Here is a 55602-nt window from a genome sequence, read left to right as displayed (position 1 = left end):
CTCCGTCCGCATGCACCAAGGTTACCGGGCATCGCAGTCGCCATCGCCGCCGGACACCCGCAGCCGGGGCCGCAGGAGGTAGCCTCCGCAGGGCGTCACAAAACTGTCGGCGCCAGCAGGTAGCGTTGAAGTATGAGCACCTGGCACACCCTCCCCCGCGCAGCCTTCGACCTTGAAACCACCGGCCGGAACTCCCGCGCGGCACGGATCGTGACGGCTTCCGTGACCGTGGTGGACGCCGACGGCTCGGTCATCAAGGAGCACGAGTGGCTGGCAGATCCCGGGGTGGAGATTCCCACTGAGGCCAGCGATGTTCACGGCGTCACCACCGAGCAGGCCCGGCGCGAGGGCCGGCCCGCCGCAGAGGTGACCAGGGAGCTGGCGGCCGTGCTGCAGGAACTGTTCGACACCGGGGTGCCGGTCATTGCCTTCAACGCCAGCTACGACTTCACCGTGCTCGCCGCCGAATCGGCCCGCTACGGGGTGCCTCAGCTGAGCCGCTTCCCGGTGCTGGACCCGTACATCATGAACAAGCAGGTGGACCGGTACCGCAAGGGCAAGCGCACCCTCACGGCGCTGTGCGAGGAATACGGCGTCGGATTGGACAACGCGCACACCTCCGCGGCGGACGCCCTGGCGACGCTGCGGGTGCTCGATGCCATGGCAGGAAAGTTCCCCAAACTTCGGATGCCGGCCAGCCACCTGCACCAGCTGCAGGTCGAGTGGGCTTCCGCCCAGGCCGCGGATTTCCAGAGCTATTTGCGCAAGACCAAGCCCGCGGCTGTGATCGAAGGCGACTGGCCGGTGCTGCCTCCCGAGGACGCCAGCCGGGGCGACTTCTAGTCCCGAAAGGGGCCAGCCGGCAGGGAACCGGCAAGCGACTGGGACAGAGATCACAGCGGCAGTTGCCCCCGCCCGCAACGCATGGCACCCTCCGGGATTTGGCGGCCGGAAGAACACCCCTTTATTGCCCGTGCCACTTGACCGATGGCCAAAATTATCTTCATCCGTTGGCCCTTTGTGACGAACTAAATACGGAAGTGGATGCCCCTTGGCCCCGCTGACATAATTTAGTTCAGAACTGGGCGTGTGATATTTCGCGCCCGAAACCCAACCGCCAAGGGATAAATGATCACAGTTACCGACCTTCGTAAGGTCTACCGGCAGGGCAAGAAGGAAGTGGTGGCCCTCGACGGCGTCACCCTCTCCGTGCCGAAGGGCTCGATCCACGGCATCATCGGACACTCCGGTGCCGGCAAGTCGACGCTGGTGCGCTGCCTGACCCTGCTGGACCGCCCCACCTCCGGGTCCGTCAACATCGACGGCACCGAACTGAGTTCCGTGCGGGACTCGGAAATCCGTGCTGCGCGGCGGCGCATCGGCATGGTTTTCCAGCACGCGAACCTGATGGACTCCCGGACCGCGGCCGGCAACGTGGCCCACCCCCTGGAGCTCGTCAAGACCCCGAAGGAGAAGATCCGCACCCGGGTGGCCGAACTCCTGAAGCTTGTGGGGCTCGAAGGCTTCGAGAATGCCTACCCGTCCCAGCTCTCCGGCGGCCAGCGCCAGCGCGTCGGGATCGCACGTGCCCTCGCCTCGGACCCCGAGGTCTTGCTCTGCGATGAACCCACCTCGGCCCTGGACCCTGCCACGACGGAGGAAATCCTGGACCTGATCCAGGACCTGACCCGGCGGCTCCAGCTGACCGTGCTGATCATCACCCACGAGATGAACGTCGTGAAGCGGGTCTGCGACTCCGTTTCGTTGCTCTCCCGTGGCCGCATCATCGAACACGGCGCCCTGCAGGACGTGGCGGGCGAGCTCGACAGCAAGCTGGCCCGCGCCCTCCTTCCGCTGCCGCCGTCGGAACCCCTGCACGGCGCACTGCAGCGCGGCCCGGTCCTGGAGATCCTGTTCTCCGGCGAAAGCGCCAAGGAACCCGTCCTGACCGGCGTCGCCCGGCACTTCGACATGGACCTCAACGTCCTCGCCGGCAGCGTCGAAACGCTCGGCGGCCAGCAGTTCGGGCATCTCCGGGTGCAGCTCGCCGAAGACGCCGATTTCGACGCCGTCCTCCGCTACCTGCATGACCGGGGCATCAGCGCCAAGCGCGTCGCCGCCGATGCAGCTCCGACGGAAGAAGGAGCCAACTAATGAACGATATTTTCAGCAACCCGGTCCTGGCCCGGGCCCTCCCCGAGGCGATCGTGGAGACCCTGCAGATGGTCGGTATCTCCGCCTTCTTCACCGTGCTCATCGGCCTGCCGCTGGGCGTCTTCCTGCACGTCACGGCACCCGGCGGACTCCGCCCGATGCCGGTCACGAACCGGATCCTCAGCGACGTGATCGTCAACATCACCCGGTCCATCCCGTTCGCCATCCTCATGGTGGCGCTCATTCCGCTGGCCCGCGCCCTGACCGGCACGAGCCTCGGCCCGATCGCCGCGTCGGTGTCCCTATCCATCGGCACCATCCCGTTCTTCGCCCGGCTGGTCGAAGCCTGCCTGCGCGATGTGCACCACGGCAAGATCGACGCGGCCCAGGTGATGGGCTCCACCAACATGCAGATCATCAGCAAGGTGATGCTGCGCGAATCCCTGCCAGCCCTCGTTGCGGCCGCCACCACCACCGTGGTGACCCTCGTGGGCTACTCCGCGATGGCCGGCCTGGTCGGCGGCGGCGGCCTCGGCAAGCTGGCCTACAACTACGGCTTCCAGCGCTTCGACGTCACGGTCATGATCGTCACCATCGTCCTGATCGTCGTCCTCGTCCAGGTCATCCAACTCGTGGGCGAGCGGATCTCCCGCGGCCTCGACCACCGCTGACCGACAGATAACCCACCCCAGCCTTGCAGCGGGTAGCCGCCCTCTGCACCTGCGCGGACCACGGCATCGCCGTCGAATTTTCCGCCTCTTTTGAAAGGAACGCATCCGATGCGTAAGTCACTCACCCTCCTGGCCACCGGCATTGTCACTGCCCTGGCGCTGACGGCTTGCGGTGGTTCGTCCACCCCCAGCGCCCAGGTCACGACGCTGGATCCGGCCAAGCCCGCCACCCTCACGGTCGGCGCCAGCCCGGTCCCGCACGCCAAGATCCTCGAATTCATCAACCAGGAGCTCGCCCCCAAGGCCGGCCTCAAGCTGGATATCAAGGAGATCGAGGATTACCAGACGCCGAACACCGCCCTGAGCGACGGCTCCCTGGACGCCAACTTCTACCAGCACCTGCCCTGGTTCGAGGACCAGGTCAAGACCAAGGGCTACAAGTTCGGCCACGGCGCGGGCGTGCACATCGAGCCGTACGCCGCGTTCTCGGAAAAGGTCAAGAACATCAAGGACATCAAGGACGGGGCCAAGGTCGCCATCACGAACGACCCGTCCAACCAGGTCCGCGCGCTCAAGGTCCTCCAGGTCGCCGGCCTGGTCAAGGACATCAAGGATGACACCTCGGTGCTGACGCTCAGCGATGAGCAGAACCCGAAGAAGCTGAAGTTCTCCGAGAACCAGCCGGAACTGCTGATCAACGACCTCAAGGACCCCTCGGTGGACCTGGCCCTGATCAACGGCAACTTCATCCTCAAGGCCGGGCTGAGCACCAAGAACGCCCTGGCGGTCGAGTCCGTGGACAACAACCCTTACGCCAACTTCCTGGCCTGGCGCGAGGACTCCAAGGACGACGTGCGGATCAAGAAGCTCGACGAGCTGCTGCACTCCCCCGAGGTCAAGGCCTTCATCGAGAAGGAATGGCCCAACGGAGACGTGACCCCGGCTTTCTAGGCCCGGACTCCGCGTTAAACACTTTCGGCACCCGCCACGGCGGGTGCCGATTGTGTTTAAGAACGACGGCGGCGGTCCCGGGCTGGGAGCCGCGCCGGCGGCGAACTAGCCCTTGGCCGCTGCGGCAGCCTTCGCCGCGGCCGGCAGGGCGTCGAAGATCCGGTTCATCGCGGCATCGTCGTGCGCAGCGGAGAGGAACCAGGCCTCGAACACCGACGGCGGCAGGTAAACCCCGGAGTCCAGCATCGAGTGGAAGAACGGCGCGTAGCGGAAGACCTCCTGGCCCTGCGCGTCGTCGTAGTTGTGGACGCCGCGGGCCGAGGTGCCGAAGGCCACGGAGAACAGGTTCCCGGCTCGCTGGATGGAGTGGTCCACGCCGGCAGCGTCCAGGGCCGCGGACAGGGCGCCGGAGAGTTCCAGCGACCGGGCGTCGACGAACGAGTACACCTCGGGCGTTGCGTTGGTGAGCGTCGCTACGCCGGCCGCCATCGCTACCGGGTTCCCGGAGAGGGTGCCGGCCTGGTAGACCGGGCCCACCGGCGCGAGGTAGTCCATGACCTCGGCGCGGCCGCCGAGGGCCGCCGTCGGCATGCCGCCGCCTATCACCTTGCCGAAGGTCAGCAGGTCCGGGGCCCACGGCTCGGCCGCGTCGGCCGCCCCGCCGGTGAGGCCCCAGTAGCCGGAATAGCCGGTGCGGAAGCCGGTGAGGACCTCATCGAGGATCAGCAGGGCGCCGTGTTCGCGGGTGATCCGGGCCAGCCCGGCGTTGAAGCCCTCGCCCGGGGTCACCACGCCCATGTTGGCCGGCGCGGCCTCGGTGATGACGGCGGCGATGCTGTCGCCGTGCTTGGCGAAGGCGGCCTCAACGGCGTCGAGGTCGTTGTAGGGCAGCACGAGGGTTTCGGCGGCGGTCGCGGCGGTGACACCAGCCGAGCCGGGCAGCGCGAGCGTAGCCAGGCCCGAACCGGCGGCGGCGAGCAGGCCGTCAAGGTGGCCGTGGTAGCAGCCGGCGAACTTGATCACCAGGTTCCGGCCCGTGTAGCCGCGGGCCAGCCGGATGGCGGTCATGGTCGCCTCGGTGCCGGTGGAGACCATCCGGACCCGCTCGGCAGCCGGAACGCGCTCCTGGACGATCGCGGCGAGGTTGGCCTCGTCCGGGGTCGAGGCGCCGAACGACAGTCCGCGGTCCACGGCGGCGTGGACCGCCGCGAGGACCTCCGGGTGGGCGTGGCCCAGCAGCGCCGGGCCCCAGGAGCAGACCAGGTCGACGTACTCGGCGCCGTCGGCGTCGGTCAGGTACGGGCCCTTGGCGGAGACCATGAAGCGGGGCGTGCCGCCCACCGAGCCGAAGGCCCGGACCGGCGAGTTGACGCCGCCCGGCATCAGGCGGCGGGCGCGGTCGAAGAGTTCCTCATTGCGAGGGTGGGTGGAAGTCATGGTTCCTATTCTTTCAGTTCTGCCGGGTATCCGGCGTCGCACCGGCCAGCAAGGCAGCCACCCGCGGCGCCACCTCGGTGCCAAACAGTTCGATGGAGCGCATCATGGCCGCATGCGGGAGGGTGCCGTTGCTGTACTTGAGGTCAAAGCGGTCCACCCCGAGGCTGCGCTTGAGCAGGGCGATCTTTGCCGCCACCGTGTCCGGTGAACCGACGTAGAGCGCGCCCTCGGGGGCGCACAGGTAGTCGAATTCGGCACGGTTGCCCGGTCCCCAGCCGCGTTCGGCGCCGATCTGGTTGCGCTGGGCCAGCCAGTGCGGGAAGAACTCCTCGCGGGCTTCCTCATCCGTGGCGGCGACGTGGCCGGGCGAATGCGTGGCGAGCTGCTGCATCGGGTGACCGTATTTGGCCATGGCCTCGCGGTAGAGCCCGGCCAGCGGGGCGAATGAGCCGGGTGTGCCGCCGATGATGGCGAAGATGATCGGGTAGCCGTATTCGGCGCAGCGCAGCACCGACTCGGGAGTGCCGCCGACGCCGATCCAGGCCGGCAGCAGGTGGTGTTCGAGCGGCGGGTAGACGCTGAGCCCGTTGATGGGCCGGCGGGTGCGGCCCTCCCACTTGACCGGTTTCTGCGCGCGGACCTTGTCGAATAGCTCGAGCTTTTCCTCGAACAGGACCTCGTAGTCGGCCAGGTCCAGGCCGAACAGCGGGAAGGACTCCACGAAGGAGCCGCGGCCCAGCATCACCTCGGCCCGGCCGTTGGAGATCGCGTCGACGGTGGCGAAGCGCTGGAAAACCCGGATCGGGTCATCCGAGCTGAGCACGGTGACCGCGGAGCCGAGGCGGATCTTCTTTGTCCGGGCCGCAGCGGCCGCGAGGAAGACCTCCGGAGCAGACACGGCGAAGTCGCGGCGGTGGTGCTCCCCCACTCCGAAGGCGTGCAGCCCCACCTCGTCCGCGAGTTCGGCCTGTTCCAGCAGCTGCCGCAGGACCTGGGCGTGCGGGACGGGGTGCCCGTCGGGGAACACCCCCACGTCGCCGAAGGTGTTCAGGCCGAGCAGGATCCTGCCCGGGCCCACCGGGGCGGTCGGGTTGGCTCCCGACGCCGGGTCCGGCACCTCGGCGGCGCTCACCGGGTTTCCTTCAACCAGCCGGCGAGCTCGCTCGCCCAGTAGGTCAGGACCATGTTGGCGCCGGCCCGCTTGATGCCCAGCACGGATTCGGTGATGGCTGCCCGGCGGTCGATCCAGCCGTTTGCGGCGGCGGCCTCGATCATCGAGTACTCGCCGGAAATTTGATACGCGGCCACCGGCACCGGGCTCATTGCGGCGACGTCGGCCAGGATGTCGAGGTAGCTCATGGCGGGCTTCACCATGACCATGTCGGCGCCCTCCTCAAGGTCAAGTTCAACCTCGAGGATCGCTTCGCGGCGGTTGGCGGCGTCCATCTGGTAGGTGCGCCGGTCCCCGGTGAGCTGGGAGTCGACAGCCTCGCGGAAGGGGCCGTAGAAGGCGGAGGCGTACTTCGCGGCGTAGGCCACGACGGCCGTGTTGGCGTGCCCGGCGGCTTCCAGCGCCTGCCGGATCACGGCGACCTGGCCGTCCATCATGCCCGAGGGGCCCAGCACGTGCGCGCCGGCTTCGGCCTGGGCGACGGCCATCTGCCCGTAGATCTCCAGGGTCGCGTCGTTGTCGACGTAGCCGTGCGCGTCCAGCACGCCGCAGTGGCCGTGATCGGTGAACTCATCGAGGCAAACGTCGCTCATGATGACGAGGTCGTCGCCGACCTCGGCCTTCACGTCGCGGATGGCCTGGTTCAGCACGCCCTCGGGGTCCAGCGAGGCGGTGCCCCGCGCGTCCCGTACGGCCGGGATGCCGAAGAGCATGATGCCGCCCACGCCCAGCTGCACGGCCTCGGCGGCGGCGCGCTTGAGCGACTCGGTGGTGTGCTGCTGCACGCCGGGCATCGAGGCGATCGGGTTCGGTTCGGTCAGTCCCTCCCGGATGAACGCCGGAAGGATGAGTTCGGCCGCGGAGAGGCGGTGCTCTGCCGTCAGCCGGCGCATCGCGGGGGTGGTGCGGAGCCGGCGGGGGCGGTGCGTGGGGAAGCTCATGATTGGTCCTTCACAGTCTGCTCGGGGTCGGGATGGGGTGTGGGGTGCGCCGGATCCAGGGCACGGATGACAGCGGCGACGAGTCCGGAAGCGGTGGGTTCCTCGGCGACGGCGGCCACCGGCAGCCCGAGGGCCAGGGCCTCTGCCGCCGTCGAACGTCCGATCGCGACGAGCCGGCACTCACCCAGCGGCGGCAGCCCGGTGTGGACGCGGCGGGCTGCGCTCGGTGACGCCGCGACGACGGCGTGCAGGGTGCCCGCGTCGATCGCGGCTTTGGCGTCCTCCAAGGTCAGGACCGGGGCGGGGTGGCCCTGGAGATCAGTGGCGGGGGCCAGGCTGCGCCGCGGGTCGGCGGGATAATCGACCGTCCGGTAGGCGGTGACGGCCTGGACCGAGGCGCCGCGCGCCTCCAGCCCCCGGCGGAGCCGCGGGTCGGCGATGTCGGCCTGCGGCAGCAGCACGGTGCCTTGGCCGCGCGGCCAGACCTCCAGCAGTCCCGCGCCGGACTGCTGCCCGCCGGGCGCCAGGTCCACGGCGATGTTTAGGTCCTCAAGCACGCGGCGGGTGGCCGGGCCGACGGCGGCAACCTGCAGGCTGCCTGGCAGCCAGGCGCTGAGGGCGGCGCCGCGTTCGGCGGCCTTGGCTTCGAGGACCTGGACCGTGGTCACGCTGCTGACCACCAGCCAGGCGTAGGCTCCGGCGCCAAGGGCGTCGAAGGCCACGTCCAGCGAGTGCTGGTCCGAGGCCAGCTCGAAGTCGATGAGCGGCAGCAGCAGCGGCTCGGCGCCGGTCTCCCGGAGCGCGGACACCAAGGCACCAGCCCGGTCCGGATTGCGGGTGACCAGGACCCGGGCGCCCTCGAGCACCCTGGGCCCGGCGTCCCCGTCCGGCCGGGGGCTGGCACTGCGGCGTCCCATCAGGAGAGGATCCGTCCGGCTCAGGAAGCGGCCAGATCGGCGATGTCGGCAGCACCTGCTGCCAGCAACGCTTCGGCCAGTTCGATTCCCAGCAGGGTGGCGCCAACCTCGGTCAGCCCGTCGGTGGCCTTCTTGTCCCGGACCGTGGCGGTGCCGTCCACGGCGCAGACCACGGCTTCGAGGTGCAGCATGCTGCCCTTCCGGTAGGCGTAGGCGCCCACCGGAGCGGCGCAGCCGGCTTCGAGCCGGGCCAGGAGGGCCCGTTCGGCGGTGACGGTGAGGCGGGTGTCCGGGTCATCCAGGGCCGCGAGGGCCTGTGCGAGCACGCCCTGCGAGCCCTCGGTGGACCCTGCCTTGCGCGGTGCGTCCGCGGTGCGGCATTCGATCGCGAGCGAACCCTGGCCGGCGGCCGGGAGCATCACGTCGGTGTCCAGGTACTCGCTCACGGCGTCCAGCCGGCCGATCCGGTGCAGCCCGGCTGCGGCGAGCACGACGGCGTCAAGGTCGCAGGATTTGCCCTCGACGTACGTCTCGGTGCTGTTGCCCGGCAGTCCGGGCACCCGGCCGAGCCGGGTGTCCACGTTGCCGCGGATATCGCGGATCTCCAGGTCGGGACGGGCTGCCCGCAGTTGGGCGGCGCGGCGTGGCGAACCGGTTCCCACGGTGGCGCCGGCGGGCAGCTCGGAGAGCTTGAGCCCGTCCCGGGCGCAGAGCACGTCGCGGACGTCGACGCGCTTCGGCGTCGCGGCCAGGCTCAGGCCGAGGGCGGCGCCGGTGGGCAGGTCCTTGAGCGAATGGACCGCGACGTCGCACGCATCCCGCAGCAGGGCGTCGCGCAGCGCCGCCACGAACACCCCGGTGCCGCCCATCTGGGACAGCGGGCCGGTCAGGACGTCGCCGTCGGTGCGGATGTGGACGAGTTCCACCGGGAACCCGCCGACGGCAGCCAGCTGGTCCGCGGTCTGCTGGGTCTGGGTGAGGGCGAGCTTGCTGGCCCGGGTGCCGATCCGAACTGTCACTGCGGTGCCTGGCCTGCCGCCGTGGTGGCCGCGGCTGCGGGAGCCCCGGCCGGGTAGGGGTCGTGCCCCGTCCCGACGGTGGTGTCCGCGCCGGCGATGGTGGGCTTTTCGCCGCGGAAGTTGGCGCAGCAGCCCGGCCGGCACACGTCGTACCAGGGGCCGAGCTTGGTCAGGTGCGGCCGGTCGGCAATGTTGTTCGCCGCGGTCCGCTCGCTGATCAAGTCCACGATCCCGGCGACGAATTTGCGGTGCGTCCCGGGCGTGGGAACGCGGGTGGCCGCGAGGCCGAGCTCGCCGCAGGTTTCCAGGGCCTCGGTGTCGAGGTCCCAGACGACCTCCATGTGGTCGCTGACGAAGCCCAGCGGCACAATCACGACCCCCTTGATGCCCTGGCCGGCGAGCTCCTCGATGGCGTCGTTGATGTCGGGTTCGAGCCACGGAACGTGCGGGGCGCCGGAACGGGACTGGTAGACGAGGGACCACGGCGCGGTGAGGCCGGACTCGGCTTCGACCCTGCGGATGACCTCGGCGCCGGTGGCCAGGTGCTGGGCCACGTAGGCGGAGTCCTGATCGAACTGGCGCGGCTCACCCTCGGAGCGGCCGGCGGCCTCGGCGTCGCGCGTCGGAATCGAGTGCGTCGCGAAGAGGATGTGGACCGGTGCGTCCGGAGTGCCGGCTGCGGACAGCTGGGCGCGCACGTCGGCCAGGCCGGCGGCGGTGCCTTCGACGAAGGGCTCCACGAAGCCCGGGTGGTCAAAGTACTGGCGAACCTTGTCTACCTCGAGCTTGCCGTCCAACCCGGTCTCGGTCAGGGCCATGCCGATGTCCTCGCGGTACTGGCGGCAGCTGGAGTAGCAGGAGTAGGCGCTGGTGGTGATCATCAGGACCTTGCGGTGCCCGGCGTCGTAGATCTCCTGGAGGGTCTGCGGGATGTAGGGGTCCCAGTTGCGGTTGCCCCAAAAGATCGGCAGGTTGATCCCGCGGGTGGCGAACTCGGCCTCCATGGCGGCCTTGAGCTGGCGGTTTTGTTCGTTGATCGGGCTGATGCCGCCGTTGGCACGGTAGTGGTGCGAGACCTCTTCGAGCCGTTCGTCCGGGATGCCGCGGCCGCGGGTGACGTTGCGCAGGAAGGGGATGACGTCTTCCTGGCCTTCGGGCCCGCCGAAGGAGGCGAGCAGCACGGCGTCGTATTCCTTGGGAGCCATCCGGCCGGCCTCGGTGACGGGGTTCACGGCAGTGGTGTCCTGGGGGTCGAGCGGGCTCATGCGAGGACCTCGGCAATCTCGACGGCGCTGACGCGGCGGCCGGTGTAGAACGGGACTTCTTCGCGGACGTGGTGCCGGGCCTCGGTGGCGCGCAGGTGGCGCATCAGGTCCACGAGGTCAACCAGCTCCGGGGCCTCGAGGCCCAGGATCCATTCCCAGTCGCCGAGGGCGAAGGAGGACACGGTGTTGGAGATGACCTGCGGGAAGTCGCGGCCCAGGAGGCCGTGGTCGCGGAGCATCGCGCCGCGCTCGGCGTCCGGGAGCAGGTACCACTCGTAGGAGCGAACGAACGGGTAGACGCAGAGCCATTCGGCCGGCTCCACGCCGCGGGAGAAGGCGGGGGTATGGTTCTTGGCGAACTCGGCCTCACGGTGCACGCCCATCGCAGACCACGCGATCTCGGTCCCGGTGAAGAGCTTGCTGCGGCGGATGTCGCGCACTGCCCGCTGCAGGGCTTCGGCCTTCGGCCCGTGCAGCCAGACCATGATGTCCGCGTCCGCGCGCATCGCCGACACGTCGTAGCTGCCGCGGTGGACGACGCCGTCCTCCGCCAGCCGCCCGATAAGTGCATCGAAGTCCTCGGCCGCGTCGCCGCTGCGCAGGACATCGGCGGAGCGCTTGAAAACCGTCCAGAGCGTGAAGAACTGCTCGGTCGATTCCTCGGCTGCTGTTCCGGTTTTAGTGACAGATTCGGCAGAAGTGTGGCTCATGGATACCAGTCTGCCCCCTCCCCCGAGCTAAGTCGAAATAGAGCACTTCTACAACGCGTAGAAGTGCTCAATTTCACAACGAAGGGATTTATTAGGGCGCTTAGACCCGGCGCATCCGCAGGACCACGGCGCCCGCCCCCAGTGAGACGGCGACGAGGCAGATTCCCCAGCCGACCAGGGCCGAGGGCCCGGATGGCTGGACGGAGGAGGCCGCCTGCATCTTGTCGCCGGACCGGGGGGTTGCGGTGGGAGACGCTTCCTTGGCGGCGGACATCGTGGTGGCAGACCTCGGCGTCCCGCTCGGGCTGGCCGTCGGCTTGCCGGCCGTGGCGCCGGCGGCGGTGCCGGAGGCTGCAGCCGGGGTGTCAGCGGCTGGCGGCTGGACCGGGGCCGGGGCCTGCTGGGTTCCGGTGGGCTGGCCTGTGACCGGCTGCGGGGCCGCTGGCACCGGCTGCGGCAGGGATGTTCCCGGCGCCGTGGTCCCTGGCGTGGCAGGCTCGGACGCCTGCCGGGAGGCCCGCTGCTCCGGAGTCTCGGTCGGATCCGGTGCGGTCGATGTCGGCGGGGCCGTGCTTTCGGTGGGCTCCGGGCTGGCGGAGCCGGACGTCGGCGACGGCGACGCATCCGGGGAGTCCACCAGGCCGCCGATCAAGTCGTCGATGCCGACAGAGATCGAGGCTGACGGCCCGTCCGGGCTTGGTGTCGGAGTGGCAGCCTGCGTGGCAGGAACCCCTGCTGTGAGAGCCAGTACCGCTCCGAGCGCCACCACTGCGGTGCCGCGCCGGAGTCCCCCATGGTGACCGGCCGGCGTTTCTGGAACTTCGGACCTGTGCATAACCATGGTCAACGAGCCTAGCCGGAGAACAGGGGCGTGGAAAATTTGCCCAAACGCGTACTTTCCGGCTAGCGGGGACCTGCCGGGACCGCTTTCACGGCTCCACGGCGGGCCTCAGGGCAGCAGGTCCGCCACCTGTTTGGGAGTGTCGGCGACGATCGCGGCGAGGCCGTTGCCGGACAGCCAGCCCCCGACGACGGCGAGGCCGCCCTCCGCCGCGCACAGCTGCCGGACCTGCTCGACCCGCTTCTTGTGGCCGAGTGCCGCGAATGGCAGCGCCCCGGACCAGCGCACCACGTCCCAACCGACCACGTCGGCCGGCGACAGCGGGACGGCCAGCAGCGTGGCGGCATCCTGCAGCGCGGCGTCGAACAACTCCTGGTCGCTCCGGGGCTCGGYGGCCGCCGCAACGCTCGGGATACCGGCACCGTTTGGGGTCCCGGCGCCCTCCGGCGCGGCCGCGCCGCGCCCGTAGGAGAGGCGTAGGACGTGACGGCCGGGGGCGGTGCGTTCGGCCAGCCATGACCATTTGGCGGTGGCGTGGGTGAGCGCCTTGGCGCGGACGCCGGGGCTCTGCGGGGCCACGAGCACGCCGGTGCCGCGCGGGGCGGCATCGAGGGCATCGTTGTCCAGGACTAGGGTCACGAGCCGCACGTCGGGTCCCGCGTCCGGGCGAAGGGCCGAGAGCGCGGGCACCGCGCCGGCGAGCAGTTCCACGGCTGCCGGGCCCTCCACCGCGACAACCAGGCGTTCCGCGGCGAAGCGGGTCTGCCCCGCGGTGACCTGCCAGCCGCTCGGGACACCCTGCACCGCGTCGGCGCGCGTGCCGCTGAGCAGGGTTACGCCCAGCCCGCGCAGATCAGCCAGGAGCGCTGCAACCAGCGTGTGCATCCCGCCGCGGAGGCCCGCGACGGCGGAGCCCGCCTTCTGCAAGCCCGGCTGCCGGGCCGCACTGCCGCGGCGCTGTGCGGCCACGGCGGCGGCAAGGGAGCCGTGCGCGCGGATTCCGGCGCGCAATCCGGGGGCCACCATATCCACGTCAAGCAGGGCGGGGTCCGCCGAGTGCACGCCGCCGACCACCGGCGCTACCAGCCGTTCCAGCACGCGCCTGCCCATCCGGGCACGAACCAGGGCGGCGACGCTGGTGAACTCCGCGGCGGTCCCCACGGTGGCCGGCAGCAGGGCATCCAGCGAGGCGCGGACGGAACCCAGGAGGCCGAGGGAGCGCCGGACTTCCGGGTCCCAGGGGTTGGCGGGAATGCCGAGGACGCCGGTCTTGGGCAGTTCCCGGGGCCCGTCGGGTAGCTGGACCCAGGCGCCGCCGGGGTTGGGCGGGACGATCTGCGCGCCGAGGCCCAGTTCCTCGGCCAGGCCGGCCACCGCGGCGGACCGGGTGGCGAAGGATTCGGCGCCGCTGTCCAGGGTCAGGCCGGCCACCACATGGCTGCCCACGCAGCCGCCCCACTCCCCCGAGGCTTCCAGCACCGTGGTGCGGACGCCTGCCCGGGCCAGCTCCCTGGCTGCGAGCAGGCCGGAGACGCCGCCGCCCACCACCACGGCCGTGGGGGCGTTGGCGCCGGGTTCGGCGTCGGAGGCGGTGTCCAAGAGGGGTTTACTCCGGCGCGATCGAGTGGATCAGTTCGACGACGCGGGTCAGTACCGCTGCGTCCGTCTCCGGGGGGACGCCGTGGCCCAGGTTCAGGACGTGGCCCGGAGCCGAGGAGCCGGCCCTGATGACGTCGCGGACATGGGTCTCGAGGATGTCCCAGGGGGCGGACAGCAGCGCGGGGTCGATGTTGCCCTGCAGCGGCACGCTCCCGCCGAGCCGGCGGTTGGCCTCGTCCAGCGGCAGCCGGTAGTCGACCCCAACGACGTCGACGCCGACGTCGCGCATTGCCACCAGCAGCTCCGAGGTGCCGGTGCCGAAGTGGATCAGCGGCGCCCCGAGGTGCCGGACGTGGTCCAGGGCGCGGGCCGATGCCGGGGCCACGAAGCGGGTGTAGTCGGCCAGGCCCAGCGAGCCGGCCCAGGAATCGAAGAGCTGCCCGGCGGAGGCGCCGGCCTCCAGCTGTGCGCGCAGGAACAGCCCGGAGGCGTCCGCTGCCCAGTTGGCCAGCGCGGTCCAGGTCTCGGGATCCGCGTGCATCATGGTGCGCGGGCCGAGATGGTCGCGGGAGGGCTTGCCCTCCACCATGTACGCGGCCAGCGTGAAGGGCGCTCCCGCGAAGCCGATCAGGGGCGTGGTGCCGAGTTCGGCCACGGTGAGCCGGACGGCCTCGCGGATCGGCTCCAGGGCCTCCCAGGTGAGCCGGGGCAGGGCGGCGACGTCGGCGGCGGTGCGCACCGGCTTCTCCAGCACCGGACCGACGCCGGGAACGATGTCCACGCCGACGCCTGCCAGCTTGAGCGGAATGACGATGTCGGAGAAGAAGATCGCCGCATCGACGTCGTGCCTGCGCACGGGCTGGAGGGTGATCTCGGAGGCGAGCTCGGGGCGCAGGCAGGAATCGAGCATGGCCACACCCTCGCGCACCTTGAGGTACTCGGGCAGCGAGCGGCCGGCCTGGCGCATGAACCAGACGGGACGCCGGGAAGGCTTGCCGCCGCGGTAGGCGGTGATCAGCGGCGAGTCGGCGGTGCGGCCGTCCATCAGGGGGTGGCCGGCGTCGAGACTGTGGAGTGCCGTGCCGTCGGTTGCAGAGCCGTGGGAGGCAGGGCCGTTGAGTGCAGTGCCGTTAACAGCAGTGCCGTTCGTTGCCGCGGAGCTAGGAGTCATGCCTCTGATTGTGCCGAAAATCGGCCTCAAAAGATAACGACAACCTGTCAAGGACAGCCTGCCAGGAGCGCGCCGTGAGGTGAATCACAACCCGGGGTGGGCAGTCCCACGCCCGGTAGTTGTTCTACACGGATGCGAAAAAGCTATGATTGTCCTGCTGTGGTTCTTTTCTCATTGGTGGCTACACACGCCGACATCGACCTGGAGACCGTTGCTCAACTGAGCACCGGCGCTTCCGGGCTTGCCACATCCGCCCTCGCCGGATCGCCGGCCGTGGCGGGTGCCGTTGTCCTTGCCACCTGCAACCGCTTTGAAATTTACGGCGAAGCGCCGCACCCGGACGACGTCGAGGCGGCCCGCGCCGCGCTGGTCTCCCAGATCAGCGGCGCCAGCGGACTCAGCGAACAGCTCGTCTCCCGGTCCTTTAGTACGCGCACCGGCCCGGATGTCACCCGCCACTTGTTCGCGGTCAGCTCCGGACTTGATTCCGCCGTCGTCGGGGAACGCGAAATCGCCGGCCAGGTCCGCCGCGCACTGATTGCCGCGCAGCACGATGGAACCGCCAGTTCCGGCCTCGTCCGGCTCTTCCAGGCGGCGTCCAAGACCGCCAAGGACGTCGGGGCGCAGACGGCGCTCGGCTCGCGCGGACTCTCAATCGTCTCGGTCGCCCTTGACCTCGCCACCGACCTTTCCGAGAATCCCGACTGGTCGAGCAAGAAGGCCGTCGTCTTCGGCACCGGTGCCTACGCCGGAGCCACCATGTCGCTGCTGCGCGAACGCGGCTGCACCGACATCTCCGTCTTTTCTTCCTCCGGCCGCGCGGCCGCCTTCGTCGCTACCCGCGGCGGGATCGCCCTTGACAGCGACTCCCTGCCGGGCGCCGTCGCGGCTGCCGATGTGATGATCGGCTGCAGCGGCTCCGACAACCGCGTCGAGGCCGCCGAGCTAGCCCGGATCCGGTCCGCGTCGCCGCAGCCGCTGATCGCTATCGACCTGGCCCTCACGCATGATTTCGACCCCGCCGTGGCCGAGCTCGACGGCGTCGAGCTGCTCACGCTGGAGTCCGTCCGGCTGGCCGCCCCGCAGGAGCAGGCCGAATCGCTGAACCAGGCCAGCGGCATCGTCGACGGCGCCGCGACGGCCTTTGAGCAGGAGCGCGAGGCGCGCTCCGTCGATTCGGCCATCGTCGCGCTGCGCCGCCACACCATGGACGTGCTCGACGCCGAGATGGAAAAAGTCCGCGCCCGCCACGGCTGCACCGCTGCCGCGGAAGAGGTCGAATTCGCGCTCCGCCGGATGGTCAAGCAGCTGCTGCACGTGCCGACCGTCCGAGCCCGCGAACTCGCAGCAAACGGCCAGCAGGACGACTACGTGGCCGGTCTCGAGGCCGTCTACGGCATCACGGTTGAGCAGCCGGCGGCACGCCGCGCAGCGTCCGGGACCGAGTCGGAGTGCCCCGTGGACCACGCTTCGCGTCCTTCCGCCGACGGCACGCGGGAAACGGCCTAGTCCTCCTCAGCCAACGGCCCGGCATGTTGCCGCCCGGCTGGCTGGGCGGCCAGCCAGGCTGACCGGGCGGCCAGCCCGGCGGTTAGTCCTCTTGCGCGGCGAACGCGTTGACGCCCGTCAGTTCGGCGGACAATTGCCAGAGCCGCGCCGCGTCTGCCCGGTCGAGCGCGTGCGCGTCCACTCCCCTGACCCGCGCTTCCGGCGATCCGGGCTCGGTGGGCTCGGCAATGTCGCAGTCCTCGCAGTAGACGCCGCCCTTGCCCGCAAGCTGTGGGGACGTGGCCGCCCAGACCGAGGTCGCGGCGCCCTGGGCCGGCGTCTTGAACCGCTCGTTGAGGTTCCCTTCCGCGTCCATCCAGCCCGAAGCGATCATTTCCTCCCGGGGCAGGTGCCGCTGCAGTTCGGTCATGATGCCGCCCGGGTGCACGGCAAAGGCCCGGACGCCGGCGTCCTGGCCGAGCGCATCCAGCTGCACCGCGAACAGCGCATTCGCGGTCTTCGCCTGCCCGTAGGCCTTCCATTTGTCGTAGCCGGACGTGAAGTTGATGTCCTCGAACCGGATCGGCGAGAGCTTGTGGCCGGTGGAGGACAGGGCCACCACCCGCGCGCCGTCCCCCGCCGACAGCGCGGGCCAGAGCAGGTTCGTGAGCACGTAGTGGCCCAGATGATTGGTTGCGAACTGGGATTCCCAGCCCGGGCCCACCCGCTGTTCCGGGCAGGCCATGATCGCTGCGTTGTTGATCAGGATGTCCAGGCTGCCGCCTTCGCCGAGGAAGTCGGAGGCAAGGAACCCGGCCGCGAACTCCCGCACGCTGGCCAGCTCGGCCAGGTCCAGCCCCGCCACCCGGACCTCGTCGAGGCCGGCCTCGTCCAGGACCGCGCGGGCGTGCTCCGGCCGCCTGGCCGGCACCATCACCCGGGCGCCCGCTGAAGCCAGCGCCCGCACCGTTTCCAGTCCAAGACCCGAGTAACCGCCGGTGACGACGGCGGTCTTCCCGCCCAGGTCCACGCCCGCGATCACCTCCGCCGCCGTCGAGCGCGGACCGAAGCCCGAGCCGATCTTGTGCTGAGGGGTCAAGCTTGTCTCTTCACTCATGGCAGTGGCTCTCCGGTAGGGGGACGGGGACAACTTGCAGGGGCCCGGCGCTCGGCAGCGAGTCAGTACACGGGTTTTTCCGGCTCCACCTCGCGCACCCAGGCAAGGATGCCGCCTTCCAGGTGGCTGACCCGTTCGTAGCCGGCGGCCCGTGCGGCCGCGAGCACGGCCGCGGAACGGGTGCCGCCCTTGCAGTGGAACACAATGTCCGTGTCCTGCGGCAGCTCGGCCCACGCATCGCCGGCCAGGATCCTGCCCTGCGGGATCAGCGTGGCTCCGTCGATGCTGACAATGTCGAATTCCCCGCTTTCGCGCACGTCCACGAGCTGGAAGTCCTTCAGCCCGGCCTTGCGGGAGGCCAGCATGGTGGCCAGCTGGGTGGCGGTGACGGTGTGTTCGGTCCCGGCGTCCGCGGCAGGGGCGATGCCGCAGAAGGCCTCGTAGTCGGTCAGTTCGGTGACGCGCGGGGCTTCGGGATCCCTGGCGACCTTGATTTCCCGCCAACTACCGCCGAGCGCGTCGAACAAAGCCACCCTGCCCAGCAGAGAACGCCCGACGCCGGTGATCAGCTTCACCGCTTCGGTCACCATCAGGGAGCCGACGGCGGCGCACAGCATGCCGAACACGCCACCCTCCCCGCAGGAAGGCACCGAGCCCGCGGGCGGCGCTTCGGGGTAGAGGTCCCGGTAGGTCGGGCCGTGCTGCTCCCAGAAGACGCTGACCTGCCCGTCGAAGCGGAAGATCGAGCCCCACACGTAAGGCTTTCCGAGGATCGCCGCCGCGTCGTTGACCAGGTAACGGGTGGCGAAATTGTCCGCGCCGTCGATGATCAGGTCGTAGCCGGCGAAGAGCTCCAGCGCGTTGGAGGCATCCAGCCTGACGTTGTGCAGCCGGACATCCACCAGCGGGTTCAGCGCGGCGATCGCGTCGCGGGCGGACTCGGTCTTGGGCCGGCCGACGTCGGCCACACCGTGGATCACCTGGCGCTGGAGGTTGCTGAGATCGACGTCGTCGTCGTCGATGATGCCCAGCGTTCCCACCCCGGCGGCGGCGAGATAGAGCAGGGCGGGCGAGCCGAGGCCGCCGGCGCCGATCACCAGGACCTTCGCATTTTTCAGCCGGCGCTGCCCGAGCGTCCCGATCTCCGGAATGATCAGGTGGCGGGAGTACCGCTCCACCTCGTCCGGCGTCAGCGCGTCCCCGGGTTCGACCAGCGGTCCGGGCGCCGGCGGCGGGGTGGTGGGGGTTCCGTTCGAGGTCAACTGGGAAGCCATACTTCAATGTATGCCCGAAGATGCCGCCAGGTCATATTACCCCCGCGTAAAGTGGAGCTAACAGCGAGGGAAAGAAGGCGGACAGTGGTTCATCAGGCACCGGATGCGCGGGGACAGACCGGCAAGCCGACGGCCGGCCACGGCCGGAGCGGGAGCCCGCGTTCGGCACGGCTACCGCGCGATGAGCGGCGGGCGCAGCTGCTGGCGGCCGCGCAGGAGGTCTTCGTAGCCAACGGCTACCATGGCGCCGCCATGGACGAGATCGCGGAGACCGCGCGGGTGAGCAAGCCCGTGCTTTACCAGCACTTCCCGTCCAAGCGCGAGCTGTATCTCGCCCTGCTGGACAGCCATTTATCGGCCCTCACGGACCTGCTGCTCGGTGCGCTGAACTCCACCACCGACAACGATGAGCGCGTCCAGGCGGTCATGCGGGCCTACTTCCACTTCATCGCCAACGACGACCAGGCGCACCGGCTGGTCTTCGAATCGGACCTGGTCAACGACCACGATGTGAGCGCCCGGCTGGAAACGTTCAACAAGACCTTTGCGGACGCGATCGCGAAGGTCATCGCGGAGGACACCAAGCTGCCGCTGCTCGAAGCCCAACTCCTGGGCCGCGGCCTCTCCGGAATGGCTCAGGTCAGCGCGCGGTACTGGCTGGAAACCGACGGGAATCTGGACATCGATGTGGCCAGCGACCTGATCTACCGTTTAGCTTGGCGCGGAATCTCGCGCTTCCCCAAGGAGTCCTAGACTACAAATAGAGAGACCCTCGAAGAGGAGACTCTGTAGAGAAAATTCGTAGAGAGAACTCTTAGGGAAATCTTCTCGAGAAAACTTGAACACTTTGATTGGCTGGGAGGCCTTGCTGTGGAAGTAAAGATCGGCATTCAGAACATCGGCCGCGAAATTGCCCTCGAATCCAACCAGGACGCGGACGCGGTGGCGAAGCTCGTAGGCGAAGCGCTCTCCAAGGGCACCGAACTCCGCCTGACCGATGAGAAGGGCCGCCAGATCATCATCCCGGCGAACGTCCTGGGCTACGTGGAAATCGGCGCCGAAGAGGTCCGCCGCGTCGGCTTCGGCGCCCTCTAGGCCCCACCCCGCAACCGCAGCCCGAACCTCAACCCGCAGTTCACAAAGGAGTCCGAATGCTGTCCCTGATTGTGGTGGCCATGGTGGCCGTGGCCGCGGGCTTTGTGGTCTGGGCTAACGACAAGCGGCATGCCAAGTACGGCATCACCGTCCCGGCCGGAATCGCCCTCGGCGTCGGGATGCTGAGCTGGACCATCTTCATGGCGGCCGGCTTCGGCTACCAGCCCGGCCTGACCTGGATCCCGTGGGTGCTGCCCCTGCTGCTGGGCGCCGCGGCGGCCATCGGCGCGGTGCTATACCTTGGCCGGTCCCGCACCCGGCAGGACACCGCCCGGATGACCGCCATCCTGCGCCTCTAACGGGTTGAACAAAGCTGTGGCCACTCCCCGACGGGAGTGGCCACACTGCTTTAAGCGATTTACGTGGATTCCTGGATAACCCAGCGGTTGCCGTCCGGGTCGCTGAAATACGCGAAGGCGATTCCGCCGAGGTCCTGGACCTCGCTGATCTCCGCTCCCCGTCGAAGCAGTTCTGCGCGGGTGGACGCCATGTCCGCGACCACCAGCTGCAGGCCCTCCAGGCTTCCCGGGGCCATTCCGGTCATTCCGGTGCCGATGACGATGGAGGCGGCGGAGCCGGGCGGCGTCAGCTGGACCACACGCATGCCCGGAATATATTCCACGTCGTGGTCCAGGGCGAAGCCCAGCTTCTCGGTATAGAACAACTTGGCCGCGTCCACGTCCGCGACCGGCACCTGGACAACCTCAAGTCTCATCTCATATGCCATGCCCGGTCCCCCTGCTACGAGCCGAACGGCCACACTGGCCGGATCTCGATCTTGCCGAACCGTGCCATCGGGTGCTTGGACGCTACCTCGATCGCCTCGTCCAGATCGGCGCACGCGATGATGTCGTACCCCGCGACCCACTCCTTGGTCTCCGCGAACGGGCCATCGACGACCAGCAACTGCCCTTCCCGCACCCTGACGGTGGTGGCGTCCTCGACGGGACGCAGGCGGTTGCCGTGGCGGGCGATGCCCCGGGCTTCCACCTCTGCCGACCATTCCTCGATGTTGTCTTCCGCCGGCACATATGCCGGCGCTGTGGGATCGGTGCAGATGAAAAGCATGTAGTCCACGATGGCTCCTTCTAGTAGGTCGATACACCTATCCAACGACGAAGCGGCCGCCAATACGACAACTGCCGCGGAATTTCTTTGGGAACGGCCCTCCCGCCGGTGCCTCCGTCCCCGGTGGCGCTACAGGAACTCGGCCCTTCCTTCCATCGCGGAGGAGGCCAGGGCGTGTTCGCGGCGCGGGATCCGGCCGGCCAGCCGTGCCATCCGGCCGGCCGTCACGGCGTGCCGGAACGCCTCCCCCATCAACGCCGGATCCTGGGCGCGGGTCACGGCGGTGGCGAGCAGCACCGCGTCGCAGCCCAGTTCCATCGCGAGCGCGGCGTCGGAGGCAGTGCCTATGCCGGCGTCGAGCACCACCGGCACCGAGGCACGGGAGACGATGAGTTCGATGTTGTGCGGGTTCAGGATGCCGAGGCCAGTGCCGATCGGGGCGCCCAGCGGCATGACGGCGGTGGCGCCGAGGTTTTCCAGCCGGAGGGCAAGCACGGGGTCGTCATTCGTGTAGGCAAAGACTTTGAAGCCGCGTGCCACAAGCTGTTCGGTTGCCTCCACCAGTTCCAGCGCGTCCGGCAGCAGGGTGTGCTCGTCCGCGATCACCTCAAGCTTCACCCAGTCCGTCTCCAGTGCTTCGCGCGCCAGTTCGGCCGTGAGCACGGCGTCCCGGGCGGTGAAGCAGCCGGCGGTGTTGGGCAGCACCCGGATGTTGTTCTCTGCCAGTAGCTGGAACAGCGAACCGCTCTCGGCCGGTGAGTAGCGGCGCATCGCCACCGTGGTGAGTTCCGTTCCGGAGGCCAGCAGCGCGGCGCCGAGCCCGTCGAGGCTGGGGGCGCCGCCGGTGCCCATGATGAGGCGGGAGCCCAATTCCACGCCGTCGACCGTCAGCACATCCCGCCGCGCCGTCCGGGTGCCGTTCAGTGCGGTTTCTTCCGTGGTGTTCATCCTCCCTGTACTGCCGTGACGAGTTCGACGTCGTCGCCCTCGGCGAGCGCGGTCGCGTGCCACTGGCTGCGCGGCACCACCTCGGCGTTGCGGGCGACGGCGACGCCGAGTTTCCGGYCGTCGGTGGCCTGTCCGTCGGCGGCCAGCGCGCGGCCGGTGACCCCGCTGACCAAAGCGCCAACCGTGGCGCCGTCGTCTACGGCGTGCTGCGCCCCATTGAGCCTGATATTCATGCTGTCGTCCTGTCTTTCGCTGAAGCGTCCGCGGGTAAGGTGTCCCGCAGTTCGTGGGTGGGGGAAGGCTGGCGGTGTGGGAAGCGGTCCGGGCGGAACCCGGCCCAGCGCGGCTCGGACTGACCGTCCAGTAGGGCCCGGCAGACTGCCCCTGCCACCGGGGTGAGGAGCACGCCGTGCCGGAAGAAGCCGGTGGCGATGATGAGCCCTTCGACATCATCCCCGTGTCCGGGGCCCGCGACGCGCCCCAGCAGCGGGGCGTTGTCAGGGGTTCCGGGCCGTGCCCGCGCGGTGGCCTCGAGCAGTTCCAGTTCGGCGACGGCCGGGAGCAGCTGTTGGGCATCGCGCAGCAACTGGTACACGCCGCCGGCGGAAACCGCATCGGATTCGGAGGGCGCGTCCTCGCGCTGGGTTGCGCCGATCACCACCGTGCCGTCCTCCCGCGGGACGATGTACACCGGGACCCCGCGGACCAGCCCCCTCACGGTCGAGCGCAGTAGCGGCTGCAGCCGTGCCGGCACCCGGAGCCGGAGGATGTCCCCGTAGACCGGACGCAGCGGCAGGGCCAGTCCCGCCGGAAGGCCCTGCAGTTCAGCCGCCGCCAGGCCGTTGGCCACGATCGTCTCGCGGGCGGTGAGTTCTCCGCCTCCCTCAAGCCGGACCCCGGCGACCCGGTCGCCATCCCAGAGCAGCCCGGCCGCGCGGCGGCGTACGGACGTGAAGCGGCTGTCCGCGTCCAGCAGCGAAGCGATCCTGGCCAGCAGCCTGCGCGGGTCCACCTGATGGTCGGCCGGGATGTCGAAGGCGCAGGAGATGCCGGGGCTGAGCAGGGGTTCACGCCCGCGGGCCTCGCGCACGGTAAGCGGCTCCACGGCCAGGCCGGAGGCCTGTTGCACGGTCCGCAGGTCCGCGAGCGCCCGCCGGTCCGCGGCATCCGCCCCCACAGCCAGGGTCGGCGTCGTGAGGTATCCGGTGCCGCCACCGTCTGCGCTGCCCTCTGCCAGGCTCGCGGCGAACTCCGGCCACAGCCGTGACGCTTCCAGCATCAGGGCCAGGAGATCCTCCTCCTGGTAGTGGAGTTCGCTCACGGGCGCCAGCATGCCGGCGGCGGCCCAGCTGGCCCCGGTACCGGGGGCGTCGTCGACCAAGGCGACGGTACGGCCCGAACGGTGGACTTCCCAGGCAATGCCGTGGCCGATTACTCCCCCGCCGATGACGACGGCGTCGTAAGAGCCGGCGGCTGCCTGCGATGCGGCGCCGGTGGCGGATGTGACGAGTGGTGGGACGGATGGGTCCATCGGGGTTCCTTCCCTACGCCGGTACTAGCCGGATCAGGTCAAGCGGTCGGCTCTGACGCCCTCTCAGCCCGGCGGCCGTGGGACGGCTCGCGCGGGCTCCCGCGGTATGCGCCCAGTTTAGAGGAACTAGGCTTGGAGCATGAGCCAGGATGTCCACACCACCGCCCGCCTGTACCTGTGCACCGATGCCCGGAAGGAGCGCGGTGACTTCGAGGACTTCGTGGACGCGGCCTTCTCCGGCGGCGTCGACATCATCCAGTTGCGGGACAAGACCTTGGAGGCAGCCGAGGAGCTCGAACTGCTTGAGGTCCTGCACTCCGTGGCGCGGCGGCACGGCCGGCTCTGGGCGGTGAATGACCGGGCCGACCTGGCTTCGCTGGCCGGCGCGCCGGTCTTCCACATCGGGCAAAAGGACATCCCGTTCGCCGCTGCCCGGGATTTCCTGGGTAAAGGCACCGTTATCGGCATGTCAACGCACACACCCGAACAGGTCGACGCGGCGATCGCCGCTTCCCCGGGCCGGGGCGGCCTGGACTACTTCTGCGTGGGGCCGGTCTGGGCCACTCCCACCAAGCCGGGACGCGCCGCCGTCGGCCTGGACCTGGTGGGCTATGCCGCCGACGCGATCGGCCGGGCCGAGGCCGCCGACGTCGGGAGGGTCGCCGGAGTGGTGCCGTGGTTCGCGATCGGCGGCATCGACCTGGGCAACGTCGAACAGGTGGTTGACGCCGGGGCCCGTCGGATCGTGGTGGTCCGGGCGATCACCGAGGCCGCAGACCCGGCCGCGGCGGCACGGGCCCTGCTCGCCTCGCTCGACGCCGGGGCCGACGCCGACGTCCGCAGCGGCGCGGGGAATAACTAGGCGGCGAGTCCCAGCTCGGACATCCGGCGGGAATGGGCGGCAGCGAGTTCGGCGGTGAGCTCACGGGCGAGCTGGCCGGCCCGGGCCTCGTCCGTACCGGTCAGGCCGCCGAGGAAGGCATGCTCAACGCTGACCCGCTGGGCTTGGGTCAGGGCCTCGCCGAGCAGCCGCCGCGCCCACAGGGCCAGCCTGGACGCCAGCCGCGGATCATCGGCGAGCGCAGCCTTGAGCCGGTCCCGCAGCACCACCGTCGCGTCCCCGGCCGCCTGGACGCGTTCAATAAGTTCGGCGGTCCCGGCATCGACGTACCCGGAAATGGACCGGTAGAAGTCCGCCGACACAGTGTCGATCACGTAGGCCTTCATGAGCGACTCATGCCAGTCTGCGGGGCGGGTGCGCTCGTGGAAATGGTCCACCGAGGGCTGGAAGGGCAACATGGCCTCCTCCGCGTCGACTCCCAGCTCCGCCAGCTTCGCGCTGACCAGTTCAAAGTGCTGGAACTCGACGACGGCGAGCCGGCCCAGCGCCGCCCGGTCGTGCAGGGTGGGTGAATACCGGGCGTCGGAGGATAGCCGTTCGAAGGCCGACAGCTCGCCGTAGGCCATGACGCCCAGCAGGTCCCGGAGGAATTGGTTGTAGCGTGCAGGCTCGGCCGGGGAGGTGCTCATGCTCCAAGACTAGTAGCCGAAATCGGGCTAACCTGATTCCGTGTCTCATCATCGCCTGACTCCGAGCGTCCGCCAGCAGAAGAACCGGCTCGCCGAGGCCCTCAATGCGTTGCGCACCGTGTTGGAGCTGCCCGGGCCGTTCCCGGAGGACGTGCTGCGGGATGCCGAGGCGGCCGTCGCCAGCCATGAGATGCCGGAGCTGGACCTGACGCACGTGGAGTTCGTGACCATCGACCCGGCCTCCTCGACGGACCTGGACCAGGCACTCTTCATCGACCGCGCCGGCGAGGGGTACAAGGTCTTCTACGCGATCGCCGACGTTCCCTCGTTCGTCGAGCCCGGCGGCGCGCTGGACGCCGAGACCCGGCGCCGCGGCCAGACGTTCTACACCCCGGACGGCCGCATCCCGCTGCACCCCGAGGTCATCAGCGAGGCGGCCGGGAGCCTGCTGGCCGGCCAGCTCTGCGCGGCGTTCGTCTGGGAATTCGAGCTCGACGCCGCCGCCGAGGTGTCCACCGTGTTGGTCCGCCGGGCACAAGTCCGCAGCCGGGCCAAGCTCAGTTACCACGGCGTGCAGGCCGAGCTCGATGGCGGCAGCGCGGACCCGGTGCTGCAGCTGCTCAAGGAAGTCGGCGGCAAGCGGGTGGAACTGGAACGCCTGCGCGGCGGGGCCAGCCTGAACATGCCGGAGCAGGAAATCGAACAGCTTCCCGACGGCGGCTACCGGATCGTCGCAGCGCCACCGCTGCCGGTGGAGGACTGGAACGCCCAGATTTCGCTGATGACCGGGATGGCCGCGGCGGAGCTCATGCTGCAGGGCAAGGTCGGCATCCTGCGGACCATGCCCGCACCGGATGAGAGTTCGCTGCGGCATTTCCGGCGCCAGACCGGCGCGCTCGGCAAACCCTGGGACGGCCGGATCAGCTACGGGGAATACCTGCGCACCCTGGATCCCACCGACCCGCGCCAGCTTGCGATCGTGCACTCGGCCGGGATGCTGTTCCGCGGCGCCGGATACACCCACTTCGACGGCGCGGTCCCGGAGGACGCCCTCCAATCCGCCATCGGCGCGGCCTACGCCCATTCCACCGCGCCGCTGCGGCGCCTGATCGACCGCTTCGTCCTGGTCATCTGCGAGGCCCTGTCCAACGGCGCCGAGGTTCCAGGCTGGGCCCGCGAGGCGCTCCCCTCGCTCCCGGCCATCATGGCGGCCTCGGACCAGCTGGCCGCCAAGCTGGAGCGGCTCTCGCTGGACACCGTGGAGGCTGCCCTGCTGAGCAACCACATTGGGCAGGAGTTCGACGCCGTCGTCATCTCCGGTTCCAAGCCGGCGAAGAACGGCAACACCAAGAACGGGACCCCCAACGGGAACGGGAACGGGAACGGAAACGGCAACGGAAACGGGAAGGGCAACGGGAACGGCAACGGACCGTCCGGGATCGTGCAGATCGCCGAGCCCGCCGTGACCGCCCGGTGCCCCGGCGAGCTGGAATCCGGAACCCAGGTCCGGGTACGGGTGCTGTCCGCGGACATCGCCACCCGGGAGGTCCGGCTCGAACTCGTAGGCTGATGTTCGAGCCCCGGACGGCCCAGGTCCCTGCCGGGGACGTCCCGGGGCCGTGCCGCTGGCGCGCCGCACCGCGGCCCCCGGTCGAGGTTCCGAACGGCGAACGGCTAGACTGGAAGGGTAGTAATGGATGCCCGGTCGTTGATTTCCATGTTTTTCGAATTCGACAAGCCCGCCCCTACGCGATCTTGAGACACACCCGCTGGTCCCAGTGCCAGCATTTAGATAGCCCGCGATCGGCTTCCACTGGACTTGCTTGCGCCCCTGAGCGTGCTCCGGAACGGCCCTGCGCCGGCCCCGTTGAGCAAGCAGCGCAGCCCAAATGAATAAGGAAACTCCCCTGTGAGTGAATTGCACACGCACCAGCTTCTGACTGACGAATCCGGCACGGAATCGATTGAGCCGGAAGAGACCATCATCTCGGACGAGACCCCGCACGAAATCGCGGAAAAGTCCTTCGCCGACTACAACGTCCGCGCCGACATCGTCGAATCCCTCGCCGACGCCGGGATCACCCACCCCTTCCCCATCCAGGCCATGACGCTGCCCGTTGCCCTCGGCGGCCACGACATCATCGGCCAGGCCAAGACCGGCACCGGCAAGACCCTCGGCTTCGGCATCCCGGCCCTGCAGCGCGTCGTCGGACGCGAGGACGCGGGCTTCGACAAGCTCCCCGCACCCGGCGCCCCGCAGGCCCTCGTGATCGTCCCCACCCGCGAACTCGCCGTGCAGGTCGCCAGCGATTTGCAGAACGCGGCCAAGAAGCGCAACGCCCGCATCACCACGATCTACGGCGGACGCGCCTACGAGCCGCAGGTCGAGGCCCTCCAGCAGGGCGTCGAGATCGTCGTCGGCACCCCGGGGCGACTGATCGATCTCTACAAGCAGAAGCACCTGGTCCTCAAGAACGTCAAGATGGTCATCCTGGACGAAGCCGACGAAATGCTGGACCTCGGCTTCCTGCCGGACGTCGAGACGCTCATCGCCGGCACCCCGGCCGTGCGCCAGACCCTGCTGTTCTCGGCCACCATGCCCGGCCCGGTCATCGCGATGGCCCGCCGCTACATGAGCCAGCCCACCCACATCCGCGCCGCGGACCCGGAGGACGAGGGCCTGACCAAGCGCGACATCCGCCAGCTGATCTACCGCGCGCACAGCATGGACAAGATTGAAGTGGTGTCCCGCATCCTGCAGGCCCGCGGCCGCGGCCGGACCATCATCTTCACCAAGACCAAGCGCACCGCCGCGAAGGTCGCCGAGGAACTCGTGGACCGCGGTTTCGCCGCGGCCGCGATTCACGGCGACCTCGGCCAGGGCGCCCGCGAGCAGGCGCTGCGCGCCTTCCGCAACAACAAGGTGGACGTCCTTGTCGCCACCGACGTCGCGGCCCGCGGCATCGACGTCGACGACGTCACGCACGTGATCAACTACCAGTGCGTCGAGGACGAGAAGATCTACCTGCACCGCGTCGGCCGCACCGGCCGCGCCGGCAACAAGGGCACCGCGGTGACCTTCGTGGACTGGGACGACATGCCGCGCTGGGGCTTGATCAACAAGGCCCTCGGCCTGAGCGTGCCCGAGCCGGTCGAGACCTACTCCTCCTCGCCGCACCTGTACGAGGAACTGGACATCCCCGAAGGCACCAAGGGCCGCCTCCCGCGCGACAAGCGGGTGCTTGCCGGCGTCGACGCCGAAGTCCTCGAGGACCTCGGCGAAACGGGCAAGAAAAACGCTCGCGGCAGCGCCAAAGACAGCGGCCGTGACGGTGCCAGGGGCAGCGGACGCTCCGGTTCCCGCGAGGGCGGACGCTCCGCCGGACGCGAGGGCTCCCGCGAGGGCGGACGCTCCGGCTCCCGCGAAGGTGGCCGTGAGGGCTCCCGCGAAGGCGGCCGCTCCGGTGAGCGCCGCCGTCGTTCGCCCGAGAAGGAATCCGCCACCGGGCCCGCCGAGGCAAGCGCCCCGGCAACGGCAAAGGCCCCGACCGAGGTCGACCGGGCCACCCGCGCACGCCGCCGCACCCGCACCCGCCGCCGCAACGGCGAAGTGGTCGCCGGCGAGGCACAGGGCGGCGCCCCGGCACGCAGCACCGAGGCCTAATCCCCAACATGTCTGACACCGTTTGGGCGCCGGACGGCAGCAACCTGGTGGTTCACGCGGATAACGCGGAGTACCTCCCGACGCTGCCGGACGGCGCCTTCACACTCATTTACGTGGACCCGCCCTTCAACACGGGCCGGGTCCAGCGGCGCCAGGAAACCAAGATGGTGCTCAACACCGGAGGCGAGGGCGACCGCGTCGGCTTCAAGGGCCGCTCCTACGACACCATCAAGGGCGCGCTGCACAGCTACGACGATGCCTTCAGCGACTACTGGTCCTTTTTGGAGCCCAGGCTCGTCGAGGCCTGGCGGCTGCTCGCCGACGACGGCACCCTGTACCTGCACCTCGACTACCGCGAGGTGCACTACGCCAAGGTCATGCTGGATGCGATCTTCGGCCGCGAGTGCTTCCTCAACGAGATCATCTGGGCTTACGACTACGGCGCCAGGGCCAAGTTCCGCTGGCCGACCAAACACGACAACATCCTCGTGTACGTGAAGAACCCGGCAAAGTACCACTTCGACAGCGCCGAAGTGGACCGGGAGCCGTACATGGCACCCGGGCTGGTCACCCCGGCCAAACGCGAACTCGGCAAGCTGCCCACCGACGTCTGGTGGCACACGATTGTCTCCCCCACCGGCAGGGAAAAGACCGGCTACCCGACGCAGAAGCCCGAGGGCCTGATCCGGCGGGTAGTGGCGGCTTCCAGCCGGCCCGGGGACTGGTGCCTGGACTTCTTCGCCGGCTCCGGCACGCTCGGCGCCGTGGCGGCGAAACTCGACCGGAAGTTCGTTTGCGTGGACCAGAACCAGGCCGCCGTCGACGTCATGGCCAAACGGCTCGGCGCTCACGCCGATTTCACGGCCCTGCCCGGGACCCAGCCCCCGGCACTCCCCTACTAGCTCGCAGTTGTTGTCGTTTTGAGGGTCCAAAACGACAACAACTGCCAGTCAGTTGGGCGGCGCCGTCAGGTCCAGCTCTTGACGAAGGCGTGCACGGCGTCGGCGATCATCTGCACCGCGATCGCCGAGAGCAGCAGGCCGGCGATGCGGGTGACCAGTTCGACGCCGTTCTCCCCGAGCGCGCGCTGCACGACGCCGGCGAAGCGCATCGCCAGGTAGAGGGATGCGAGCGTCACCGCGATCCCGAGCCCGACGGCGAGGTACTGCGCCATGCTGTTGGAGCGCTGGACAAACACCATGACGGCCACGATCGCACCCGGACCCGCCATCAGCGGCGTCCCCAGCGGCACAAACGCGACGTTCTTGTACTTCGCGGCATTCTCCTCGCCGCCGGTGGACCCGGTGAGCAGCTGCAGCGCGATCAGCACGAGCAGCAGCCCGCCGGCGCCCTGCAGGGCCGCGAGCGAGATGTGCATGTAGTTCAGGATGGACTGCCCGAAAATCGCGAAGGTCACGATCACGCCGGTGGCCACCAGCAGCGCCTGGAAGGCCGACAGGTTACGGTCCCGGGCATCCATCTGGGCCGTCAGCGACATGAAGATCGGCACCGTCCCGGGCGGGTCCATGATCACGAACAGCGTGACGATCACGGAGGCCAGGAGCTGAAGGTCAATCCACTCCATCAGCGCACCACGGACGATCCGGTGCCCAGTTCCTCGATCCGTGCGAACACCTCAGGGGCGGTCAGGTTCTCGCCCAGCAGGTTTGGTTTGCCCGTTCCGTGGTAGTCGGAGGACCCGGTCACGAGCAGGCCGTGCCGCTCGGCCAGTCGGCGCAGGAAGGCCCGGCCCTCCTCCGGGTTGTCCCTGTGGTCGATCTCCAGCCCGGCCAGGCCGGCGTCGATCATCTCCCGGTAGGTGCCCTCGCCCACGATCCGTCCGCGCGAGGACGCCACGGGGTGCGCGAACACGGGCACCCCTCCGGCGTCGCGGACCAGTTCGACGGCGTAGGCCGGGTCCGGCGCGTAGTGCTGGACCCAGTACCGGGAACGCGAGGTCAGGATCGATTCGAAGGCCTCACTGCGGTCCTCGACCACGCCCGCGGCCACGAGGGCATCGGCGATGTGTGGCCGGCCCAGGGTGGCGCCGGGGGCAACGTGGTGGATGACGTCGTCCCAGGTCAGCGGGTAGTCCTCGGCGAGCAGGCTGACCATCCGCTCGGCCCGGGTGAAGCGGGCGTCCTTGGCTTTGGTGATTTCCTCCAGCAGCCCGGCGTGGGCCGGGTCGTGCAGGTAGCTGAGCAGGTGGACGCTGATGCCTTCGCTGGTCCGGCAGGAGATCTCCATGCCGGGCACCAGGGCCACGCCGTGTTTCCGGGCCGCGGTGGAGGCCTCGGCCCAGCCGTCGGTGGAGTCGTGGTCGGTCAGGGYGACGACGTCGAGCCCGGCTTCCGCAGCGGACGCGATCACCTCCGCGGGCGCTTGGGTGCCGTCGGAAACATTCGAGTGGGCATGCAGGTCAATCCTCACCTGCTAAGCCTAGTAGATCCGCCGGTGCTGCTTGTTGGCCTAAGCCGCGCAGCTGGTGAGACTATGGGACGGTGAACGATGCAGATAACACCCAAGTCTCCGCTTCCCAGCCCCTTGAAGAGCGCGTCAACAACCGCTCGCAGCGGCCCAGCTCCGATGCCTTCAAGGCATTCATGGCCAGCAACTGGGCCCCGGCCCGGGAGCAACTGCCCGAACTGGACGCCGTCGCCGGCCACGCCGCCGCCCGCCGCCGGGCCATCTCAGAGTTGTTCAAAGGTGAACGACTGGTCATCCCCGCCGGGCCCCTGAAGGTGCGCTCCAACGACTGCGACTACCGGTTCCGTCCGCACTCCGGCTTCGCGCACCTCACCGGCCTGGGCCTGGACCATGAGCCCGACGCCGTGCTCATCCTTGAGCCCGTCGACGAGGGCGAGGGCGACGACGGCGGCCACCACCGCGCGACCCTCTACTTCCGCCCGCTGGCCGGGCGGGACACCGAGCAGTTCTACGCAGACTCCCGCTCGGGCGAGTTCTGGATCGGCGCCCGGCCGACCCTCGCCGAATTCAAGGCCCAACTGGGACTCGAGACCGCGGACCTGGCCGAACTCGAACTCGCCATCACCAAGAACGTGGGCGCCCCGGAAATCGGCGGCATCTCGATCCGGCTGGTGCGCAAAGTGGACGAGAACATCGATGCGCTCGTGGACACCGCCCGCTACAACACCGCCAAGGATCCGGAGAACCTGGACCTGGGCGTCCTGGACGCGCTCGATGAGAAGCTCAGCGAGGCCCTCTCCGAGCTGCGCCTGATCAAGGACGAATGGGAAGTGGAACAGATGAAGACCGCCGTGGCCGCCACGGTGGAGGGCTTCACCGAGGTGGTCAAGGCCCTGCCGCGGGCCCTCACCCACCGCCGCGGCGAGCGCGTCGTCGAGGGCGCGTTCTTCGCCCGGGCCCGCGAAGAGGGCAACGAGCTGGGCTACGACACCATCGCCGCCTCCGGCAACAACGCCACCGTGCTGCACTGGACCCGCAACACCGGCAAGGTCACTGCCGGTGAGCTGCTGCTGCTGGACGCAGGCGTCGAGGCTGACTCCCTGTACACCGCGGACATCACCCGCACCCTGCCGGCCAACGGCACCTTCTCCGAAGTCCAGCGCAAGGTCTACGAGGCCGTGCTCGACGCCGCCGACGCCGGCTTCGCCGCCGCGCAGCCCGGCACCAAGTTCCGCGACATCCACACCGCCGCCACCACCGTGCTGGCCGAGCGCCTCGCCGAATGGGGCCTGCTGCCGGTGTCCGTCGAGGAGGCCATCAGCCCCGAGGGCCAGCAGCACCGCCGCTGGATGCCGCACGGTACCAGCCACCACCTTGGACTGGACGTGCACGACTGCGCCCAGGCCAAGCGCGAGCTGTACCTGGACGGAATCCTGGAGCCCGGCATGGTCTTCACGATCGAACCCGGGCTGTACTTCAAGGAGGAGGACCTCGGGATTCCGGCCGAGTACCGCGGCATCGGCGTCCGGATCGAGGACGACATCCTGATGACTGCCGACGGCCCGGTCAACCTGAGCGCCGCGCTGCCGCGCAAGGCCGACGACGTCGAGTCCTGGATGGCGGGCATCTACCAGGACGTTGAGGCCCAGCAGCCCTAGGCCGGGCAAGACAAGAGATCAGGCCAGACCAGGGGCCGGAACTGACAAAAGTAAGGACCGCCGGAAACCATTCCGGCGGTCCTTTCTTTTATGTCCTTCTACCCTTAGCCCTGGCCGCCGTCCCGGCGGGGGTCGGGCTGGCCGGGCTCTTCCTGGCGGGGTTCGGGTTGGCCGGGTTCTCCCTGCCTGTGTTCTCCCTGCTGGGGTTTATCCGTGACCCTGACGCCGTACTGTGGCCGCCCGTCGGGCAGGTCCGGGTAGCTGACAGCCGAGGGGCGGGCCGGTTCCGTTTCCTGTGCCGGGTCGCCGCCGCCTGCCGCCGGCTGGCCGACGCCGGGGGTCCGCTGGCCGTAGGGATCGCTCCACCCGGCGGGACGCTGCGGCATGGGGCCCTGCCCCTGCTGGCCGGGCTGCTGCTGCGGGCCGGGCTGATACTGGCCGGGTTGCTGCGGGCCGGGCTGGAACGGCTGGTGCTCGTGCTGCTGGTAGCCCGGGACGGATGCGTCACGCTGGGTCATCGGCAGCTGGTGCAGCAGGCGGCGCGCCTCATGGGCTGCCTCGAAGGCCACCACGACGTCGTAGTTCGTCGCGACCACCTGGCTCGTAGAGGTGAAGTCACGCTTGCCGCGCTGCATCGCGTAGGTGACGATGCCGAACAGCATAAAGAAGGCCGCGCCCATCAGCACCGAGGTGACGATCGAGAAGTACCCGCCGGACTCCGAGAAGAAGGAGAGCATGACGCCCACGAAGAGGCCGAACCACATCCCGCTCAACGCGCCGGAGAGCGCAACGCGGGGGTAGGTAAGCCGGCCGGTCACGCGCTCCACCATCTTCAGGTCGTTGCCGACGATCGAGACCAGCTGAACGGGAAACTRCTGGTCCGCCAGGTAGTCCACCGCCTTCTGGGCGTCCAGGTAGGAGTTGTAGGAACCGACCGTGTCCCCCTTGGGAACAGCGCGGGACTCATCCGCCCCGCCGGGGACGCCTGCCTTTGGACCACCGAAAATGTTTGACATACGCCCATTCTCACCCATCCGGCTGGGCGGCGCCTGCAAATTCAGCTAAAAGAGAGCGGACTCGGTAGCCTGTAGGTGTGAGCACAACTCTTTCGCGGGTATTCGTCGCGCGCCTCCTCGGACTGGACGTCTTCGACCCCTTGGGCGACCGTCTGGGCCGGCTGCGCGACGTTGTCGTGCTCGCCCGCGGCAACCGTGGCGCCCCGCACGTGGTGGGCATCGTCGTCGAGGTGCCCGGCAAAAAGCGCGTCTTCGTGCCGATGACCCGCATTACCTCGATCGACCAGACCCAGGTCATCTGCACCGGGCTGGTTAACCTGCGCCGGTTCGAACAGCGCGGCGCGGAAACCCTCGTGGTCGCGGAGATGTTCGACCGCCGCGTGACCCTGGCCGACGGCAGCGGCGACGCCACCATCGAGGACATCGCGATGGACCGGCACCGCTCCGGCGACTGGTTCGTCAGCAAGCTCTTCGTCCGCCGCGGCCACTCGCTCTCGCCGCTGAGCAGGCTGCGCCGCAACGAAACCATGATCATCGACTGGGCCGACGCCCAGCAGGGCGCCCGCACCGAGCCCCAGGCCGCCACCCAGTTCGTCGCCACCCACGAGGACCTCAAGCCCGCCGACTTCGCCGAGGCCCTCCAGGAGATGAGCGACAAGCGGCGCTTCGAGGTTGCCAGCGAGCTCCAGGACGAACGCCTCGCCGACGTCCTGCAGGAAATGCCCGAGGGCGACCAGGTGGAGATCCTCTCCGCCCTCGACGTCGAACGCGCCGCCGACGTCCTGGAAGAGATGGACCCGGACGACGCCGCCGACCTCCTCGCCGAGCTCCCCAGCGCCCAGGCCGAAGAACTGCTGCAGCTGATGGAACCCGAAGGCGCCGAGGACGTCCGCCGCCTGCTCGAATACGACGAGGACACCGCCGGCGGCCTGATGACGCCGGTTCCAGTCATCCTTCCCCCGGAAGCTACCGTCGCCGAGGCCCTCGCCCACGTCCGCCGCGAGGAGCTCTCCCCCGCGCTGGCCTCCTCCATCTTCATCGCCCGCCCGCCGCTGGAGACCCCGACGGGGCGCTTCCTCGGCGTCGTCCACATCCAGCAGCTGCTGCGCTACCCGCCGCCCGAGCCGCTCGGCAACCTGGTGGACAAGAACCTCGAACCGGTCTCGGACCAGGCGCACATCAGCGAAGTGGCCCGCACACTGGCCACCTACAACCTCAACTCGCTCCCCGTGGTCAACGACGACGGCCGGCTCGTCGGGGCGGTGACTGTTGATGACGTGCTTGATCATCTGTTGCCCGATGACTGGCGCGCCCACGAGGACGACGCCCCGATAAGGAAGCTTGGAGGCCGCATTGGCTGATCCCACCGCACCACGCACCTCCAACGTCCGGCCCGGCGGAAAGACCGCCGGCGCCCTCGACACGCCCCTCAGCGGCCGGCAGCGCATCCTGCCCAAGTTCCGGCCCGACCCGGATGCCTTCGGCCATGCCACCGAGGGCTTTGCCCGGTTCATGGGCACCCCACAGTTCCTGCTCTACATGACCGTGTTCTGTGTGTTCTGGCTGGGCTGGAACACCTGGGCACCGGAGCAATGGCAGTTCGATTCACGGGCGCTGGGTTTCACCTTGCTGACCCTGATGCTGTCCCTCCAGGCCTCCTACGCCGCCCCGCTGCTGCTGCTCGCGCAGAACCGGCAGGACGACCGGGACAAGGTCTCGCTCCAGCAGGACCGCCAGCGCGCCGAACGCAACCTCTCCGACACCGAGTACCTGACCCGGGAGCTGGCCTCGCTGCGCATCGCCCTGCGCGAAGTCGCCACCCGCGACTACGTCCGGGCCGAGCTGCGCAGCCTGCTCGAGGACATGCTCGAGGCGCAGGAGGAACTCCGCAGCCACGACGCCACCGACGGCATTCAGGACTCCCCGCGGGACAAGGTCAAGGAAAAGCTCAAGGAACGCCGCGACAAACAGCGCAACCCCCGCACCCAGCAAATACCCCGCATCCGGCCCGACGCCGGCACCGAGGGCAAGGACAGCCCGGAACCGTCCGCCCCACACACCTACCCCGAAAGCTGAGCCAAGCCCGCAATGAGCAGTCCGAAGGGAAGAGTACAAGGACCAACACCGGGAAAAACACAGGGACCAACACCGGAACCGGGCCCGCAGTCCGCCGTGGAACGCTCGGTGCACGCGGCACTGGCCACGGTGATCGACCCGGAACTGCGCCGGCCCATCACCGAACTCGGCATGGTTGATTCGGTGGACGTTTCCGGCTCCGGCCGGGTCCGGATCACCGTGCTCCTCACCATCGCGGGCTGCCCGCTGCGCGGCACCATTACCGCGGACTGCGAGGCGGCGCTGACGGCCGTGCCAGGCGTCACCGCCGTCGACGTCGAACTCAAGGTGATGAGCCAGGAACAGCGCGATGCGCTCAAGGAGCAGTTGCGCGGCCCGGGCGGTGCGCGCGGCATCCCGTTCAACGCCCCCGGCTCCCTGACCAAGGTGTACGCCGTGGCCAGCGGCAAGGGCGGCGTCGGAAAGTCCTCGGTGACCGTGAACCTGGCCTGCGCCCTCGCGGCGCAAGGGCTGCGGGTGGGGATCGTCGACGCCGATGTGTACGGCTTCTCCGTCCCGGCGTTGATGGGCATCGATCAGGCACCCACCCGGGTGGACGACATGATCCTTCCGCCGGTGGCCTACGGCGTCAAGGTCATTTCCATCGGCATGTTCGTCACCGGAAACCAGCCGGTGGCCTGGCGCGGGCCGATGCTGCACCGCGCCCTGGAGCAGTTCCTCACGGACGTCTACTTCGGCGACCTGGACGCGCTGTTCCTGGATCTGCCCCCAGGCACGGGAGACATTGCCATTTCAGTGGCCCAGCTGCTGCCGAAAGCGCAGATCCTGGTGGTCACGACGCCGCAGGCGGCGGCGGCCGATGTCGCCGAGCGGGCCGGAGCAATCGCGGTGCAAACCGGGCAGTCGGTGGCCGGCGTCGTGGAGAACATGTCCTACCTGGAGATGCCCGACGGCGAACGAATGGAACTCTTCGGCAGCGGCGGCGGCGCGGTCCTCGCCGAGCGGCTCTCTGCGACGGTCGGTACCGAGGTACCGCTGCTGGGGCAGATTCCGCTGGATATCCTGCTGCGCGAAGGCGGGGACACCGGGGTTCCGCTGGTGCTTGGCCGCCCCGAGACTCCGGCAGCCCTTGCCCTGGCGGGCATTGCCGGCAAGCTGGCGTCCAGCCCGCGCGGACTGAAAGGAATGTCGCTGGGCCTCCAGCCCCGCTGACGAGCTCCGGCCCGGCCTTGCGGTCCGCCTAGGTGGCCTCGGAATCGAACGGGGCGGGCACACCCTGCGGCAAGCGCTCGATCACCCGGGCCGGTGGGCGCTCCTCCGCGGTGGCGACCGCCGCCGGCGCTCCGGCGCTCACGGGTTTGGTGTCGTCCTCCAGGAGGGCTTCCTTGATGATCCGGCGGGGGTCATACTGCCGCGGATCGTACTTCTTCCAGTCCACATCGTCGATGTCGATGCCGACTTCTTCCTTGATCTGCTCGCGGGCGCCCGAAGCCATCCGCCGGACTTCCTTGACGATGTTGGCCAGCTTCTGGGTGTATTCGGGCAGCCTGCTCGGTCCGATCACCAAAAGGCCGATGATCAGGAGAAGAATGAACTCCGGTCCGTTGATTCCTAGCACTCTAGGAGATTACCCTCTCAGCCCTGCGCGGCACGATTCCGAGACACCCCGAAGCGCCACGGCTGGCGGCCCCTTCGCTATGCGGCGAGATGGCGCTCCTCATCGCGCGAGCAGCTCCACGATTCGTTCCAGGCCCCGCTCCAGCCGGGCAGGGACACCGCCGTCGCCTGGCGCCGCCGGTGACATCGCGGACGTCGCCGGACGGGAGTGCACCAGGGCTCCCAGGCCATCGTCCGCCTGGTCGGCCGGGAGCTCGGAAACGTACGTGAAGGTGGCCGTCGAGGTCCGGTAGATCGCACGGAAAGGCGCGTGTTTGTTGATCCACAGGGTGCCGGAGGACGATGCGGGCGCCGCTGTTGCGTCGAGTCCGGCGGCTGTGTCCAACCGGGCGGCCACGAAGCCGTCCTCGGTGGCCGGGTGCCCGGTCAGCACGTTCACCGGAGGTCCGGAGGGCGGCGCCGCATCCCCCTGTGCCGAGCCGTCCCGCCCGGGTGCCGGCCGCAGGGCGCCGGCCGTTCCAGGAAGCCCAGGGGCCGCTGTGGCGTGCTGCTCCAGGACCGTCGCAAAGTGCCGGCCGTCGGTGAGCCGCAGCTCTAGGATTTCCGAGCCGTCGGTGACTCCACCGCGGGCCCAGACCAGGTGGTAGCCGAGCTCCCGCAGTTCCGGGCAGCTCCAGCCACGGGCACGCAGCGCGGAGAGCTGTTCGGCGCTCAGCGACCCCGCCGGAGTGACGTCCGGCTCGCCGCTGAGTTTCCAGGCGGCCATGGAGATGCTCTCGGAGGACAGTGCCGGGCCCGGGATGCTCCGTCCGGGGAAGGTGGTGCTGAATGCTTCCTCGCCGGGCGGCGTGGTCTCGCTGCCCAACAGGTAGGCGGCGCCACCCATCAGGACTGCCGTCGCGGCCGCCCCGCCGGCGATCTGGACGGCAAGCCGAAACGGCTTCCCGTGCTGCGGCCTGTTCTGACGCACAGTCCGGTGCGGCACGGTCCCCGATGCCGGGAGCGGATCAGGCGCGGGAGCCGTCGCTGCCTCCGCGCCGTCCTGGCCGGCAGCCAGCACACCGGTCCGTGCCAGCAGGCGGGCGGTCAGGTCCTCGCTGGCGGCGGGCACAGCGGCACCGCGCAGGCGTTCGAGGTACTGGCGTTCGCGCTGCAGCCGGGCCCGGCACGCCTCACACCGCTCAAGGTGCTTGCGGCGCCGCTCCTGGGCCGCGCCGCTGAGCGATTGCGCGCCCGGCAGGGCACGGCCCGGCTTGCGGCCGAAGTACGTGCAAGTGAGGCCAGCGAGGAAATGTTTCAGGTGACCCATTGACCGGTTCAGAGGAGGCCGGCGATGCGGGGCATCTTGAGCCTCGGCTTCAGTGTCTGCTTTGCGGCCGACTGGGGCCTCGGATCGCGGTGGGCGAGCTTTTCGCGCAACATCGTCCGGCCGCGGTGGATCCGGGACCTGACCGTACCCAGCTTGACGTCCAGCGCCACGGCAACCTCGTCGTAGGACAGGCCCTCGAGGTCGCACAGCACCACTGCAGCGCGGAAATCCGGCGGCAACTCCTCCAGGGCGGCCTGCACGTCCAGGTCAAGGTTGTTGAATTCGAAGCTCTGCTCCGGGCCCGGCTCGCGGCCGGGAATGCGCGACTCGGCGTCTTCGGCCAGCGCATCGAAGCGGATCCTGCTCTTACGCCGGGCCTGGTCGAGGAAGAGATTGGTGGTGATGCGGTGCAGCCAGCCGTCCAGGGTGCCGGGCTTGAAGTTCTCCAGCGAACGGAACACCCGCACGAACACTTCCTGGGTGAGGTCCTCGGCGTCGTATTTGTTACCCGTGAGCCGGTACGCCAGGCGGTAGACCTTGGCGGAGTGGTTAGTCACTACCTCTTCCCACGTCGGCCTGACCCACTCGGCCTCGGCCGTGGGCTGGGACTCGTCAGTAACCGGGACAGCTGCCACAACCGACATTGCCCACTCCCCTCGCGGATGATGCGTTCGCCTGGATGGCTTGCTGCTGCAAGCTTCTACACCCTAGATTCGGCGCCGATCACCACGCGGATGATCGAATAGCCATCATTTCAAAATAAGCTGGGAATTTCCTGACGCAGCCGCTTCTTCTGCCAACGGCGGAACCCGGAACAGCCTTCAGAACACAGTACGCTGTATGAAACACTCCCCTCCTGCCCGGAAAGCGATACCCATGAGCGCCGATAAGTCCACGAGCTGGTCCTACGCAGAAGATCTGCCTGCCGAGGATGAGGTTCTGTTGCACGCGCGCGAACGGTCTTTCGAACTGGGCGTCACCCCGATCGGACCCGGCGTCGGCGCCGTCCTGACGGTACTCGCAGCCGCCTCCAAGGCCCAGACGGCCGTGGAAATCGGCACCGGCGCCGGCGTCTCCGGCGTCTGCATCCTGCGGGGCCTCGGCCCGCAGGCGGTCCTGACGACGATCGACGTCGACGTCGAGCACCTCCGCGCCGCGCGGGAGTCCTTCCAAGAGGCAGGCAGCCCCGCTAACCGCACGCGCACCATCTCCGGTCGCGCCGGCGACGTGCTGCCGCGACTGACCGACGGCGCTTACGACCTGGTCTTCATCGATGCGGACAAGCCCAACTACCCCAGCTACGTGGAACAGGCCATCCGGTTGCTCAAGTCCGGCGGCCTGCTGATCGTCAACGACGCCCTCGACAAGGACCGCGTCTCCAACCCCGCGGCCCGCGAGGCCACCACCGTCGTGCTGCGCCAGGTGGGCAAGTCCATCCGCGACGACGACCGCCTCGCCTCAGCCATGCTGCCGACCGGCGACGGTTTGCTGGTGGCAGTCAAGAAATAGCCCCGAAAACGGCGAAGGGGCCCGCAGCCAACCGGCTGCGGGCCCCTTCCCTGTGACGAAAAAACTATTCGGTAACGCCGACCAGGCATTCCTTGAGATTTGTCGCTTCGGAAGCGTTGAGTTCGACTACCAGCCGTCCCCCGCCTTCGAGCGGAACCCGCATGATCAGGCTGCGGCCCTCTTTCGTCACTTCCATAGGGCCGTCGCCGGTGCGTGGTTTCATAGCCGCCATGAGGAATATCCCCTCCAGTAGTCCCGTGACTTTCCAGCCCGGCCGGGCTGTGTCCGCTTGGTCAAACAAACAGCCCGGCGGCCGTGATGGCAGCCTCCGTGGCTAAATTCTTAGTTTTCCTTAGCTTACGTTCCATTATCCCGTAATTACGCGCTTGTAGCTAATCGATGGACTTTTTATGCCGTCGGGGAATCCCGCATTTACGGCAGCAAAAGGTGTCCGGCATCACGGCGGATAGTCGCCTCCGCCGGGCAATTGGGCCCATGCCCAAAGCCACACGATCCAGACGATTTGCAGCAGAATAAACATGACAACAACGGTCCCGCGGTAGGCCCGGGAGCGGGAGACGAGGGCGGCGCTGAGCGCCAGCGGGAACAGCGGCAGCAGCATCCGGAAGGTGCTGGTCTGCGGGTGCAGGAACGCCAGCAGGTAGCCCATGTAACAAACGCACCAGAGCCTGAGCTCGGTGCCGAGGGCTGCCACGGGGCGGGACGTCATCAGGAGGACAATGGCGGCCACGACGACAAACGGCGCCAGCAGTCCGAGGACGGGGCCGAAGAGCTGGATACCTGTGTCGAACCAGGGCTTGAAGGGCACGAGATCGTGGCCGCGCCAGACAGTCTCCGTCTTCGTGTAGGCCTGGATGTCGCCCGTGGCTGCCCACGCGATGGCGGGCCACAGCAGCGCCGCCAGGCTGCTGACGGCGGTGAGGCCGGCCAGCGACCACAGCTCGCCCGGTTTGGACGACAGGGCTGCGGGGGTTTCCCCGCCGGGGCCGTGCGCCGCAGCGATCCGGGGCGCTCCGCGGAACGCAGCGACCAGGTGCGGATACACCCGGTACAGGAAGAGCAATCCGACCATCGCGGCGAAGGGCACGCCCGTGGGCCGCGACAGGCACATCAGGAGCACCACCGGCATCGCCCAGAGGTAGCGCCGGCGGACCACCAGCAGCAGCGCCGCGGCGAGCAGCAGGAGGTTCAGCGACTCCGCGTAGGGAACCTGCAGCACTGGAGAAACGGGGAAGGTGCAGAAGAAGACCGCGCCCCAGAGCGCCGTGCGGTGCGTGGCCTTCTGCCGGAAAAGCCGGTAGACCACCAGGGCGGCTGCCAGCCCGGAGAGCATGGCGATGATGGTGAGCGCGGCGGCGGGCGCGATTCCGGCCACCCCGGCGAGGGTCCGGCCCAGTAGCGGGAAGAGCGGGTAGAAGGCCCACGTGTTTTCCTGCACCGTGCCGGCGTCGTCGGTCGGCAGTTCGGCGGGATAGCCGTTCCGCAGGGCTTCGCCGTACCAGCGGGCATCCCAGATGTTGATGAAGTTCCAGTAGTCCGGCTTCGGCGGAAACCACGGGTTCACGCCCTGATGCAGGGCGGCCGCCATGAAGATGCAGGCACTGACCAGCCGGGCCGCGAGGTAGAGGCCGCCGACCTGCAGCCACCACGGCCAGCGGGCGGCGCGCGTGCCGGCGGCCGCGATCCGGCCCCACACGGCAGAGTTGGCGTTCTCCTGGGCCACCGGGGTCACGGTGCCGGGTCCGACGCCGATTCCGGCGTCGATTCCGGCGTCGATTCCGTCGCGGAGCCAGGGAGCCGGTCCGGCGCCTGTTCCGGGAGCCGGCCCGGCGCTGACGGCCCCGGCGAGGTTCGCTGCGCCGCCGTGCGGAGCCGGGCAATTTCGCGGTCTTTTCGGGCGATCTGCTCGCGCAGCTCGTCGAGGACTTGATCTACCTGGTCCATTCGGTAGCCCCGTACCCCGACGGCGAACCGGATCCGGTCGATGTCCGCGGGGGCCGCGTCGGCAGGCAGCAGCACGGCCGGCAGCGACGCCACCGGCTCGTCGAAGCCGTCGTCGAATGGCTGTTCGCCGGCGCGGCGGCGGAAGAACCGCGGCACCAGGTCGGTACCGACGAGGATGGCGACGGCGGCAAGCGCGATCGCCACGAAGACCAGGAAGAAACTCACAGCTCCATCGTGCCAGACGCGGCCGTGCGGGCTGGTCAGGCCCGCGGACCGCCGGCTGCGCCGTTGCTGCCGTTGCTGCCGTTGCCCGTGCCGTTTCCGGCGCTGGGGTTGGCCCCGTTGGGGTTGCGGTGCCGGGCGGCGCCTTCGACGATGAGTTCGACGGCGAGCGCCGGGTCGTCGACCACCTGCACGAGGTCGAGGTCTTCCTCCGCCATCATTCCCTCGGCGACCAGGGTGGTCTGGATCCAGTCCAGCATCGGGCTCCAGAACGCGGTGCCGATCAGCACGATCGGGAAGGACGTTACCTTCCGCGTCTGGACCAGGACCATGGCCTCGAAAAGCTCGTCCAGGGTGCCCAGGCCGCCGGGGAGCACAATGAATCCCTGGGCGTATTTCACGAACATGGTCTTCCGGGCAAAGAAATAACGGAAGTTGATGCCAAGGTCGACCCACTGGTTCATGCCCTGCTCGAACGGCAGTTCAATCCCCAGGCCCACCGATACCCCGTTGCCCTGGACCGCACCCTTGTTGGCCGCTTCCATGGAGCCGGGACCGCCGCCGGTGATGACGGCCAGGCCGGCTTCGGCCAGTTTGCGGCCGACGTCGACGGCCAGCTCATAGTTGAGGCTCCCCGGCAGGGTCCGCGCGGAACCAAAAACGCTGACCGCCGGGCCAAGGTCGGCGAGGGCGCCGAAACCTTCCACGAATTCGCTCTGGATCCGCAGCACCCGCCACGGGTCGGTGTGCACAAACTGCCCGGGGCCCTTGGTGTCCAGCAGCGTTTGGTCCGACATCGTGACCTTGGCAGCCTTGCGGCGCAGTTCAAGGGGGCCCTTGTGCCGGATACCGTTGGCCGGCGGGTAATCCCGCCGCCCGGCACCGGTGTTCGGCGCGGGGTTCGGCTCTGGCGTGGGCTGCGGATCGGTACTCATGCCCATAGGCTAGCGCGGATCGGCAGGCCGGGCGGTTCGGCACGGCCTGCACGCCGGACCCGGCGACGCGGCCCCTGACCTGCGGATATCTCTTGGGTCACGATGTTGACCAACTCCGAGTGATTGGGGTCATAATCCGCTAATGTTCGCTAGATTCTTCTTATGACTACTCAAGTGCCCGGCGATGCCCTCGTCTCCCTGAATGCCGTCAACAAGCATTACGGCCAGTTGCACGTCCTCAAGGACATCAATTTGAACGTCCGCAAGGGAGAGGTCGTTGTTGTCATCGGCCCCTCGGGTTCCGGCAAGTCAACGCTCTGCCGCGCCATCAACCGGCTGGAAACCATCGATGACGGCGTCATCAAGATCGACGGCAAGGATCTTCCCGCTGAGGGCAAGGAACTCGCGAAGCTGCGCGCCGACGTCGGGATGGTCTTCCAGTCCTTCAACCTGTTTGCCCACAAGACGATCCTGGAAAACGTCACGCTCGGACCGATCAAGGTCAAGGGCGTGTCCAAGGCCGAAGCGGACAAGGACGCCATGGCCCTGCTCGAGCGCGTCGGCGTCGGACACCAGGCCCCGAAGCTGCCGGCCCAGCTCTCCGGCGGCCAGCAGCAGCGTGTGGCCATCGCCCGTGCCCTCGCCATGAAGCCGAAGGTCATGCTCTTCGACGAGCCCACCTCCGCTCTGGACCCCGAAATGATCAACGAGGTCCTCGACGTCATGGTCCAGCTCGCCAAGGAAGGCATGACCATGATCGTGGTGACCCACGAGATGGGCTTCGCCCGCAAGGCCGCGGACCGGGTGGTGTTCATGGCGGACGGCCAGATCGTCGAAGACGCCACGCCCGAGGAGTTCTTCACCAACCCGAAGAGTGATCGCGCCAAAGACTTCCTGTCCAAGCTGCTGACGCACTAAGCCCGCCAGGCTCCGAACACCAACACCGAACCTTCCGCAGAGACCGCACCCAGGCCGCCGTGAGGCGGCCGCCCAATGAAAGGAATGTCATGATGGCATTTTTGACCCGAAGGAAGTCCCTTCTGGTGGCCGCATCCGCAGCTCTGGCCCTGAGCCTGAGCGCCTGCGGCGGCAGCTCCTCCACGACCAACCCGCCCGTAGCCGAGAAGCCGAGCTTTGCCGCCGACAGCACCATGGCAAAGCTTTCTTCCGCCGGCAAGATCACCATCGGCACCAAGTTCGACCAGCCGCTGTTCGGCCAGAAGGGCCTCGACGGCAAGCCTGTCGGTTTCGACGTTGAGATCGGCAAGCTGATCGCCGCGAAGCTGGGCATCCCCGCTGACAAGATCGAGTGGGTCGAGACCGTCTCCGCCAACCGCGAGCAGTTCATCAAGCAGGGCAAGGTCGACATCATCGTCGCCACCTACACGATCAACGACAAGCGCAAGACCGAAGTCGACTTCGCTGGTCCGTACTACGAGGCCGGCCAGGCTCTCATGGTGAACAAGGACAACAACTCCATCACCAAGCCTGAGGACGTCAAGGGCAAGAAGGTCTGCTCCGTCACCGGTTCCACCCCTGCCTCCACCATCGTGGAGAAGTACGGAGCAGTCCTGGTTCCGGCCGCGACCTACTCCGCCTGCCTTGAGCCGCTGCGCAACAAGCAGGTTGAAGCTGTCACCACCGACAACGTCATCCTCGCCGGCTTCGTCAACAAGGAGCCGGATGCCTTCAAGCTGGCCTCGGACGAGACCTTCACCAAGGAGCCTTACGGCATCGGCCTGAAGAAGGACGACAAGGTCTTCCGCAACTGGATCAACGACCAGCTGGAAGCCTTCGACAAGGACGGTTCCTACAAGAAGGCCTGGGAAGCGACCGCCGGCGCAGTCATCAAGACCGCTCCGAAGCTCCCCACCATCGACCGCTACTAAAGCCGGACGCGGCGGCCGCCGGAACCCGCACCCCTGCGGACCGGCGGCCGCCGCACCCCTGCTCAAGCTTGAATCCCCTCAACGCAGCTGAAGGAACCTATGGACGTCATCATTGAAAGCCTGCCCCAGTATTGGGACGGCTTTCTCAGAACCCTCTTCCTGGCCGTGGTCTCGGGAATCATCGCCCTTGTCTTCGGCACCCTGCTCGCGGCGGCCCGGGTCTCCCCCATCGCCGCGTTGCGCGGTTTCAGCATGGCCTACGTGGAGATTGTCCGGAACACCCCGCTGACCATCGCTTTCTTCTTCGCCGCCGTGGTGCTGCCCCGCCTGGGTGTCACGTTCCAGCAGTTCGAAGTCGCCGCGATCATCGCCCTGAGCGCTTACACCTCGGCCTTCATCGCCGAGGCGGTCCGCTCCGGCGTCAACAGTGTTCCCGTGGGCCAGGCCGAGGCCGCACGCAGCATCGGCATGAAGTTCAGCCAGGTGCTCTCCCTGATCATCCTGCCGCAGGCTCTCCGCACGGTGATCCCGCCGCTGATCAATATCCTGATCGCCCTGGTGAAGAACTCCTCCGTGGCCGGCGCGTTCTATGTGCTCGAGCTTTTCGGCTACGGCAAGCAGCTCGCCAACGACCACGGCGACGCCGTCATGTGGGTCCTGGTGGGCGTCGCGTTCTTCTACCTGCTGATTACCGTGCCGCTTGGCTACCTCGCCAACGTGGTTGAACGAAAGGTGGCGATCGCACGATGAGCTCTGTTCTCTACGACGTCCCGGGCCCGAAAGCCCGCCGCGTTTCCCTGATCGGCTCAGTCATTGGCGTTATCGTGATCGGCGCCCTCCTGGTCCTGGCCGTGATGACCCTCGCCCAGCAGGGCATTTTCGAGGCCCAGCGCTGGGCCATCTTCAGCCAGGCCGACGTCTGGACCCTGATCGCCAACGGCATCGGTGCCACGCTCAGCGCCGCAGCGGTCTCGGCCGTGATCGCTTTCCCGCTGGGCCTGCTGCTGTGCCTGATGCGCATCTCCGACGTCGCCTGGGTCCGTGTTCCCACCCGCATCGTGCTGGAGTTCCTGCGCGGCATGCCGGTGGTGCTAATGATGCTGTTCGTGCTGCTCGTCTTTGCCACCAGTTCCTTCATCGCCGTCGTGGCCGGCCTGGTCCTTTACAACTCGGCGATCTTCGCCGAAATCATCCGCGCCGGCATTCAGTCGCTGCCCAAGGGACAACGCGAAGCCGGCCTCGCCATCGGCCTCACCAGCTTCCAGTCCCGGCTGACCATTGAGTTGCCGCAGGCCATCCGCCGGATGCTCCCCTCGCTCGTGGCGCAGCTGGTGGTCCTGCTCAAGGACACCTCGCTCGGCTACATCGTGGCCTACGGCGAGCTCCTTCGCGCGGTGCAGGTCATGGCCGACTTCCTGGGTCCGCAGTTCCTCTTCCCGGTGTTCTTCGTGGCCGCTGCCATCTACATCGCGATCAATCTGGCGGTCTCCCGGCTCGCCATCTGGATCGAGAAGCGCGGTTCCAAGAAGGCCGCCGGCGGTACCGCCCACGTCCCGGTCGCCGGGACCGCCCCGGCGAAGTAGGCCCGTCCAGCCAGCTCCAAGCAAGAAGGTCCGGAACCCGATCGGGTTCCGGACCTTCCTTTTTTTCGAGGGGTGCGGGGCAGAGACTAGACGCCGAGCCAGCTGCGCAGCGCCCGCAGGCACTCGCGGATCGCCTCGGCGTCGACGTGCTCGTCATCCTTGTGCGCCAGCAGCGCATCGCCCGGGCCGAAGTTCACGGCGGGGACGCCCAGTTCGCTGAAACGCGCGACGTCGGTCCAGCCGTATTTGGGCTTCGGCTCGGCGCCCACGGCGCCCACGAAGGAGGCGGCCGCGGGGTGGTTCAGGCCCGGGCGTGCACCGTTGGCCCCGTCGGTGCGGACCAGGTCGAAGCCGGCCAGCAGTTCGCGGACGTGCTCCTCGGCCTGCGCCATGGACTTGTCAGGGGCAAAGCGGTAGTTGATCTCCACGACACAGCGGTCCGGGATGACGTTGCCAGCGGTACCGCCGTTGACCCGCACGGCGTTGAGGCTCTCGCGGTAGTCCAGCCCGTCCACCGTGACGGTCTGCGGCTCATAGGCGGCCAGTCGGGCCAGGATCGGGGCCGCGGCATGGATGGCGTTGCTGCCCATCCAGGCCCGCGCCGAATGGGCGGCCTCACCGAGGGTGGTCGCCTCGAAACGGATCGTGCCGTTGCAGCCGCCCTCGACCGTCCCGTCGGTGGGTTCGAGCAGGATCGCGAAGTCGCCCTCGAGCAGGGCGCCGTGGTTCCGCACCAGCCGGCCGAGGCCGCTCTTGACGCCCTCGACTTCCTCATGGTCGTAGAAGACGAAGGTGACGTCCTTGTCCGGCGCCGCGCCGCCGTCGAACAGGCCCGCTGCCAGCGCCAGCTGCACTGCGACGCCGCTCTTCATGTCGGTGGCGCCGCGGCCGTACAGGATGCCCTCCCCCGGCGCCCCGGAGGGCCAGTAGGAGGGAACCGTGCCCAGCGCGCCCTCGGTGGTGGGCAGCGGGACCGTGTCGAGATGTCCGGCGAGGATGACGCGCTCTGCCCTGCCGAGGTTGGTGCGGGCGATCATCGCGTCGCCGTCGCGGGTCAGTTCCAACTCCGGGATGGCGAGGAGGGCGTGCTCAACGGCGTCGGCCAGCCGGCGTTCCTCCCCGGAGACGCTGAAAATGTCGATGATGTCCGCGGTCAAGCAGGCAACGTCCTGGTGCAGGTCCAGACGGGCGGGGGCAATATGATCAGTCACCGTTCCACTGTATCTGTCCGGCTCCCGTCACCGGTTTCAGGGAGCGCGTGGGCCGTCTATAGACTTGACGCATGACTGAAACCGCTGCTGCCGTCGCGCCCGAAGACTACCGCTCCGCCTACGGTTACGGGGTCGCCACCATCGCCACCCACAACGGCACGGCCACTGTGCTGGATGTCTGGTTCCCGGCGCCGGCGCTCGGAACCGCTGCGGAGAACCTGCGCGACGTCGCGAACGCGGACCAGTCACTGCTCGACATCGCCGCGCACGGTGCCGATCCGGACCGCGGCACCGAACAGAAAGTGGTCTTCGTCCAGATCCATCTTGACGAGGCACCCGCGGACACCGCGGACGCGTACCTGCGCCTGCACCTGCTCTCCCACCGCCTGGTGCAGCCGAACAGCATCAACCTGGACGGCATTTTCGGCAAGCTGCCCAACGTCGTGTGGACCAACTTCGGCCCGGCCGCCGTCGAAGATTTTGAACTGACCCGCGCACGCCTGCGCAAGCGCGGTGCGGTGACCGTCTACGGCGTCGACAAGTTCCCGCGGATGGTCGACTACGTTATCCCCTCCGGCGTGCGGATCGCCGACGCCGACCGCGTCCGCCTCGGCGCGCACCTGGCCGAAGGCACCACCGTCATGCACGAGGGTTTCGTGAACTTCAACGCCGGCACGCTCGGCACGTCCATGGTCGAGGGCCGCATCTCCGCCGGCGTGGTGGCCGGCGACGGCTCCGACGTCGGCGGCGGCGCCTCCATCATGGGCACGCTCTCCGGCGGCGGCAAGGAGAAAATCTCCCTCGGTGAGCGGGTCCTGCTCGGCGCCAACTCGGGCGTGGGCATCAGCATCGGCGACGATTCCGTCGTGGAGGCCGGCCTCTACGTCACGGCCGGAACCCGCGTGCGGGTGGTCGGGCCGAAGGACGCCGACGGCGAGGACACCAGCCRGATMGTCAAGGCCGTSGAGCTCTCGGGCATCCCGAACCTGCTCTTCCGCCGCAACTCCTCCACCGGCGAAGTGGAAGTCCTGCCGCGCAAGGGACAGACTGTCGAGCTCAACGAGGCTCTGCACGCCAACTAGGCGGCTGCCGACAATCAACCGGCTGAAGAACCGACCGGCCCGTCCGGGCTTGAGGGAGTAGTTACATGGCACGCAGGGGTCGCTGGCGCCGACGGATCGTGCTGCTGCTGGCCCTGGCGATGGTGGCGGGCGCCATTTACACGGCGGTGGGATTCCTGCAGCGCTCCGAGACGCTGATCACGGAGCGCTGCACCGCAGTGGGGGCCGGCGGCGAGGATCTCGCCACCGACCAGGCCGCCAACGCCGCCCTGGTCAGCGCCGTCGCGGTCCGCCGCGGGCTGCCGGCACGAGCCGCCAGCATCGCCCTGGCCACCTCCATGCAGGAATCGAAACTGCGCAACATCGGCCACGGCGACCAAGCCGGCCCGGACTCGCGCGGCTTGTTCCAGCAGCGTCCCTCCCAGGGCTGGGGCACCGAGGCGCAGGTGATGGACCCGTACCACGCCACCAACGCGTTCTACGATGCCCTCGAGAAAATCCCCGGCTACCAGGTCATTCCCATCACCGAGGCCGCCCAGAGGGTCCAGCGCTCGGCCTATCCGGGCGCCTACGCCCAGCACGAACCGATGGCCCGCGCTTTCGCCTCGGCCCTGACCGGCTACACCCCGCAGGGCGTGGACTGCTCGCTGCGCAAGCCGGATGCCGCCGGGAACGCCGGCCAGGTCCGTCAGCGACTGCTGGCGGCCTTCGGGACCGTCCCGGCAACGGCGTCCGGCAAGACGGTGACGGTCCAGGCCCAGGACAACCAGGCGTGGGCGGTGGCGCAGTGGGCGGTGGCGAACGCGAAGGCGCTGTCCGTCACCGAAGTCCGGACGGACGGCAAGGGTTGGACCAGGGCAGACCACAACGGCTGGCAGTCCTCGGAGGCGCCCGCCGGGCAGGTCAGCATCACCGTCGCGGAGAAGCCCGCGCCCTAGTTGTAGTTCCCACGGAGGTTGTGAACAGCGTGGCTTGATGTAAAGAGCGAGAGCCTCCGGTATCGATTTGGGTTACCACACTCATCTCGACGCCAGGAGGCTCTCGTGTCCTACGTTACCCATGCCAACGCAGACTTGACACCCAGAGCCAGGGGAAAGCTCGCACGGCTGGTCATCGAGCAGGACTGGACTCTGCGCCGCGCCGCAGAACGGTTCCAGTGCTCGCCGGCCACGGCGAAGAAATGGGTGGACCGGTACCGGGCCTGCGGCGAGGATGGCATGGCTGACATGTCATCGCGACCTCACCGGAGCCCGAACCGCACCAACACCCGCACTGAGCGGCGGATCCTGGCGCTGCGCTTCACCCGCCGCTGGGGACCCCACCGGATCGCGGCCCACCTACACCTTGCCCGCTCGACGGTAGGCAAGGTCCTGGCCCGGTACCAGATGCCCCGACTGGCCTGCCTTGACCAAAGCACCGGCCTGCCCGTGCGCAAGCCTGCGCCACGACGCTACGAACACGACCATCCCGGGGACCTGATCCACGTGGACATCAAGAAACTTGGGCGCATCCCACAGGGCGGCGGGCACCGGTCCCTGGGCCGGGCGCTGGGCCGCAGGAACCGCCGCGCAGGGACCGGCTACGCCTACCTGCACCACGCCGTGGATGACCACTCGCGGCTCGCATACTCAGAAATCCTCACCGACGAAAAGAAGGAAACCGCCGCAGCGTTCTGGCTCCGCGCGACCGCGTTCTTCGCAGCCCACGGAATTGCCGTCAAAGCCGTGCTCACCGACAACGGGGCCTGCTACCGTTCCAGAGCCTTCGCCGCCGCACTGGGCCCGCACATCAAGCAACGCCGGACCCGCCCCTACCGGCCCCAAACCAACGGCAAGGTAGAACGCTTCAACCGGACCCTCGCCACGGAATGGGCATACGCCCGGCCCTACACATCAGAAACCGAACGGGCAGCCACCTACCCAGACTGGCTCCACCACTACAATCACCACAGACCCCATACCGGCATCGGAGGCAAAACCCCCATCAGCCGCGTTCACAACCTCCGTGAGAACTACACCTAGTTGACGGCCCAGAGGCCGGACTCCGGTTCAGACCAGGAGTTCGACGACCGGCTGGACGTAGCTGCGGAACAGCTCGGGCTCGGAGAGCAGGGCCGAGCTCATGATGATCTTGTCCGGTTCGAGGTACCAGGCCCGGGGTTCGGCGAGCGGGAGCTCGATGATGGTCAGCTCGAAATCCCGCGCCGCCCGGCCGACTTCCAGCAGCCGGTCGTCGACCATGTCGGCGAGCAGCTGGGTGGCTCCGCTGGCGTCCCGCTCGGCTTCGAGGGCAAGGTACTCCCCCCGGCGTTCCCGCGCCCAGCTGAGCGCCGCGCCGAAGTGGGCCTGCAGTACGCGCCGCAGTGCCGGCGAGTTGCCGAACGCCCGGAAGCCGGGCGGGCCCAGTTCCGGTTCCATCTCGGGGTGTGCCTTCAGGAGCTGCGCCCACCAGGCCTCCCACTCGGTCTTGAGGGCAGGCATGCCGCCGACCTCGTCAATCAAATGCGTGTGGTCGGAGGAACGGATCTTCGGGGCCACGTGGGAGAGTGCCGGGTGGCCTGCAGTATCCAGGCCGGCGGCGTCGCGGACGTAAAGCGCTATGAGCATGGGACCTGAGGTGTCCATGGTGATCCGCCAGCCGGGACCGCCTGTGTGGTGCATCCGATTGCCTCCCTTGGCAAGACGTACTTTTCCAGTCTATTCCTGAAGGTAGCGCACGTTAATGGCTGGCAGCGCGGCTGTCCAGGCTCACCAAATGGGCTTCCAGTACATCGTGGCACATCTGCGCCGTCATCCATTCCGGCTGAAGCAAAGCGTGCATCGTGAGTCCGTCCAGCGTCGCGAGCAGCCGTTCGGCCTCGGTGACGAGCTGCTGCTGGCCGGGGCCGCCGGCCTCGCCCGCGGCCAGGTCCATCATCAACCGGCCGACCACGGCGGCCACCGTGCGGTGGCTTCGGTCGGCCTCCGGGGCGAGGAACGGCTTGGTGCGGGCCGCGTTCTTGAAGGCCATCCAGACGCAGGCCTCCACGGCCCGTTCCTCATCCAGCGGGAGCAGTTCCGCCAGCAGGGCTAACGCTCCGTCCCGGTGCTCGGCGGAACCCGGGGAGGTCGCCGCCAGCCGGGCCTCGGCAGCGTCCAGCCGGGCCGCGATGCGGTCCACGACGACGCCGAAGGAGTGGGCCAGGAGTTCGTCGCTGCTGGCGAAGTAGTGCCGCACCGAGCCAACGGCCAGCTCGGCTTCGTCAGCTACTTCGCGGAGGGATGCCCTTTCGAGCCCGTCCGCTGCGACGATCCTGAAGACGGCTTCGACAACTTCTTGGCGCCGCAAAGCAGCGTCGACAAATTTGGGCATTGCTCCTTTTTAGCACGGATGTGCCCATGCTGGACGCTCCACGCCGGTCACACCCGCAACTCCAGCACCACCGAGTGCGCCAACAACGACGCCGGCCGCGCTCCTCTCGCTCGAGGTGCGCGGCCGGCGTCGTATGTGGTTCCGGGGTTAGACCGAAGGGTAGTTTCGTTCCGGTTCTCCCGTGTACAGCTGGCGCGGGCGGCCGATCTTGGTGTTCGGGTCGCTGATCATTTCACGCCACTGGGCGATCCAGCCCGGCAGGCGGCCGATCGCGAACAGCACGGTGAACATCTTCTCCGGGAAGCCCATGGCCTTGTAGATCAGGCCGGTGTAGAAGTCGACGTTCGGGTAGAGCTTGCGCTGAATGAAGTAGTCATCCTGCAGCGCCTTCTCTTCGAGGCGAAGCGCGATCTCGAGCAGTTCGTCGTTGCCGCCGAGCTTGCTGAGGATCTCGTGCGCGGTGGCCTTGACGATCTTGGCACGCGGGTCGTAGTTCTTGTAGACCCGGTGCCCGAAGCCCATCAGGCGGACGCCGTCTTCCTTGTTCTTGACCTTCTCCATGTAGTCCTCGGGCTTGATGCCGTCGGCCTGGATCTGGCGGAGCATCTTGAGCACGGCCTCGTTGGCGCCGCCGTGGGCGGGGCCGAAGAGCGCGTTGATGCCGGCGGAGACGGAGGCGAAGAGGTTGGCGTTGGAGGAGCCGACCAGCCGGACCGTCGAGGTGGAGCAGTTCTGCTCGTGGTCCGCATGCAGGATCAGCAGCAGGTCCAGTGCCTTGGCGACCACCGGGTCCACCTCGTACTGCTCCGCCGGAAGGCCGAAGCTCAGGCGCAGGAAGTTCTCCACGAGGTTGTGGGAGTTGTCCGGGTACAGCATCGGCTGGCCGACGGACTTCTTCAGGGCGTAGGCGGCGATGACCGGCATCTTGGCCAGCAGCCGGTAGGTGGAGACCTCAACCTGCTCGGCGTTGAACGGGTCCAGCGAGTCCTGGTAGAAGGTGGACAGCGCGGAGACGGCCGAGGACAGCACCGGCATCGGGTGGGCGTCGCGGGGGAAGCCGCTGAAGAAGCCCTTGAGCTCCTCGTGCAGCAGGGTGTGGTGGCGGATCCGCTGGTCGAATGCTTCCAGCTCGGCCGGCGTCGGCAGGTTGCCGTAGATCAGCAGGTAGGAGACTTCCAGGAAGCTGGAGTGCTGGGCGAGCTGCTCGATCGGGTAGCCCCGGTAGCGCAGGATGCCGGCGTCGCCGTCGATGTACGTGATGGCCGAGGTGGTGGCCGCGGTGTTCATGAAACCGGGGTCGAAGGCAACGGCGCCGGTCTGCTTCAGCAGCTTGGAAACGTCGTAGCCCTCGTTTCCTTCAACAACCTTGATGCGCGGGAGCTCGAGCTCGCCGCCCGCATGACGCAGGGTTGCGCTGGTGGTCTCAGTCATGGATTCTCCTCATGAGGCGTCAGGGCCTCTGTTGAAAGCTTGATCCAACATCTGGTGAAGCGGCCCACGGAACCTGTATCTGGACACGGATTCCAACGGCTGCGCTGCCTTCTTGTGGAAAGCCACCATTGATAGTCAGTTAAAAACTACCGCCAGTTCGCGGGTGGCACTAATCCGGGACGACTCCGAGGCGGCCAAATCGGGCATCTTGTGGCCCTCCTCACAGCATTGTTACGGTCCCGTAGCCAGCCGTTCGACGGCGGCGTCGATCCGTTCGTCCGTGGCAGTCAACGCCACCCGGATGAAGCCGTTGCCGGCGTCCCCGTAGAAGACGCCCGGCCCGACGACGATTCCACGGTCGGCGAGCCGGCCGACGGTGTCCCAGGTTGCCTCACCGGCGGTGGCCCAGAGGTACAGCCCAGCGCGGGATTCGTGGATGGTCAGCCCGAAGCGCTCCAGGGCCGGAACGATCCGCTCGCGCCTGCCGCGGTACAGGTCCTTTTGCGCGGCCACGTGGGCATCGTCGCCGAGGGCCACGCGCATGGCTTCCTGGACCGGGTAGGGCACGATCATGCCGGCGTGTTTCCGGCTGTTGACCAGGTTGGCCATGATCGCTCCGTCTCCGGCCACGAAGGCGGCCCGGTAGCCGGCGAGGTTGGACTGCTTGCTCAGCGAATAGACCGCCAAGAGGCCTTCGTGGGAGTCCCCGGCCACCCGGGGGTCAAGGATGCTGGGGACCGGCGTGCCGCCGCGCTGGACGTCCCATTCGCCCCAGCCGAGTTCGGCGTAGCACTCGTCGGAGGCGACCACGGCGCCGAGTTCCCGCGCCTGGTCCACGATCCGCTGCAGGGAGGCCACGTCGCGGACGCTTCCGGTGGGGTTGGCCGGGGAGTTAACCCAGACGAGCCGCACGCGCGCGCGGGTGTCGGCGTCGAGCTCGTCGAGGTCGTCCGCGGCGACGTGCTCGGCTCCGGCAAAGGTGGCCCCGATGTCGTAGGTGGGGTATGCCACGGTCGGCCGGACGACGACGTCGCCCGGCTTGAGGCCGAGCAGGAACGGCAGCCAGGCCACGAGTTCCTTGGAACCGACGGTGGGCATCACGTTCTGCGGATCCAGTCCGGGCACGCCGCGGCGGCGCTCGAACCAGGCTGCGATAGCTTCCCGCAGCGCCGGGGTGCCGTGCACCGTCGGGTAGCCGGGCGCGTTGGCCGCGGCCCGGAGGGCTTCCTGCACCAAGGCGGGCGTATCGTCCACCGGGGTGCCGATCGAGAGGTTGGCAACGCCCCCGGGGTGTTCCGCGGCCCGCGCGAGATACGGGGCCATGGCTTCCCACGGGTAGTCGGGCAGGCTGAGGCCGAAGCTGCGCACCGCTGAAGTCACCGGGGCGCCGTCCTAGTTGTCCTGGTTCTGCGGCGGCAGGGCGGCGATCATCGGGTGGTCCGTGTGGGTGTTGCCGATCTTGGCCGCGCCGCCCGGCGAACCGAGCACGTCGAAGAACTCGACGTTGGCCTTGTAGTAGTCGGCCCACTCCTCGGGGGTGTCATCCTCGTAGTAGATGGCCTCGACGGGGCAGACGGGCTCGCAGGCGCCGCAGTCCACGCACTCGTCCGGGTGGATGTACAGGGAACGCTCACCCTCGTAGATGCAATCGACGGGGCATTCCTCAATGCATGCCTTGTCTTTGACATCTACACACGGCTGCGCGATTACGTACGTCACG

General features: G+C 68.5%; 59 protein-coding genes (1 of these 59 cut by a window edge). 24 read left to right on the top strand and 35 right to left on the bottom strand.

The features are described 5' to 3' along the window. Positions 1–12 carry the 5' end (the start) of an MGMT family protein gene (locus tag AC1DK9_RS04290; protein WP_476915091.1) on the bottom strand. It extends 405 nt beyond the left edge of the window, so the window shows 12 of its 417 coding nt (coding positions 1–12); it begins with the start codon at positions 10–12; the stop codon falls past the left edge of the window. A 120-nt stretch (positions 13–132) separates the two neighbouring features. Here AC1DK9_RS04290 and AC1DK9_RS04285 point away from each other — a divergent pair, with 120 nt between their 5' ends. The 4 genes from AC1DK9_RS04285 to AC1DK9_RS04270 all read left to right on the top strand — a co-directional run bounded on the left by AC1DK9_RS04285 (position 133) and on the right by AC1DK9_RS04270 (position 3776). Next, on the top strand, positions 133–843 hold the full coding sequence (locus AC1DK9_RS04285; protein WP_476915090.1) for an exonuclease domain-containing protein: 711 nt from the start codon (positions 133–135) through the stop codon (positions 841–843). A 285-nt stretch (positions 844–1128) separates the two neighbouring features. Then, a complete protein-coding gene (locus AC1DK9_RS04280; RefSeq protein ID WP_476915089.1) occupies positions 1129–2154 on the top strand; it encodes a methionine ABC transporter ATP-binding protein in 1026 nt (341 codons plus the stop codon). Further along, complete coding sequence (locus AC1DK9_RS04275) at positions 2154–2825, top strand: methionine ABC transporter permease (RefSeq protein WP_476863077.1); 672 nt, start codon at positions 2154–2156, stop codon at positions 2823–2825. The genes AC1DK9_RS04280 and AC1DK9_RS04275 overlap by 1 nt, the downstream gene beginning before the upstream one ends. Before the next feature lie 108 nt (positions 2826–2933). Next, positions 2934–3776: a MetQ/NlpA family ABC transporter substrate-binding protein gene (locus AC1DK9_RS04270; RefSeq protein WP_476915088.1), complete on the top strand. Its 843-nt coding sequence runs from the start codon at positions 2934–2936 to the stop codon at positions 3774–3776. Positions 3777–3881: 105 nt separating this feature from the next. Here AC1DK9_RS04270 and hemL read toward each other — a convergent pair whose 3' ends face one another. The 10 genes from hemL to hemE form a co-directional block, all read right to left on the bottom strand. Then, the gene (gene hemL / locus AC1DK9_RS04265; protein WP_476915087.1) at positions 3882–5213 is read right to left on the bottom strand and encodes a glutamate-1-semialdehyde 2,1-aminomutase; all 1332 of its coding nucleotides are present in this window, start codon (positions 5211–5213) and stop codon (positions 3882–3884) included. Positions 5214–5226: 13 nt separating this feature from the next. Then, the gene (locus tag AC1DK9_RS04260) at positions 5227–6345 is read right to left on the bottom strand and encodes an LLM class flavin-dependent oxidoreductase (RefSeq protein ID WP_476915086.1); all 1119 of its coding nucleotides are present in this window, start codon (positions 6343–6345) and stop codon (positions 5227–5229) included. Beyond that, positions 6342–7325 carry a porphobilinogen synthase gene (gene hemB / locus AC1DK9_RS04255; protein WP_476915085.1) on the bottom strand — a complete coding sequence of 328 codons (984 nt, stop codon included), beginning with the start codon at positions 7323–7325 and terminating at the stop codon, positions 6342–6344. The genes AC1DK9_RS04260 and hemB overlap by 4 nt, the downstream gene beginning before the upstream one ends. Continuing rightward, positions 7322–8242 (bottom strand): uroporphyrinogen-III synthase, encoded by a 921-nt coding sequence (locus AC1DK9_RS04250; protein WP_476915084.1) that lies wholly within the window; start codon positions 8240–8242, stop codon positions 7322–7324. Before AC1DK9_RS04250 ends, hemB begins: the two co-directional genes overlap by 4 nt. Before the next feature lie 20 nt (positions 8243–8262). After that, on the bottom strand, positions 8263–9261 hold the full coding sequence (gene hemC / locus AC1DK9_RS04245; protein WP_476915083.1) for a hydroxymethylbilane synthase: 999 nt from the start codon (positions 9259–9261) through the stop codon (positions 8263–8265). After that, positions 9258–10526 carry a ferrochelatase gene (locus tag AC1DK9_RS04240; RefSeq protein WP_476915082.1) on the bottom strand — a complete coding sequence of 423 codons (1269 nt, stop codon included), beginning with the start codon at positions 10524–10526 and terminating at the stop codon, positions 9258–9260. The genes hemC and AC1DK9_RS04240 overlap by 4 nt, the downstream gene beginning before the upstream one ends. Continuing rightward, positions 10523–11236: a hydrogen peroxide-dependent heme synthase gene (hemQ, locus tag AC1DK9_RS04235; RefSeq protein ID WP_476915081.1), complete on the bottom strand. Its 714-nt coding sequence runs from the start codon at positions 11234–11236 to the stop codon at positions 10523–10525. The genes AC1DK9_RS04240 and hemQ overlap by 4 nt, the downstream gene beginning before the upstream one ends. A gap of 100 nt (positions 11237–11336) precedes the next feature. After that, complete coding sequence (locus AC1DK9_RS04230; RefSeq protein ID WP_476915080.1) at positions 11337–12077, bottom strand: hypothetical protein; 741 nt, start codon at positions 12075–12077, stop codon at positions 11337–11339. A 108-nt stretch (positions 12078–12185) separates the two neighbouring features. Then, positions 12186–13676 carry a protoporphyrinogen oxidase gene (hemG, locus tag AC1DK9_RS04225; protein WP_476915079.1) on the bottom strand — a complete coding sequence of 497 codons (1491 nt, stop codon included), beginning with the start codon at positions 13674–13676 and terminating at the stop codon, positions 12186–12188. 7 nt (positions 13677–13683) lie between these two features. Beyond that, positions 13684–14847, bottom strand: coding sequence for a uroporphyrinogen decarboxylase (hemE, locus tag AC1DK9_RS04220; RefSeq protein ID WP_476915078.1), 1164 nt, complete (start codon positions 14845–14847; stop codon positions 13684–13686). 159 nt (positions 14848–15006) lie between these two features. On the opposite strand from hemE, the gene AC1DK9_RS04215 reads away from it, so the two are divergent. Further along, positions 15007–16356 (top strand): glutamyl-tRNA reductase, encoded by a 1350-nt coding sequence (locus AC1DK9_RS04215; protein WP_476915077.1) that lies wholly within the window; start codon positions 15007–15009, stop codon positions 16354–16356. An 82-nt stretch (positions 16357–16438) separates the two neighbouring features. On the opposite strand, the gene AC1DK9_RS04210 is transcribed toward AC1DK9_RS04215, so the two are convergent. Then, positions 16439–17434 (bottom strand): SDR family NAD(P)-dependent oxidoreductase, encoded by a 996-nt coding sequence (locus AC1DK9_RS04210; protein ID WP_476915076.1) that lies wholly within the window; start codon positions 17432–17434, stop codon positions 16439–16441. A gap of 80 nt (positions 17435–17514) precedes the next feature. Then, complete coding sequence (gene moeB, locus AC1DK9_RS04205) at positions 17515–18726, bottom strand: molybdopterin-synthase adenylyltransferase MoeB (protein ID WP_476863063.1); 1212 nt, start codon at positions 18724–18726, stop codon at positions 17515–17517. Between the two features lie 84 nt (positions 18727–18810). Between moeB and AC1DK9_RS04200 the strand changes: the two genes are divergently transcribed. The 3 genes from AC1DK9_RS04200 to AC1DK9_RS04190 all read left to right on the top strand — a co-directional run bounded on the left by AC1DK9_RS04200 (position 18811) and on the right by AC1DK9_RS04190 (position 20180). Continuing rightward, entirely contained in the window at positions 18811–19479 is a 669-nt protein-coding gene (locus tag AC1DK9_RS04200) for a TetR/AcrR family transcriptional regulator (RefSeq protein ID WP_476915075.1), read from the top strand. Positions 19480–19596: 117 nt separating this feature from the next. Beyond that, the gene (locus AC1DK9_RS04195; protein WP_307035058.1) at positions 19597–19821 is read left to right on the top strand and encodes a DUF3107 domain-containing protein; all 225 of its coding nucleotides are present in this window, start codon (positions 19597–19599) and stop codon (positions 19819–19821) included. A gap of 56 nt (positions 19822–19877) precedes the next feature. Further along, positions 19878–20180 (top strand): hypothetical protein, encoded by a 303-nt coding sequence (locus tag AC1DK9_RS04190; RefSeq protein ID WP_476863061.1) that lies wholly within the window; start codon positions 19878–19880, stop codon positions 20178–20180. 59 nt (positions 20181–20239) lie between these two features. Here the strand turns inward: AC1DK9_RS04190 and AC1DK9_RS04185 are convergent, their stop codons facing one another. From AC1DK9_RS04185 to thiO, 5 genes are all read right to left on the bottom strand, one after another. Continuing rightward, positions 20240–20596, bottom strand: coding sequence for a VOC family protein (locus AC1DK9_RS04185; RefSeq protein WP_476915074.1), 357 nt, complete (start codon positions 20594–20596; stop codon positions 20240–20242). Positions 20597–20622: 26 nt separating this feature from the next. Further along, positions 20623–20949 carry a YciI family protein gene (locus AC1DK9_RS04180; RefSeq protein ID WP_476915239.1) on the bottom strand — a complete coding sequence of 109 codons (327 nt, stop codon included), beginning with the start codon at positions 20947–20949 and terminating at the stop codon, positions 20623–20625. A gap of 129 nt (positions 20950–21078) precedes the next feature. Next, positions 21079–21897 carry a thiazole synthase gene (locus tag AC1DK9_RS04175; protein ID WP_476915073.1) on the bottom strand — a complete coding sequence of 273 codons (819 nt, stop codon included), beginning with the start codon at positions 21895–21897 and terminating at the stop codon, positions 21079–21081. Then, entirely contained in the window at positions 21894–22130 is a 237-nt protein-coding gene (gene thiS, locus AC1DK9_RS04170) for a sulfur carrier protein ThiS (protein WP_476915072.1), read from the bottom strand. The genes AC1DK9_RS04175 and thiS overlap by 4 nt, the downstream gene beginning before the upstream one ends. Then, positions 22127–23428 (bottom strand): glycine oxidase ThiO, encoded by a 1302-nt coding sequence (gene thiO / locus AC1DK9_RS04165; protein WP_476915071.1) that lies wholly within the window; start codon positions 23426–23428, stop codon positions 22127–22129. The genes thiS and thiO overlap by 4 nt, the downstream gene beginning before the upstream one ends. A gap of 139 nt (positions 23429–23567) precedes the next feature. Here thiO and thiE point away from each other — a divergent pair, with 139 nt between their 5' ends. Beyond that, the gene (gene thiE / locus AC1DK9_RS04160; RefSeq protein ID WP_476915070.1) at positions 23568–24290 is read left to right on the top strand and encodes a thiamine phosphate synthase; all 723 of its coding nucleotides are present in this window, start codon (positions 23568–23570) and stop codon (positions 24288–24290) included. Here the strand turns inward: thiE and AC1DK9_RS04155 are convergent. Continuing rightward, positions 24287–24958, bottom strand: a complete 672-nt coding sequence (locus tag AC1DK9_RS04155) for a ferritin-like fold-containing protein (protein WP_476915069.1) — start codon at positions 24956–24958, stop codon at positions 24287–24289. The genes thiE and AC1DK9_RS04155 overlap by 4 nt on opposite strands. Positions 24959–24998: 40 nt before the next feature. Between AC1DK9_RS04155 and AC1DK9_RS04150 the strand changes: the two genes are divergently transcribed. The 3 genes from AC1DK9_RS04150 (at position 24999) to AC1DK9_RS04140 (ending at position 29524) form a co-directional block, all read left to right on the top strand. Beyond that, the gene (locus tag AC1DK9_RS04150) at positions 24999–26528 is read left to right on the top strand and encodes an RNB domain-containing ribonuclease (RefSeq protein ID WP_476915068.1); all 1530 of its coding nucleotides are present in this window, start codon (positions 24999–25001) and stop codon (positions 26526–26528) included. A gap of 339 nt (positions 26529–26867) precedes the next feature. After that, positions 26868–28622, top strand: a complete 1755-nt coding sequence (locus AC1DK9_RS04145; protein WP_476915067.1) for a DEAD/DEAH box helicase — start codon at positions 26868–26870, stop codon at positions 28620–28622. Between the two features lie 8 nt (positions 28623–28630). Then, a complete protein-coding gene (locus AC1DK9_RS04140; RefSeq protein ID WP_476915066.1) occupies positions 28631–29524 on the top strand; it encodes a DNA-methyltransferase in 894 nt (297 codons plus the stop codon). Between the two features lie 65 nt (positions 29525–29589). Here the strand turns inward: AC1DK9_RS04140 and AC1DK9_RS04135 are convergent, their stop codons facing one another. Together AC1DK9_RS04135 and AC1DK9_RS04130 are read right to left on the bottom strand one after the other, a co-directional pair. Then, positions 29590–30198, bottom strand: a complete 609-nt coding sequence (locus tag AC1DK9_RS04135; protein ID WP_476915238.1) for a MarC family protein — start codon at positions 30196–30198, stop codon at positions 29590–29592. An 8-nt stretch (positions 30199–30206) separates the two neighbouring features. Beyond that, positions 30207–31052 carry a PHP domain-containing protein gene (locus AC1DK9_RS04130; protein WP_476915065.1) on the bottom strand — a complete coding sequence of 282 codons (846 nt, stop codon included), beginning with the start codon at positions 31050–31052 and terminating at the stop codon, positions 30207–30209. Between the two features lie 71 nt (positions 31053–31123). On the opposite strand from AC1DK9_RS04130, the gene AC1DK9_RS04125 reads away from it, so the two are divergent. Then, positions 31124–32707: an aminopeptidase P family protein gene (locus tag AC1DK9_RS04125; protein WP_476863050.1), complete on the top strand. Its 1584-nt coding sequence runs from the start codon at positions 31124–31126 to the stop codon at positions 32705–32707. A 104-nt stretch (positions 32708–32811) separates the two neighbouring features. On the opposite strand, the gene AC1DK9_RS04120 is transcribed toward AC1DK9_RS04125, so the two are convergent. Further along, entirely contained in the window at positions 32812–33723 is a 912-nt protein-coding gene (locus tag AC1DK9_RS04120) for a YflT domain-containing protein (RefSeq protein WP_476915064.1), read from the bottom strand. Between the two features lie 77 nt (positions 33724–33800). On the opposite strand from AC1DK9_RS04120, the gene AC1DK9_RS04115 reads away from it, so the two are divergent. The 3 genes from AC1DK9_RS04115 to AC1DK9_RS04105 all read left to right on the top strand — a co-directional run bounded on the left by AC1DK9_RS04115 (position 33801) and on the right by AC1DK9_RS04105 (position 37011). Then, a complete protein-coding gene (locus AC1DK9_RS04115; protein ID WP_476863048.1) occupies positions 33801–35084 on the top strand; it encodes a magnesium transporter MgtE N-terminal domain-containing protein in 1284 nt (427 codons plus the stop codon). Beyond that, entirely contained in the window at positions 35065–35799 is a 735-nt protein-coding gene (locus tag AC1DK9_RS04110; protein WP_476863047.1) for a DUF1003 domain-containing protein, read from the top strand. Before AC1DK9_RS04115 ends, AC1DK9_RS04110 begins: the two co-directional genes overlap by 20 nt. A 108-nt stretch (positions 35800–35907) precedes the next feature. Further along, entirely contained in the window at positions 35908–37011 is a 1104-nt protein-coding gene (locus AC1DK9_RS04105) for an Mrp/NBP35 family ATP-binding protein (RefSeq protein WP_476863046.1), read from the top strand. A gap of 28 nt (positions 37012–37039) precedes the next feature. On the opposite strand, the gene AC1DK9_RS04100 is transcribed toward AC1DK9_RS04105, so the two are convergent. From AC1DK9_RS04100 to sigE, 3 genes are all read right to left on the bottom strand, one after another. Further along, positions 37040–37417, bottom strand: coding sequence for a twin-arginine translocase TatA/TatE family subunit (locus AC1DK9_RS04100; RefSeq protein WP_476863045.1), 378 nt, complete (start codon positions 37415–37417; stop codon positions 37040–37042). A 99-nt stretch (positions 37418–37516) separates the two neighbouring features. After that, complete coding sequence (locus AC1DK9_RS04095) at positions 37517–38725, bottom strand: anti-sigma factor family protein (RefSeq protein WP_476915063.1); 1209 nt, start codon at positions 38723–38725, stop codon at positions 37517–37519. An 8-nt stretch (positions 38726–38733) separates the two neighbouring features. Next, a complete protein-coding gene (sigE, locus tag AC1DK9_RS04090; RefSeq protein WP_476863043.1) occupies positions 38734–39369 on the bottom strand; it encodes an RNA polymerase sigma factor SigE in 636 nt (211 codons plus the stop codon). A gap of 232 nt (positions 39370–39601) precedes the next feature. Here sigE and AC1DK9_RS04085 point away from each other — a divergent pair, with 232 nt between their 5' ends. Further along, a complete protein-coding gene (locus AC1DK9_RS04085) occupies positions 39602–40234 on the top strand; it encodes an O-methyltransferase (RefSeq protein WP_476863042.1) in 633 nt (210 codons plus the stop codon). Between the two features lie 64 nt (positions 40235–40298). Here AC1DK9_RS04085 and AC1DK9_RS04080 read toward each other — a convergent pair whose 3' ends face one another. The 4 genes from AC1DK9_RS04080 to AC1DK9_RS04065 form a co-directional block, all read right to left on the bottom strand. After that, positions 40299–40466 carry a DUF3117 domain-containing protein gene (locus tag AC1DK9_RS04080; RefSeq protein ID WP_476863041.1) on the bottom strand — a complete coding sequence of 56 codons (168 nt, stop codon included), beginning with the start codon at positions 40464–40466 and terminating at the stop codon, positions 40299–40301. A 225-nt stretch (positions 40467–40691) separates the two neighbouring features. Continuing rightward, entirely contained in the window at positions 40692–41978 is a 1287-nt protein-coding gene (locus tag AC1DK9_RS04075) for a hypothetical protein (RefSeq protein ID WP_476915062.1), read from the bottom strand. 5 nt (positions 41979–41983) lie between these two features. Further along, the gene (locus AC1DK9_RS04070) at positions 41984–42424 is read right to left on the bottom strand and encodes a DivIVA domain-containing protein (RefSeq protein WP_476915061.1); all 441 of its coding nucleotides are present in this window, start codon (positions 42422–42424) and stop codon (positions 41984–41986) included. A 35-nt stretch (positions 42425–42459) separates the two neighbouring features. Next, positions 42460–43362: an LOG family protein gene (locus AC1DK9_RS04065; protein WP_476863038.1), complete on the bottom strand. Its 903-nt coding sequence runs from the start codon at positions 43360–43362 to the stop codon at positions 42460–42462. A gap of 156 nt (positions 43363–43518) precedes the next feature. On the opposite strand from AC1DK9_RS04065, the gene AC1DK9_RS04060 reads away from it, so the two are divergent. The 4 genes from AC1DK9_RS04060 to AC1DK9_RS04045 all read left to right on the top strand — a co-directional run bounded on the left by AC1DK9_RS04060 (position 43519) and on the right by AC1DK9_RS04045 (position 46828). Beyond that, entirely contained in the window at positions 43519–44274 is a 756-nt protein-coding gene (locus AC1DK9_RS04060) for an amino acid ABC transporter ATP-binding protein (RefSeq protein ID WP_476915060.1), read from the top strand. Positions 44275–44363: 89 nt separating this feature from the next. After that, positions 44364–45245, top strand: a complete 882-nt coding sequence (locus tag AC1DK9_RS04055) for a glutamate ABC transporter substrate-binding protein (RefSeq protein WP_476863036.1) — start codon at positions 44364–44366, stop codon at positions 45243–45245. Positions 45246–45344: 99 nt separating this feature from the next. Continuing rightward, complete coding sequence (locus tag AC1DK9_RS04050) at positions 45345–45995, top strand: amino acid ABC transporter permease (protein ID WP_441417174.1); 651 nt, start codon at positions 45345–45347, stop codon at positions 45993–45995. After that, entirely contained in the window at positions 45992–46828 is an 837-nt protein-coding gene (locus tag AC1DK9_RS04045) for an amino acid ABC transporter permease (RefSeq protein ID WP_476915059.1), read from the top strand. The genes AC1DK9_RS04050 and AC1DK9_RS04045 overlap by 4 nt, the downstream gene beginning before the upstream one ends. Positions 46829–46914: 86 nt before the next feature. On the opposite strand, the gene dapE is transcribed toward AC1DK9_RS04045, so the two are convergent. After that, a complete protein-coding gene (gene dapE / locus AC1DK9_RS04040; protein WP_476915058.1) occupies positions 46915–48039 on the bottom strand; it encodes a succinyl-diaminopimelate desuccinylase in 1125 nt (374 codons plus the stop codon). Positions 48040–48110: 71 nt separating this feature from the next. On the opposite strand from dapE, the gene dapD reads away from it, so the two are divergent. The 3 genes from dapD to AC1DK9_RS04025 all read left to right on the top strand — a co-directional run bounded on the left by dapD (position 48111) and on the right by AC1DK9_RS04025 (position 51121). Further along, entirely contained in the window at positions 48111–49121 is a 1011-nt protein-coding gene (gene dapD, locus AC1DK9_RS04035) for a 2,3,4,5-tetrahydropyridine-2,6-dicarboxylate N-succinyltransferase (RefSeq protein WP_476915057.1), read from the top strand. A gap of 65 nt (positions 49122–49186) precedes the next feature. Next, positions 49187–50038, top strand: coding sequence for a hypothetical protein (locus tag AC1DK9_RS04030; RefSeq protein ID WP_476915056.1), 852 nt, complete (start codon positions 49187–49189; stop codon positions 50036–50038). 105 nt (positions 50039–50143) lie between these two features. Beyond that, the gene (locus AC1DK9_RS04025; protein WP_476915055.1) at positions 50144–51121 is read left to right on the top strand and encodes an IS481 family transposase; all 978 of its coding nucleotides are present in this window, start codon (positions 50144–50146) and stop codon (positions 51119–51121) included. A 27-nt stretch (positions 51122–51148) separates the two neighbouring features. Here AC1DK9_RS04025 and AC1DK9_RS04020 read toward each other — a convergent pair whose 3' ends face one another. From AC1DK9_RS04020 to fdxA, 5 genes are all read right to left on the bottom strand, one after another. Further along, positions 51149–51760 carry a hypothetical protein gene (locus AC1DK9_RS04020; protein WP_476863030.1) on the bottom strand — a complete coding sequence of 204 codons (612 nt, stop codon included), beginning with the start codon at positions 51758–51760 and terminating at the stop codon, positions 51149–51151. Positions 51761–51818: 58 nt separating this feature from the next. Then, entirely contained in the window at positions 51819–52451 is a 633-nt protein-coding gene (locus AC1DK9_RS04015) for a TetR/AcrR family transcriptional regulator (RefSeq protein ID WP_476863029.1), read from the bottom strand. A 147-nt stretch (positions 52452–52598) separates the two neighbouring features. Beyond that, on the bottom strand, positions 52599–53882 hold the full coding sequence (locus AC1DK9_RS04010; protein WP_175321750.1) for a citrate synthase: 1284 nt from the start codon (positions 53880–53882) through the stop codon (positions 52599–52601). A gap of 231 nt (positions 53883–54113) precedes the next feature. Continuing rightward, on the bottom strand, positions 54114–55262 hold the full coding sequence (gene dapC / locus AC1DK9_RS04005) for a succinyldiaminopimelate transaminase (RefSeq protein WP_476915054.1): 1149 nt from the start codon (positions 55260–55262) through the stop codon (positions 54114–54116). Positions 55263–55274: 12 nt separating this feature from the next. After that, positions 55275–55601, bottom strand: coding sequence for a ferredoxin (gene fdxA, locus AC1DK9_RS04000; protein ID WP_056737938.1), 327 nt, complete (start codon positions 55599–55601; stop codon positions 55275–55277). Between the last annotated feature and the right edge of the window lies 1 nt (position 55602).

Source organism: Arthrobacter sp. 01T414 (genome assembly GCF_056398965.1).
Note: the sequence above shows the minus strand (reverse complement) of the source record. Positions and strands in the feature narration are given on the sequence as shown.

Excerpts from the sequence above, each read along its gene's own strand:
- AC1DK9_RS04285 (WP_476915090.1), top strand. The coding sequence starts at position 133 with ATGAGCACCTGGCACACCCTCCCCCGCGCAGCCTTCGACCTTGAAACC.
- AC1DK9_RS04280 (WP_476915089.1), top strand. The coding sequence starts at position 1,129 with ATGATCACAGTTACCGACCTTCGTAAGGTCTACCGGCAGGGCAAGAAG.
- AC1DK9_RS04275 (WP_476863077.1), top strand. The coding sequence starts at position 2,154 with ATGAACGATATTTTCAGCAACCCGGTCCTGGCCCGGGCCCTCCCCGAG.
- AC1DK9_RS04270 (WP_476915088.1), top strand. The coding sequence starts at position 2,934 with ATGCGTAAGTCACTCACCCTCCTGGCCACCGGCATTGTCACTGCCCTG.
- hemL (WP_476915087.1), bottom strand. The coding sequence starts at position 5,213 with ATGACTTCCACCCACCCTCGCAATGAGGAACTCTTCGACCGCGCCCGC.
- hemB (WP_476915085.1), bottom strand. The coding sequence starts at position 7,325 with ATGAGCTTCCCCACGCACCGCCCCCGCCGGCTCCGCACCACCCCCGCG.
- AC1DK9_RS04250 (WP_476915084.1), bottom strand. The coding sequence starts at position 8,242 with ATGGGACGCCGCAGTGCCAGCCCCCGGCCGGACGGGGACGCCGGGCCC.
- AC1DK9_RS04240 (WP_476915082.1), bottom strand. The coding sequence starts at position 10,526 with ATGAGCCCGCTCGACCCCCAGGACACCACTGCCGTGAACCCCGTCACC.
- hemQ (WP_476915081.1), bottom strand. The coding sequence starts at position 11,236 with ATGAGCCACACTTCTGCCGAATCTGTCACTAAAACCGGAACAGCAGCC.
- AC1DK9_RS04230 (WP_476915080.1), bottom strand. The coding sequence starts at position 12,077 with ATGGTTATGCACAGGTCCGAAGTTCCAGAAACGCCGGCCGGTCACCAT.
- hemE (WP_476915078.1), bottom strand. The coding sequence starts at position 14,847 with ATGACTCCTAGCTCCGCGGCAACGAACGGCACTGCTGTTAACGGCACT.
- moeB (WP_476863063.1), bottom strand. The coding sequence starts at position 18,726 with ATGGCTTCCCAGTTGACCTCGAACGGAACCCCCACCACCCCGCCGCCG.
- AC1DK9_RS04190 (WP_476863061.1), top strand. The coding sequence starts at position 19,878 with ATGCTGTCCCTGATTGTGGTGGCCATGGTGGCCGTGGCCGCGGGCTTT.
- AC1DK9_RS04185 (WP_476915074.1), bottom strand. The coding sequence starts at position 20,596 with ATGAGACTTGAGGTTGTCCAGGTGCCGGTCGCGGACGTGGACGCGGCC.
- AC1DK9_RS04180 (WP_476915239.1), bottom strand. The coding sequence starts at position 20,949 with ATGCTTTTCATCTGCACCGATCCCACAGCGCCGGCATATGTGCCGGCG.
- AC1DK9_RS04175 (WP_476915073.1), bottom strand. The coding sequence starts at position 21,897 with ATGAACACCACGGAAGAAACCGCACTGAACGGCACCCGGACGGCGCGG.
- thiO (WP_476915071.1), bottom strand. The coding sequence starts at position 23,428 with ATGGACCCATCCGTCCCACCACTCGTCACATCCGCCACCGGCGCCGCA.
- thiE (WP_476915070.1), top strand. The coding sequence starts at position 23,568 with ATGAGCCAGGATGTCCACACCACCGCCCGCCTGTACCTGTGCACCGAT.
- AC1DK9_RS04155 (WP_476915069.1), bottom strand. The coding sequence starts at position 24,958 with ATGAGCACCTCCCCGGCCGAGCCTGCACGCTACAACCAATTCCTCCGG.
- AC1DK9_RS04140 (WP_476915066.1), top strand. The coding sequence starts at position 28,631 with ATGTCTGACACCGTTTGGGCGCCGGACGGCAGCAACCTGGTGGTTCAC.
- AC1DK9_RS04095 (WP_476915063.1), bottom strand. The coding sequence starts at position 38,725 with ATGGGTCACCTGAAACATTTCCTCGCTGGCCTCACTTGCACGTACTTC.
- sigE (WP_476863043.1), bottom strand. The coding sequence starts at position 39,369 with ATGTCGGTTGTGGCAGCTGTCCCGGTTACTGACGAGTCCCAGCCCACG.
- AC1DK9_RS04085 (WP_476863042.1), top strand. The coding sequence starts at position 39,602 with ATGAGCGCCGATAAGTCCACGAGCTGGTCCTACGCAGAAGATCTGCCT.
- AC1DK9_RS04080 (WP_476863041.1), bottom strand. The coding sequence starts at position 40,466 with ATGGCGGCTATGAAACCACGCACCGGCGACGGCCCTATGGAAGTGACG.
- AC1DK9_RS04065 (WP_476863038.1), bottom strand. The coding sequence starts at position 43,362 with ATGGGCATGAGTACCGATCCGCAGCCCACGCCAGAGCCGAACCCCGCG.
- AC1DK9_RS04060 (WP_476915060.1), top strand. The coding sequence starts at position 43,519 with ATGACTACTCAAGTGCCCGGCGATGCCCTCGTCTCCCTGAATGCCGTC.
- AC1DK9_RS04055 (WP_476863036.1), top strand. The coding sequence starts at position 44,364 with ATGATGGCATTTTTGACCCGAAGGAAGTCCCTTCTGGTGGCCGCATCC.
- AC1DK9_RS04050 (WP_441417174.1), top strand. The coding sequence starts at position 45,345 with ATGGACGTCATCATTGAAAGCCTGCCCCAGTATTGGGACGGCTTTCTC.
- AC1DK9_RS04045 (WP_476915059.1), top strand. The coding sequence starts at position 45,992 with ATGAGCTCTGTTCTCTACGACGTCCCGGGCCCGAAAGCCCGCCGCGTT.
- AC1DK9_RS04030 (WP_476915056.1), top strand. The coding sequence starts at position 49,187 with ATGGCACGCAGGGGTCGCTGGCGCCGACGGATCGTGCTGCTGCTGGCC.
- AC1DK9_RS04020 (WP_476863030.1), bottom strand. The coding sequence starts at position 51,760 with ATGCACCACACAGGCGGTCCCGGCTGGCGGATCACCATGGACACCTCA.
- AC1DK9_RS04015 (WP_476863029.1), bottom strand. The coding sequence starts at position 52,451 with ATGCCCAAATTTGTCGACGCTGCTTTGCGGCGCCAAGAAGTTGTCGAA.
- AC1DK9_RS04010 (WP_175321750.1), bottom strand. The coding sequence starts at position 53,882 with ATGACTGAGACCACCAGCGCAACCCTGCGTCATGCGGGCGGCGAGCTC.